42 protein-coding genes, 1 other RNA gene and 1 pseudogene are annotated in these 49,324 nt (G+C 37.9%); 26 read left to right on the top strand and 18 right to left on the bottom strand.

Features of this window, described 5'->3' with window-relative positions; translation table 11 throughout:
* Window positions 1-240: 240 nt before the first annotated feature.
* The 4 genes from CYP54_RS05780 to typA form a co-directional block, all read right to left on the bottom strand.
* Entirely contained in the window at window positions 241-930 is a 690-nt protein-coding gene (locus tag CYP54_RS05780) for a tetratricopeptide repeat protein (RefSeq protein ID WP_103604531.1), read from the bottom strand.
* A gap of 20 nt (window positions 931-950) precedes the next feature.
* Complete coding sequence (gene proC, locus CYP54_RS05775) at window positions 951-1,865, bottom strand: pyrroline-5-carboxylate reductase (RefSeq protein ID WP_103604530.1); 915 nt, start codon at window positions 1,863-1,865, stop codon at window positions 951-953.
* Window positions 1,862-2,302 carry a ubiquitin family protein gene (locus CYP54_RS05770; protein ID WP_258033676.1) on the bottom strand — a complete coding sequence of 147 codons (441 nt, stop codon included), beginning with the start codon at window positions 2,300-2,302 and terminating at the stop codon, window positions 1,862-1,864. The genes proC and CYP54_RS05770 overlap by 4 nt, the downstream gene beginning before the upstream one ends.
* Window positions 2,303-2,770: 468 nt before the next feature.
* Entirely contained in the window at window positions 2,771-4,573 is a 1,803-nt protein-coding gene (typA, locus tag CYP54_RS05765; RefSeq protein WP_072595308.1) for a translational GTPase TypA, read from the bottom strand.
* Window positions 4,574-4,734: 161 nt separating this feature from the next.
* Here typA and CYP54_RS05760 point away from each other — a divergent pair, with 161 nt between their 5' ends.
* The 3 genes from CYP54_RS05760 to CYP54_RS05750 are packed head-to-tail and all read left to right on the top strand — an operon-like array spanning window position 4,735 to window position 8,455.
* Complete coding sequence (locus CYP54_RS05760; protein ID WP_103604528.1) at window positions 4,735-6,132, top strand: flagellar hook-length control protein FliK; 1,398 nt, start codon at window positions 4,735-4,737, stop codon at window positions 6,130-6,132.
* An 8-nt stretch (window positions 6,133-6,140) separates the two neighbouring features.
* A complete protein-coding gene (locus tag CYP54_RS05755; RefSeq protein ID WP_103604527.1) occupies window positions 6,141-6,848 on the top strand; it encodes a flagellar basal body rod modification protein in 708 nt (235 codons plus the stop codon).
* Between the two features lie 8 nt (window positions 6,849-6,856).
* Window positions 6,857-8,455 carry a flagellar hook protein FlgE gene (locus CYP54_RS05750; RefSeq protein ID WP_103604534.1) on the top strand — a complete coding sequence of 533 codons (1,599 nt, stop codon included), beginning with the start codon at window positions 6,857-6,859 and terminating at the stop codon, window positions 8,453-8,455.
* A 45-nt stretch (window positions 8,456-8,500) separates the two neighbouring features.
* On the opposite strand, the gene CYP54_RS05745 is transcribed toward CYP54_RS05750, so the two are convergent.
* Window positions 8,501-8,926: a hypothetical protein gene (locus tag CYP54_RS05745; protein ID WP_103604526.1), complete on the bottom strand. Its 426-nt coding sequence runs from the start codon at window positions 8,924-8,926 to the stop codon at window positions 8,501-8,503.
* 112 nt (window positions 8,927-9,038) lie between these two features.
* On the opposite strand from CYP54_RS05745, the gene ffs reads away from it, so the two are divergent.
* Window positions 9,039-9,136: signal recognition particle sRNA small type (ffs, locus tag CYP54_RS05740), an RNA gene on the top strand.
* On the opposite strand, the gene CYP54_RS05735 is transcribed toward ffs, so the two are convergent.
* The 5 genes from CYP54_RS05735 to dnaA all read right to left on the bottom strand — a co-directional run bounded on the left by CYP54_RS05735 (window position 9,123) and on the right by dnaA (window position 15,924).
* On the bottom strand, window positions 9,123-10,358 hold the full coding sequence (locus CYP54_RS05735; protein WP_103604525.1) for an HD domain-containing protein: 1,236 nt from the start codon (window positions 10,356-10,358) through the stop codon (window positions 9,123-9,125). The two genes, ffs and CYP54_RS05735, sit on opposite strands and share 14 nt — an antisense overlap.
* Window positions 10,358-11,008 carry a preQ(1) synthase gene (gene queF, locus CYP54_RS05730; RefSeq protein WP_258033675.1) on the bottom strand — a complete coding sequence of 217 codons (651 nt, stop codon included), beginning with the start codon at window positions 11,006-11,008 and terminating at the stop codon, window positions 10,358-10,360. The genes CYP54_RS05735 and queF overlap by 1 nt, the downstream gene beginning before the upstream one ends.
* 53 nt (window positions 11,009-11,061) lie before the next feature.
* The gene (gyrB, locus tag CYP54_RS05725) at window positions 11,062-13,371 is read right to left on the bottom strand and encodes a DNA topoisomerase (ATP-hydrolyzing) subunit B (protein WP_103604524.1); all 2,310 of its coding nucleotides are present in this window, start codon (window positions 13,369-13,371) and stop codon (window positions 11,062-11,064) included.
* A gap of 14 nt (window positions 13,372-13,385) precedes the next feature.
* Window positions 13,386-14,459, bottom strand: coding sequence for a DNA polymerase III subunit beta (gene dnaN, locus CYP54_RS05720; protein ID WP_103604523.1), 1,074 nt, complete (start codon window positions 14,457-14,459; stop codon window positions 13,386-13,388).
* Between the two features lie 154 nt (window positions 14,460-14,613).
* Window positions 14,614-15,924 carry a chromosomal replication initiator protein DnaA gene (dnaA, locus tag CYP54_RS05715; RefSeq protein ID WP_103559520.1) on the bottom strand — a complete coding sequence of 437 codons (1,311 nt, stop codon included), beginning with the start codon at window positions 15,922-15,924 and terminating at the stop codon, window positions 14,614-14,616.
* 122 nt (window positions 15,925-16,046) lie between these two features.
* Between dnaA and ruvC the strand changes: the two genes are divergently transcribed.
* The 4 genes from ruvC to CYP54_RS05695 all read left to right on the top strand — a co-directional run bounded on the left by ruvC (window position 16,047) and on the right by CYP54_RS05695 (window position 18,990).
* Window positions 16,047-16,526, top strand: coding sequence for a crossover junction endodeoxyribonuclease RuvC (gene ruvC, locus CYP54_RS05710; RefSeq protein ID WP_178140253.1), 480 nt, complete (start codon window positions 16,047-16,049; stop codon window positions 16,524-16,526).
* A 17-nt stretch (window positions 16,527-16,543) separates the two neighbouring features.
* A complete protein-coding gene (locus CYP54_RS05705) occupies window positions 16,544-17,233 on the top strand; it encodes an MOSC domain-containing protein (RefSeq protein WP_103604522.1) in 690 nt (229 codons plus the stop codon).
* A 133-nt stretch (window positions 17,234-17,366) separates the two neighbouring features.
* Entirely contained in the window at window positions 17,367-17,882 is a 516-nt protein-coding gene (luxS, locus tag CYP54_RS05700) for an S-ribosylhomocysteine lyase (protein WP_103604521.1), read from the top strand.
* A 1-nt stretch (window position 17,883) separates the two neighbouring features.
* Window positions 17,884-18,990 (top strand): DNA adenine methylase, encoded by a 1,107-nt coding sequence (locus tag CYP54_RS05695; RefSeq protein ID WP_103604520.1) that lies wholly within the window; start codon window positions 17,884-17,886, stop codon window positions 18,988-18,990.
* Between the two features lie 51 nt (window positions 18,991-19,041).
* Here the strand turns inward: CYP54_RS05695 and thyX are convergent, their stop codons facing one another.
* From thyX to CYP54_RS05680, 3 genes are all read right to left on the bottom strand, one after another.
* On the bottom strand, window positions 19,042-19,671 hold the full coding sequence (gene thyX, locus CYP54_RS05690) for an FAD-dependent thymidylate synthase (protein ID WP_103604519.1): 630 nt from the start codon (window positions 19,669-19,671) through the stop codon (window positions 19,042-19,044).
* A gap of 118 nt (window positions 19,672-19,789) precedes the next feature.
* Window positions 19,790-22,261, bottom strand: coding sequence for a flagellar hook protein FlgE (gene flgE, locus CYP54_RS05685; RefSeq protein WP_103604518.1), 2,472 nt, complete (start codon window positions 22,259-22,261; stop codon window positions 19,790-19,792).
* A 119-nt stretch (window positions 22,262-22,380) separates the two neighbouring features.
* A complete protein-coding gene (locus CYP54_RS05680; protein WP_103604517.1) occupies window positions 22,381-23,748 on the bottom strand; it encodes a Na+/H+ antiporter NhaC family protein in 1,368 nt (455 codons plus the stop codon).
* Between the two features lie 119 nt (window positions 23,749-23,867).
* On the opposite strand from CYP54_RS05680, the gene pyrE reads away from it, so the two are divergent.
* The 15 genes from pyrE to CYP54_RS05605 all read left to right on the top strand — a co-directional run bounded on the left by pyrE (window position 23,868) and on the right by CYP54_RS05605 (window position 39,521).
* Window positions 23,868-24,476 carry an orotate phosphoribosyltransferase gene (pyrE, locus tag CYP54_RS05675; protein ID WP_103604516.1) on the top strand — a complete coding sequence of 203 codons (609 nt, stop codon included), beginning with the start codon at window positions 23,868-23,870 and terminating at the stop codon, window positions 24,474-24,476.
* Between the two features lie 244 nt (window positions 24,477-24,720).
* Window positions 24,721-25,410 carry a response regulator transcription factor gene (locus tag CYP54_RS05670; protein WP_103604515.1) on the top strand — a complete coding sequence of 230 codons (690 nt, stop codon included), beginning with the start codon at window positions 24,721-24,723 and terminating at the stop codon, window positions 25,408-25,410.
* The gene (locus CYP54_RS05665; RefSeq protein WP_103604514.1) at window positions 25,400-26,827 is read left to right on the top strand and encodes an ATP-binding protein; all 1,428 of its coding nucleotides are present in this window, start codon (window positions 25,400-25,402) and stop codon (window positions 26,825-26,827) included. The genes CYP54_RS05670 and CYP54_RS05665 overlap by 11 nt, the downstream gene beginning before the upstream one ends.
* Window positions 26,828-26,923: 96 nt before the next feature.
* Window positions 26,924-28,990, top strand: coding sequence for a multiheme c-type cytochrome (locus CYP54_RS05660; RefSeq protein ID WP_103604513.1), 2,067 nt, complete (start codon window positions 26,924-26,926; stop codon window positions 28,988-28,990).
* 44 nt (window positions 28,991-29,034) lie between these two features.
* Entirely contained in the window at window positions 29,035-29,793 is a 759-nt protein-coding gene (locus CYP54_RS05655) for an FKBP-type peptidyl-prolyl cis-trans isomerase (RefSeq protein WP_103604512.1), read from the top strand.
* A 20-nt stretch (window positions 29,794-29,813) separates the two neighbouring features.
* Complete coding sequence (locus tag CYP54_RS05650; RefSeq protein ID WP_072595319.1) at window positions 29,814-30,485, top strand: 4Fe-4S dicluster domain-containing protein; 672 nt, start codon at window positions 29,814-29,816, stop codon at window positions 30,483-30,485.
* A 1-nt stretch (window position 30,486) separates the two neighbouring features.
* Window positions 30,487-31,452 carry an NrfD/PsrC family molybdoenzyme membrane anchor subunit gene (gene nrfD / locus CYP54_RS05645; RefSeq protein ID WP_103604511.1) on the top strand — a complete coding sequence of 322 codons (966 nt, stop codon included), beginning with the start codon at window positions 30,487-30,489 and terminating at the stop codon, window positions 31,450-31,452.
* 14 nt (window positions 31,453-31,466) lie between these two features.
* Window positions 31,467-34,082 (top strand): cytochrome c biogenesis protein, encoded by a 2,616-nt coding sequence (locus CYP54_RS05640; RefSeq protein ID WP_103604510.1) that lies wholly within the window; start codon window positions 31,467-31,469, stop codon window positions 34,080-34,082.
* A gap of 8 nt (window positions 34,083-34,090) precedes the next feature.
* The gene (locus CYP54_RS05635) at window positions 34,091-34,915 is read left to right on the top strand and encodes an SEL1-like repeat protein (RefSeq protein WP_103604509.1); all 825 of its coding nucleotides are present in this window, start codon (window positions 34,091-34,093) and stop codon (window positions 34,913-34,915) included.
* A gap of 77 nt (window positions 34,916-34,992) precedes the next feature.
* Window positions 34,993-36,114 (top strand): nitrous oxide reductase accessory protein NosL, encoded by a 1,122-nt coding sequence (locus tag CYP54_RS05630; protein WP_103604508.1) that lies wholly within the window; start codon window positions 34,993-34,995, stop codon window positions 36,112-36,114.
* A gap of 1 nt (window position 36,115) precedes the next feature.
* A complete protein-coding gene (locus CYP54_RS05625) occupies window positions 36,116-36,301 on the top strand; it encodes a hypothetical protein (protein WP_054197437.1) in 186 nt (61 codons plus the stop codon).
* A complete protein-coding gene (locus CYP54_RS05620; protein ID WP_087578080.1) occupies window positions 36,291-37,400 on the top strand; it encodes an ABC transporter permease in 1,110 nt (369 codons plus the stop codon). The genes CYP54_RS05625 and CYP54_RS05620 overlap by 11 nt, the downstream gene beginning before the upstream one ends.
* Window positions 37,397-38,065 (top strand): ABC transporter ATP-binding protein, encoded by a 669-nt coding sequence (locus CYP54_RS05615; RefSeq protein WP_103604507.1) that lies wholly within the window; start codon window positions 37,397-37,399, stop codon window positions 38,063-38,065. The genes CYP54_RS05620 and CYP54_RS05615 overlap by 4 nt, the downstream gene beginning before the upstream one ends.
* Window positions 38,062-39,015 carry a hypothetical protein gene (locus CYP54_RS05610; protein WP_103600596.1) on the top strand — a complete coding sequence of 318 codons (954 nt, stop codon included), beginning with the start codon at window positions 38,062-38,064 and terminating at the stop codon, window positions 39,013-39,015. Before CYP54_RS05615 ends, CYP54_RS05610 begins: the two co-directional genes overlap by 4 nt.
* Entirely contained in the window at window positions 39,012-39,521 is a 510-nt protein-coding gene (locus tag CYP54_RS05605; RefSeq protein ID WP_085658404.1) for a hypothetical protein, read from the top strand. Before CYP54_RS05610 ends, CYP54_RS05605 begins: the two co-directional genes overlap by 4 nt.
* A 2-nt stretch (window positions 39,522-39,523) precedes the next feature.
* Here CYP54_RS05605 and CYP54_RS10295 read toward each other — a convergent pair.
* The 5 genes and pseudogenes from CYP54_RS10295 to rsmA all read right to left on the bottom strand — a co-directional run.
* Window positions 39,524-39,676, bottom strand: a pseudogene (locus CYP54_RS10295) (hypothetical protein); the annotation flags it as partial.
* A gap of 369 nt (window positions 39,677-40,045) precedes the next feature.
* Window positions 40,046-40,819, bottom strand: a complete 774-nt coding sequence (locus CYP54_RS05595) for a pseudouridine synthase (protein ID WP_103604506.1) — start codon at window positions 40,817-40,819, stop codon at window positions 40,046-40,048.
* Window positions 40,820-40,821: 2 nt separating this feature from the next.
* Entirely contained in the window at window positions 40,822-41,775 is a 954-nt protein-coding gene (locus CYP54_RS05590; protein ID WP_103604505.1) for a KpsF/GutQ family sugar-phosphate isomerase, read from the bottom strand.
* A 9-nt stretch (window positions 41,776-41,784) separates the two neighbouring features.
* Window positions 41,785-43,914, bottom strand: coding sequence for a ribonuclease J (locus CYP54_RS05585; RefSeq protein WP_181001531.1), 2,130 nt, complete (start codon window positions 43,912-43,914; stop codon window positions 41,785-41,787).
* A complete protein-coding gene (gene rsmA / locus CYP54_RS05580; RefSeq protein WP_103604532.1) occupies window positions 43,880-44,722 on the bottom strand; it encodes a 16S rRNA (adenine(1518)-N(6)/adenine(1519)-N(6))-dimethyltransferase RsmA in 843 nt (280 codons plus the stop codon). The genes CYP54_RS05585 and rsmA overlap by 35 nt, the downstream gene beginning before the upstream one ends.
* Before the next feature lie 106 nt (window positions 44,723-44,828).
* Between rsmA and CYP54_RS05575 the strand changes: the two genes are divergently transcribed.
* From CYP54_RS05575 to CYP54_RS05565, 3 genes are all read left to right on the top strand, one after another.
* On the top strand, window positions 44,829-48,113 hold the full coding sequence (locus CYP54_RS05575; RefSeq protein ID WP_103604504.1) for a DEAD/DEAH box helicase: 3,285 nt from the start codon (window positions 44,829-44,831) through the stop codon (window positions 48,111-48,113).
* Window positions 48,110-48,865: an imidazole glycerol phosphate synthase subunit HisF gene (gene hisF, locus CYP54_RS05570; protein ID WP_103604503.1), complete on the top strand. Its 756-nt coding sequence runs from the start codon at window positions 48,110-48,112 to the stop codon at window positions 48,863-48,865. Before CYP54_RS05575 ends, hisF begins: the two co-directional genes overlap by 4 nt.
* On the top strand, window positions 48,865-49,324 hold a 460-nt coding region (locus CYP54_RS05565), incomplete at its 3' end, for a purine-nucleoside phosphorylase (protein ID WP_103604502.1). The genes hisF and CYP54_RS05565, both read left to right, overlap by 1 nt.

The following is a 49,324-nucleotide window of genomic DNA, read 5'->3' as shown; positions in this document are numbered from 1 at the left end:
AGCAAACACAAGCTCTGTAAAAATTTTACTTTTGAGTCTAGTGAAGTAAAAATTTAACTTTACTTCACTAGCTACTATAAAAGTATGGTAGAGCTTTTATAAACTTAAAAACTTAAATTAGTAAATTTCTTACAGTATTTATAAATATACTAAAAGTTACTACTCTACATTGCTGGCTATGCTAAGACTTTCTAGAGTTTTATCGTTTTAAAATTTTTGTCAAAACGCCTTATTGTCAATTTAACAGCTTTGCTTATCGCCTAGCTCGCACGCCTTTTTTCGCATTTGCTTTGCCTTTTTCGCGTCTTTTTTTACTTGCTCGTATCTGTTTTCGTTGAAATTTCCCTCATACAGCCACGCCGCTCGCGCGCAGCCGCCTGCGTAGCCTAGCTTACACGAGCGCTCGTAATACTCCATCATCTCGCCTATATCGCCTCCCGTTCGCTCTATCATCCAGCCCACGTTGTAGCATCCGGGAGCGTATTTTTTGTTGCATAGGGTATTGTTTATCGCAAACGACTGCACCTCGTCGCCCAGCTCTTCTTGCATGAAATTTGCTAGTACCAAGCAACTGGGCAAATACTCGTAAAGGACGCAGCTAGCCTTGTAATATGCGCTAATCTTAGTCTCGCGCTCGCTCTTATCCGCGGCTTTTACTAGGTTATTTTTATAAAGTTCGCCCAGATAAAAGCAACCCTCGCCGTCTCCTTTGGCGCAGGCTAAGCTAAATAGCCCCTCCGCCGCGCCGTAGTCTTGCTTTAAGTTAGCAGCTACCATGCCCGCTTGCACGCACTCTTTGGTGGCGTTTAGGTCGGGATTTTTGCATTTTTTGAGCTTTTCTAGCGTATCTGCGGCTAGCAATGGCGAAAGGCCGGGCTCGCTAGCAAATAAATTTAACGCCGCAAGTAGCGAAAATAATAAATTTTTCATTTTTATCCTTAAAAATTTGCCTAACCCCGCGCTTTGGCGATGCAAGCGGCGACGGCCTGCATCAAGGCGCCGCGAAATCCGCCGTTTTCAAGCGCGGCAAGTCCTTCTATCGTGGTTCCCGCCGGCGAGCAGACCTCGTCTTTTAGCGCGGCAGGGTGCTTGCCGCTTTGGATCAGACGCGCCGTCCCTTCCACGGCCGCACAGACGGCATCGTAGCAAAGCTGCCTAGGCAGTCCGCCCCGCACGCCGGCATCGGCCGCAGCCTCGATAAAGGCGCACGCATACGCGGGCAGGCTACCTGCGATGCCCGTAAATGCGGTAAAACCGGTCTCGTCTATCTCGTAAATTTTACCGATTTTTGCGATTATCTCGCGCACGGTCTCTTTCTTGGCCTCGCTAAATCCAGCGTCAAAGCAAAGAGCCGTGGCCGACGCGCCGATGCAAGCTGCTATATTTGGCATCGCGCGAGCGATATAAACGCCCTCGCCGGCGATTTGCCTAGCGCGTTTTATGTCAAAATTCGGCGCCAAAAGAAGCAAAATTTTGCCCGCAAGCTCGGGCGCGATCAGGCGCAAAATAGCCTCGTAGCTAGCGGGCTTAGTAGCCAGCACGACCGCGTCCGCTTCGCGCGCTAGATCCGTTTCGTTTGCGGCTATTTTTATGCCAAATCTTTGCCGCAAGGCTTCGTTTTTACTTCTGGCGCAGGCTAGGATTTCAAATTTCGTCTTTTTTTCACGTTCGCGCTGACTCGCGTTTTTATCCGTTTGCTCTAAATTTTCCGCCCTTTGCGCCTCGCTACCGCCGCTGGATTTTCGCTCGTCCTCGGCCGAGCTTCGCCTCGTGTCCGCTTCGTCAGATTGCGCGCGCCAAAGCGCCTCTATCATTGCGCCGCCCATATTTCCGCCGCCGATGAAGCCGATTTTTACGTTTTTCATTTCGCCGTCTTTTTTAGAGTGCCGATTTTGACCGCTTTGCCCGCGATCGCCGTATTTACCGCCGCGCTATCCGCCCAGATCGCACCCGTAACCTGCCCAGGCGCCAAGGTATAAACGCCGCCCGTTTGCGCCTCGTCGCTAGCCTTAAAATCGTTGCCCACGACCAGCTCATAGACATCCTTCGTGTCGTTTTCAAATTTGATCGCCGCTTTTAGCGTCGGCTCCATTTTCTGCTTCGCCGCGCCCGCGTACTGCTCGAGCATGTTTTTACTAAGCTTGCCGTAAACGTCGCCGTCTTGGCTTAGATATATCCGCACGGCGCGCTTATCCGAGTTTTTGCCGCCCTTTTCGCCCTTGCCGACGCTAACGCTCATCTCATAGGCGGTTTCTCCGGTCGGAAAGTCCTTAAATTTAGCGTCCGGGACGAAAACCCGCACGTTGTCCGTTACCGTTTTCGTAACGTGCGTCTGCGGAGTTATACCCGTTAGCACAATCGTTGATTTCACGTCCGCGCCTTTGTCCGAAACAAGCGCGGAGATCGGCACGCGAGTAAGCAGCGTAGTCTCGTAGCAGCCGCTAAAAATAAACGCCGCGGCGAGAGCAAAGATAAATTTTAGTTTTTTCATCGGTTTCCTTTAAATTTTCGCCGATTTTAGCATAAACTAGGCATTTTCATATTGATTATATTAAAAGTAAAAATAGAAAAGTAAGTATGGTATTTTAAAGTAAAAATGGTTTTAAGGTTGATAAATTTTAGATGAGAGAGAGTGGCTCTATTTCGTCTTGAACAAAGCCAACTTAAATAAATAATGCAAAAAAATATGAGAAATTTATAGAAATTTATTTGCTGTTTTTAGAGTTCAATTATTAGCCCCTTTACAAAGGGGCTAGATGACAAATTTTGATTAGAGTTTTGCTTTTCTTTTGCGTTCTGTTGGATCTAAATAGCGCTTGCGAACGCGGATATTTATAGGCGTAACCTCGACTAGCTCGTCATCTTCTATCCACTCTAGCGCGCGCTCAAGGCTTAGCTTTCTAGGTGGTACAAGCTTGATCGCATCGTCGCTACCGCTTGCACGCACATTTGTTAGGTTTTTGCCCTTGATAGGATTTACATCAAGGTCGTTTGGACGGCTGTGCTCGCCGATGATCATGCCTACATAGACTTTTGCTTGCGGATCAAGGAAAAGCACACCACGATCTTGCAAGTTAAATAGCGAATAAGCAAGCGTTACTCCGTTTTCCATCGAAACTAAAGCACCATTTGTTCTGTGCTCCACTGTTCCACTAAGTGGTCTAAACTCCAAAAAGCTGTGGTTCATAACGCCCTCGCCTTTTGTATCAGTCAAAAACTGGCTTCTAAAGCCGATAAGCCCACGCGCTGGGATCTCAAACTCGATCCTTGTTTGGCCATCGCCTGTTGGGTTCATAGAGACCATTTCCGCTTTTCTTTTGCCAAGTTTTTCTATGACTGTGCCTGTCGTATCATCAGGCGCATCGATAACCAAAAGCTCGTATGGCTCGCATTTTACGCCGTTTATCTCTTTTACGATGACCTCAGGTCTGCCAAGTAAAAATTCATAGCCCTCGCGGCGCATATTTTCAGCCAAAATAGTAATCTGAAGCTCGCCACGACCACTTACTTTAAATTTGCCCTCGCCGATATTTTCGTATTTCATCGCGATATTTGTCTTCATCTCGTTTGCAAGGCGCTCATCGATCTTGTTTGATGTGACGTGTTTGCCTTCAGTGCCTGCTAGTGGGCCGTCATTTACAGAAAATACAACGCTAAGGGTTGGCTCTTCGATATGGAGTGGATCAAGCGGATGAGGGTTGTTTGGATCAACGACGCTATCGCCAACGTCAAGCGCATCAAAGCCAGCGATCGCTACGATGTCGCCAGTACCAGCTTCGTTAATATCGGTTCTTTCAAGACCCATAAAACCAATTAACTTTGAAATTCTACCAGTTGTCTTTGTGCCATCAGCCTTTGCAAGCATGACATTTTGGTTTTTTGATATCTTGCCGTTAAAAATCCTCGCAATACCGATCTTACCGACGTAGTTATCATAATCAAGCGTGAAAACTTGAAGCTGAAGTGGGTTCTCGTCGCTGCCACTTGGAGCTGGCACATGAGCTAGGATAGTTTCAAAAAGTGGCTGCATATCTTTGTTTTCATCGCTTAGTTTTAGCTTTGCGTAGCCATTTTTAGCAGCTGCATAAACGACTGGAAATTCTAGCTGCTCATCGTTTGCGTCAAGTGCTACAAAAAGGTCAAAAATTTCATTTATAACGCGGTCTGGATCGCCTGCTGGCTTATCTATCTTATTTACGACAACGATTGGACGAAGTCCTAGTGAAAGTGCTTTTTTGACGACGAATTTAGTTTGCGGCATAACGCCCTCTTGCGCATCTACAAGTAGCAAAACGCCATCAACCATCTTAAGAACACGCTCTACCTCGCCACCAAAGTCGGCGTGGCCTGGGGTGTCAATGATGTTGATCTTTGTATCTTTGTAGCGAATAGCGGTGTTTTTAGAAAGAATCGTGATACCACGCTCTCTTTCGATGTCGTTGCTATCCATTACACGCTCGCCAAGGTTTTGATGCTCATTAAATGTTCCTGACTGTTTCAAAAGCTCATCAACCATTGTTGTTTTACCGTGGTCGACGTGTGCGATAACGGCTATATTTCGTATCTTTTCCAAATTTTTCTCCGTTTATTAGTTTGCTATTTTTCGTTTGTCAGTTTTAAAATAGGGGCAGATTATAGCCAAATTTTTATAAATTTTAAGCTGATATCAAGAAATTAATTTTTGGAATAGATTTTGCATGTTTGGCATTAAGTTTAAAAATTTGAAAGGTTTAAATGCAAGCTTATACAGCGAAAAACAACGTAGATTTGCTAGCTCCTACTGGAGGTAAAAAGCCATCTGTTTCTAAAAAATCTCAAAACAACGGCGAATTTTTGTCGATGGTTTTAGATGTAGCTGCGAGCAAGGCAAATAGCGGCCAAAAAATCACTGAAAAAGATGTCAAAGAGATAGCAAAAACGGTTACCACTCAAAAAGAGACATTGCAAAAAGCTCAAAGCGAAAGCGTGGCAAAAATTTCGGCCGCACTTGAAGAAAATTTGGACGAAGATACAAAAAATGAGCTCTATGAAAATGCAAATTTTATGCAGCTTTTACAAGTTTTAGAAATTCTAAATGGCAATGAAAAAGTAAGTAAATTTCCAAATTTCAGCGACAAAATAGCAAATTTCTTAAGTGTGTCTGAAAACGTCGAAGAGCTTAGCAACGTTAAGAGCGTTAGTGATCTTATCGACCTTGCTAAGAAATTTGATCTTGGCCTTGAAAATATAGAAATTTCAAACGAAGATGTGCCAAAACTAAATGAGATGTTTAAAAATTTAGGCAAGAAAGAATTTTTCACACCAATAAAGACCGAAGAGAAGCCTTTTTACCTAAAAGAGCTAAAAAATGAAGTCGAGCAAACCATCATCAAAAATGAACCAAAAGAGGTCGTAAAGCTTGATACTTTGTTGAAAGAGGTAGTGACAAATCCAACTAATGAAACTAAAAATTTAGTAAAAGAAGAGCCTAAAAAGCTAGATAGCGAAGTAAAGCTTGATGATGAGATAGTGGATGTTGAGCCAGAGGAGCAGCTAAAAGAGCCTAAAGTAAAGGTAAATTTACACGAGCAAAAGGCACAAAAAGCCCCAACTTTAGAGTCGCTACTCTTCCCTGAAAGAGAGCAGATGACCAAAAGTGAGCCAACCGAAGAGACCTTTTCAAGCGATAATAAGTCAGAACTAAACCAGATGGTAAAAGACATAGCAAGTAGCGCCAAACACCAGCTTCAAACAAAGGCTGAGATAAAAGAGACGCTTAGTAACTTCTCTTCTACGCTAAAAGAGCAGGTGCAAAATTACAAAGCTCCGATCACTCGTTTTAACATAACGCTTAATCCACTAAATTTAGGCGAGGTTGAGATCACGATGGTAAATCGCGGCAACAACTTACATGTAAATTTTAACTCAACCACGGCTACGATGAATCTCTTTTTGCAAAATCAAGCCGAGTTTAAAAATAGCCTTGTAAATATGGGATTTACCGAGCTTGAGATGAATTTCTCAGATCAAAATCAAAGACAAGATAAAAAAGAACAAGCAAAGAATAAATACAGTTCAAATCAAAGCGATGAGAGCGAAAACACTCAAGCGGAACAAAGCTTGCTTGAGCTAGTAATACCAAGATATATTTAGGAGAGATCATGGCTTCAGTTTCAGATATAACTACACAAACAACTCAACAAAAAAACGCCGAGAAAAAGGCAAAAGCAAAGCAAGATGCAGCAGCTGGCACAGGAACTAACCCAAATGCGCAGCTAGATAAAGATGCATTTATGAAGCTACTTTTAACAGAGCTTCAGTATCAAGACCCAACAAGTCCTATGGATACTGAAAAGATGCTTACGCAAACTAGTCAGCTAGCATCACTAGAGATGCAACAAAATACAAACTCAGCTATGAAAGAGCTTGTAAATCAGTTAAAATCAAATGCAAATGCCTACGCTATCTCAGCCCTTGGCAAAATGGTCTCAACTGGTTCAAACTCAGTTTTACTAGCAGATGAGCAAAAAACTGTAAATTTTGCACTTTATTTTAAATCAGATCTTGCAAATGGTAAGCTTGAAATTAAAAATGCAAATGGAGAGGTCGTTCGTTCAATCGATATAAAAGATCTAAAGTCAGGAGTTCGCAGAATATCTTGGGATGGCAAAGATGATTCTGGAAAACAATTACCAAATGGTGCATATACAGTCTCTGTTAATTACACTGGAAAAGATGGTAATTCATACAAGACTCAAGTAGGTAGCTATCCGGTTGAGGCAGTAAAATTTGTAGACGGCAAAGCTATGATAAAAATCGCGGGCGAATATGTCCCAATGGATAAAATATCTGAATTTTACGAAGGATAAAAGCCATGATGAGAGGTTTTTACAACGGAATTAGTGGCATTAAAACACAAAGCTTTGGCATGGATGTTTGGGCAAATAATATCTCAAATATCAACAACGTAGGTTTTAAAGCTTCAATCCCTGAGTTTAAAAATTTAATCAATCAACATATGGCTTCTGCTGGAAGTGGTCCAACTAACAATCAAGTAGGTCTTGGAGCTACGAAACAAACGACAGCTTTAAAGATGACAAATGGTAGTTTTCAAAATACTGATAATAACTTCGACCTAGCCATAGGCGGTAAAGGCTTTTTTGGTGTCGTTGATAAAAATGGTAGAAACTACTACACAAGAACAGGTAGCTTCGATATAGATGGGGCTGGAAATTTAGTAGATAATAAAGGCAACCTGCTTCTTGGTACGTTAACAAGTTTTACTCCAGTCACTCCAAGTGCTAATGCTCTTAGAAAATATGGTCAAACAAAAGGTACCACGCAGGCATTTACTGCAAAAGAAGAGGATCTAAAACTAGGCGATACTGGCTCACAAAAAGGTATAAATTTACCTCATTTTTTATATATGCCAGCCAAGCAGACAAAAAATATAAATTTAAAAGGCAACCTAGACTCAAACCTTATAACAGATAAGCAAACAACAGCCATTGATGCGGCAAATTTTAATTATACACTCGATAATACAAACAAAACTATCTCACTAAATGGACAAATCCCACTAAGTCAGACAAGATTTGGTGCAAAAGCAGGCGATAGCGTAGTGGTAAAAGTAAAAGACGGTGATGGTAAAATTAGTGAGTTTTCAACCACGCTAGAGAGTGATGGCAGCTGGCATATAAACAATAAAAGCCTAAAATTTATGAATTTTGCTAGCTTAGATGTAAAAGCTGAAGTTACATCACTAGTTGAAGTAGCTAATAAAGAAAAACTAAGCTCAGAGATATATAACAGTGATGGTACAAAGAGCTTAGTAACTATAAATTTTACAAAGCAAATCCCTCAAGGTGGCAACCAAACTACATGGAATGCTACAGCTACGATAACTGATGCTAATGGTGTTGTACAAAATACAGCTATGGGAACACTTACTTTTGATGGTAGCGGCAGGCTTGTTACAAATACATTAACAAGCGTTGGAAACGTAGCTTTAAATTTTCTTGGCGATGGTGATGAAAATATTTATAATGGCATAACAAGCTCGGCCAATTCAAAAAAAGACTTTGTCATAAAAGCAGATGGCTACGCCGAAGGAAATCTCTCAAAATATAGCGTCGATGACCGTGGAAATATCATGGCAAATTTTGATAATTCTCGTTCACTTATCGTAGCAAAAGTAGCACTTTATCACTTCCAAAACGACCAAGGTGTGGCAAAAGTGGGTGATAATCTCTATGAAGCAACTCCAAATTCAGGTGAGGCATTTTTTTATAAAAATAAAGCTGGTGAGACTATTTATGGCTCACAAATCCTTGCAAATAAACTTGAAATGAGTAATGTCGATCTTGGTCAAGCGCTAAGTGAGGTTATAGTCACGCAAAAGGCTTATGAGGCTAGTGCAAAAAGTATCACAACAAGTGATGAAATGATCCAGACTGCTATTCAGATGAAGAAATAATTTTTATGCTAGTTGATGATTAAAAATTTAAAATGAATGATAATCTTAAGAATAGAGTTTAACTTCGTTTATTAAAAACTCATAAACTCTTTGCTGAACTAAAATTTCTTCCTCGCAGCCACTCATCAAGCGACGAAGATGTGAAAAATCTATCTTTTTGGCGTATCTTTTGTGATCTTTTAGGTCTTTATCAATGCTTAAAAGTAGTGCATCAAGTGTGATCCTATCGTTTCTTTTAACTCTTGCTACATACTCTCTAACGGTTTGGATTAAGAAGTCTTTTCTAGTCTGATCGTTTTCATAAATTTCACTTACAATGTCGTTTAAAACGTAAAAATCATCCTCGTCTGGGTCAAATTTAGCCGAGATCATTGCGGCAAAAATTTTGGCACGAAACTCTAAAGATTTGTGATGATAGATAAAAAAATCTCTAAAAGCTGATAAAAAACGAAGTTTAAACTTTCCAGACATTACTCTACTTTTTATGAAATTTGGGTTGATTATATACTTTTAAAGCTAAATTTTTAAAAATGTAACTATAAAACAAAATTTAAGTATAGTTTCTGTATGATTGCGAAGCTCCTTCTTAGACCTGTGCAATGCTTTTTATGAGCACCGCTTCAGGGTGGGAACACAGCAGAGCACTTGTATTAAGTGTGTGCCGCAGTTATCTGAGAGGGGGTCTTTCTAAACCAAAATGCTCATTAAAATCATCACAAATTTCTAAAAAATCCACTCCGTCGATCTTAGGTTTTTCACTAAAGAATTTATACATATTATTAAAGCCGTCAGTTAGCTCTTTTGATTTGACACCGTAGCTTATGGAAATTCCAGCTTCGATGTAGGCTGAGAGCTTGTCGCAGTATTTTAGCGCTTTGCCATCGATCGGGTTAAATTTATCCTCATTTACATTTTCCATTGTACCTTCATGGCAGATGATCTTGCGCTCATATGTTCTATTTTCAAACTCATCTTTTATAAATTTCTCACCATCTTTTCTGATGCCAAGGATGTAGCTAAACTCATCTTTGATCTTTTCAGGCACAAATGGCAAAATCCTCTCATCGATAAGCCTCATTTCATACTCGCTGATGATCTCATTTAGCCCTTTTACACCGTATTTCACAGGGCTTATGATATCCCTTGTGAGGCTCTCTGGTAGATCATGAAATAGTGCACAAAAGAAGTTATTTTCTAGGCGTTTTTTGCAAGCTTTTGCTTTGAGTGAGTAAAAATAACTAAGTATCGCAACAACTAGCATATGTCCTAAGACCGCAGTTTCAGGGATACGAGGTGTTTGTGCCCAGCGCTTTTGAAACCTTAGCCTACCGCTTAGATCTACAAGGCGGGCTAATTTTTGATTCATAGCGATCTTTCTAACGCCAATTAGCTCATAATAATCCTCCATCTCCTCCTCAACCTTCGCCTTAAGCTCGTCGATATCGCTTAAAAACTGGCTCGTTTGATAGACGATAGAAAATTCCCACCTCGTAGCAAGATAGCTGGCTGCTTTTAGGATCAGGCGCTCTTTTTCATGCTTTTTATCATTTTTAAAGTGGTTTTTAAATCTCTCTAAAAATTTACCATCTTCGATCTCTGAGATCAGCTCCTCTAGGTTGCTTAAGACCCAGCTATTTATCTGCTCTTTTTTTGTCTTTTGGATGTGATGAAAGACATCTGGTCGTATGTCTGTGACTACGACCCTGCTTAAAAACTCAAAAATTCCAGCCTCTATGATATAGTTTATGTCGGCATTTTGCTCTTGTTTTGCTATGAAATAAGCGATGATAAATTTATGAGCCTGTTTATCAAGCTCGACTAAATTTGCCATCTTTGGATAGTCGTTCCAACGTGATATAGATGCTGCTTTAAAGATATGTTCTATAAGCTTAGCACTTATCATTATTTATCCTTTTTGACTACTTTTGGCTTCTTATCATCGGCATAGCTTATTTTTCTAAAGCCCTCTTTGTTTAAACTTCTTCTTGGTTTGTCATCTTTTTTAAATTTATCATCTCTGCCGCCTCTACTGCCAGTGCCTCTACTGCTACTACGATCGCTTGTACTACGTCTTTCGCGTGGAGCTCTGTCGCTAAAGTTACTTCTCTCTCTAGTTCTAGGAGTAAATTCTTTCTCTTCAACTGGCTTTTTTACAACTAGATCAGAGCTTATTTCAATAACCGTATGAACATTTCCACGTGGGTTAAAGTCACCAACTATCTTCATAAATTTAGGCTCAAGCTTTTTCTCTAAAACAGAGTAAATTTCATTTATACTATCTTCGTGGCTGATATTGCGGTTCATAAAGCTATTTATATAAAGCTTTATCGCTTTTAGCTCAACAACTAGCTTATTTGGGATGTACTCAAGGTAGATCGTCGCAAAGTCAGGATAACCAGAGCGAGGGCAAAGGCAACAAAACTCAGGCAGTGTGATCTTTATGACATAGTCCCTTGTTTGCTTATTTTCCCAGACCTCAAGGTCACTCTCTACGTCAAATTCTTTCAAAATTTTCTCGCCGTACTTCATATCTAGCTCTAGCTCTTCGCTCATTTTTTATCCTTTATACTTTTACTAACTAGGTCAAATTTAAATTTGATCACCTTTTAAATATCTAAGTGTTTAACGTCTTTTGCGTGGTCTTGGATATAGTTTCTTCTTGGCTCGACCTCATCGCCCATAAAGAGATTAAACGTATCAGAGGCGCTTATAGCGTCGTTTATATCGATCTTTAAAAGTCTTCTGTTCTCAGGGTTCATCGTAGTCTCCCAAAGCTGCTCAGGGTTCATCTCACCAAGACCTTTATAACGCTGGATATATGCACCTTTTTTCGCATTCTTCTCTACTTCATCAAGCACATCTATAACGTCACTATGTAAATCTAGCCCGCGCTCTTTTATCTTTTGGCTAATATAAAGCGCCTCTTCATAGAGTGGGTTTGTAAATAAATTTTCATTTACCACAAGCTCTTCTAGGCCGCTTTCAGTTTGCACATAAATTCTAATCTCATCTTCACTAACATAGTGGTTTAGGATATTGTGACCCTCAGCTTTTAAGAAATTCTTTAAAATTTCAAAAATTTCATTGTAGCTTTTTGAAACGATGTCTGGATTTTCTATCATATAGCGGATCGCTGAAAGGACGTTAAAGCGTTTTTCAAGCTCTTTTAAGACACTTCTATAAGCTGCAACGATCTTTAGGAAGTCGATGAGATCCGCACTGCCGATACCCTCTATATCAACGCCCTCGATGCCAGTTTCGATAAGAAATTCGTTTAGTGCCTTTTCGTCTTTTAGATAAATTTCTTTCTTACCTTTTTTATAGCGGTAAAGTGGCGGCTGAGCTAGGTAGATGTGACCGTTTTCTACAACTTTATTTAAAAATCTAAAGAAGAAGGTTAAAAGTAGCGTCTGGATGTGGCTACCATCGACGTCGGCATCGGTCATGATGATGATCTTATGATATCTAAGCTTTTCAGCGTCAAATTCATCTCCGATGCCACATCCTAGCGCTGTTATCATATTTTTTATCTCATCAGACTTTAAAATTTTATCCAGTCTTGCCTTTTCAACGTTTAGAATTTTACCCTTAAGCGGCAATATCGCTTGGAAAACTCTATCACGTCCCTGTTTTGCAGAACCGCCCGCAGAGTCGCCCTCCACTAGATATAGCTCGCTGATGACTGGGTCTTTGCTTTGACAATCAGCTAGTTTGCCAGGGAGCGTGCCTACGCTCATGCTCTCTTTTTTGCGAGTTAGATCCCTAGCTTTCTTAGCGGCTTCTCTACCACGAGCTGCCATTAGAGCTTTATCCATTATCGCTCTTGCTTCAATAGGATTTTCTTCAAAATACTTTGTAAGCACGTCAAAAACCATCTTTTGAACGATAGGCTTTACGTAGCTTGAGCCTAGTTTGCCCTTTGTTTGTCCCTCAAACTGCGGCTCTGGCACTTTTACACTAACAACTGCGATAAGTCCCTCGCGGATATCTTCACCAGTTATCTTTGTATCTTTTTCACGTGCAGCAGCATTTGCTTGAACGTAGTTTGTGATAACTCTTGTAAGACCCGCTCTAAAGCCAGCCTCGTGAGTACCGCCATCTGGAGTTTTGATGTTATTTACAAAGCTTAATAAATTTTCACTATAAGTGTCGTTGTAAAGCAGGGCAAAATCAACAAGCACTTCATCTTCGCCGCCACTAAATGAGACCGCTTTGCTGACTGGATTTGCCTTGTTCATATCAGTTACAAAGCTTTCAAGTCCGCCCTCATAGTGAAAGCTCTCGCTTCTGCCATTTCTTTGATCTTTGAAATTTATAGTTATCTTTGGGTTTAGATATGCTAGCTCGCGAAATCTCTTTACTAAAATTTCGTCATCAAATTCAGTCACTTCAAATATGCTATCATCTGGCCAAAATTCGACTTGTGTGCCTGTGCGGTTTGTAGTTTTTATAACTTCAAGATCACTTTGTGGAATACCTTTTGCAAATTCTTGTCTGTGAAGTTTGCCATCACGCTTGATATTTACGACTAGCTTTTTAGAAAGGGCATTTACGACAGATACACCAACGCCATGAAGACCACCAGAGACCTTGTAAGTGTCCTTGTCAAATTTACCACCAGCGTGAAGCACAGTTAAAACAACAGTCGCAGCTGAAATTTTCTCAGTTGGGTGCATATCCACTGGGATACCACGGCCATTATCGCTAATGATCGCTGAGCCCTCACGTGTAAGCTCAACATCGATCGTATCACAATATCCTGCCATTGCTTCGTCGATAGAGTTATCAACTACTTCGTAGATCATATGGTGAAGACCACTTATGTTAGTATCGCCTATATACATGCCCGGGCGTTTCCTGACTGCCTCAAGACCTTTTAATACTTTGATATTTTCTGCGCCGTAATTATTTTCCATAATCTTGCCTTATCTTATAAATTTATCGGCATTATTACTGTTGTTAATTCTTTTGAATTTACAACAAATGCTAGTGAGCTTTCATTAAATCCAAGCTCAAAATTTTCATCCTCGATGCTACTTAAAAAGTCAAGTAGATATCTATTTTTTATACCTATGAAAAATTCATCTCCAAGCTCTAAACCAGTTTGATAATCTATCGTAGTTTTTGCTTCAGAGTTATCTTCTATAACACTTTCAAATGTTATATTGTCTTTCGCAAAGGATATTTTCATTGTGTCACTTAGCATTGAGATAGTTTTTATACCCTCTATCATCTTATCTCTACTTAATTGAAGTCTTTTTCTAACCTCTTTTGGTATGACACGCTCGTAATCTGGGAATTTACCATTTATAAGTTTTGTGAAAAACTCAAAATTTTGGCTTTGAGCGATTAGGATATTTTCATCATAGTAAATTTCTATCTTGTCAAAAAATAGTTTTTGTATTTCATTGATAGCTTTTTTAGGGATTATTAGTGAAAATTCTTTTTCGGTTGGTGTTTGAAATCTAAATACACTAAGTCTTCTTGTATCAGTACCAACGATATTTATAAAGTCTTTTTTAATATCAAGGAAAGCACCATTTAGTTCAAATTTTGGATTATTACTATCAATACTTGGTAAAATTTTCTTTAAACTTCTTCCTAACATAACAGCATCAACATTAAATTTTGATTTACCCTCAATCGTTGGAAATTCTGGGAAATCTTCAAATTTATACATTGGAAGTTTGTATTTTGAGTTTTTTTGTTTTATGTAAAGATAGTTATTTACAGTTTCTAACATTACTTCTTCATCTTTTAGACTTTTTATAATGTCAAGTAGTTTTTTGCCATTTGCAGTTGCGTAACCTTCATCAACGATTTTTACATTACTTAGCTTGTATGCTAAACCTATTTCATGATCAGTTGCTTTTATGTTTAAAACACCATCTTTTGCTGAGATATAAATGTGAGAAGTTATAGCACTAAGATCTCTTTTTTCAAGATATGGATTTGTATTTGTTACTATGCTTTCAAGCATATTTTTGTTTATTAAAACCTTCATTAAAAACTTCCTTCTATTTTTAAATTTAATTTTTTTGTTTTAGTAGGTGATGTTAAAAAGTGAAAAGTACTTTTAAACATCGAAATACAGCTATTTGAAATGTGAAAAATTATATTTTGTTTTTCACATTTATTCACAAATTTCATATTGTATTTTATCCTTTTGTCAAAATTTTATTTTTTAATTCAGTAACTTTTAGACTAAAAATTTCATTAGTTTGTATTAGCTCATTTATCTTTTTAATATTATGACTAACGGCACTGTGATCTTTCATACCAAAATAGTTTGCAATTTGTGGCATTGAGTTTGTTGTAAGCATCTTTGCAAGATATATGATGATTCGTCTTGCTTCTACGATATTTGTAACTCTTGATTTGCTTTTTATATCACTTTGTTTGATATTTAGTTCTTTACTAACTATTTCAACGATAGTATCGAAATTTATATTTTCACGTTTTTCTTTGATCAGATCTTTTAATATACTTTTTGCAAGATCAAGTGTGATCTCTTCTTTCATAAGAGTTTTAAAAACATTTAAATTTATGATAGCTCCCTCGATCTCACGGATATTATCTCCCATGTTTGTAGCTATGTAGTTTATGACCTCTTTATTTAGATCGATTTTATCAAATTCACATTTTTTGATGATGATGGCTATTTTTGTATCAAGTTCAGGTGGCGTAATATCAGCCATAAAAGCCTTATCAAATCTTGAAATCATCCTATCTTCAAAGCCTTTTAGTGTCTTTGGAGGTCGATCTGAAGTCATAACTATTTGACCATTTTTTGCTAAAAGTTCATTATATGTGTTGAAAAATTCCTCTTGGATTTTATCAGTTTTGCCAAGAAATTGCACGTCGTCTATTAGTAAAACATCGCAGTTTCTATATTTTTCACGAAATTTTGGCATTGAGTGGTTATTTATGTGACTGGTAAAATCTATCATAAATTGTTCACTAGTCACGCAAATAACGGTTTTTCCTTTATTTAGGCAGTGATTTCCGACTGACTGGAGTAAGTGAGTCTTGCCAAGTCCTGTCGTGCCATATATAAAAAGTGGATTATAAAGTACGCCAGGTTTTTCAGCAGCTGCTTTTGCGCTTAAAAATGCGTATTGATTTGATGCACCGCAGACAAAATTTTCAAATGTGTAGCTTGGATTTAAAATGCTACTTTGTGTTTTTATTTGCTTGACATTTATTTGATTTTGTTTTGATACCTTGCTACTTTTAGTAGATGAAATTTCAATATTTGGCTTTATTCCTGTTTTAACTTCATATAGATGAGCGATCTTATCAGCATATCTTGTATTTATAAATTTAGCCATTAACTCATTTGGTGCAGTAAATACGATAATATGATCGTCTGAAGCCTTTTCGTTAAATTTTAATTGTTTGATATAACTTTGGTATTCTTCAGGTGAAATTTGTGTTGAAAGATTTTCTAAAATTTCGTCTGCTATCAAATTTTTATGCCTTAAATTTTGAGAATTTTTATAGTGATACTATCTTAAATTTAATAAAACCTTTGTTAAACTCTAACAAACTTTTTCACATCGTGAAAAAGTCGTGAAAAAGTATTGAAAAGATAGTGATGAAAATTTTAGGAATCGATCCAGGTACGAAGAATTGTGGTTATGCGATACTTGAAAAAAATAAATTTAAAACTACACTTCTTGAAGCAGGACTCATAAAAATAAAACCAAATACACTTCAATATCAGATTACCGAGCTTTGCGAGGGGCTTGATCTTATCTTTAAAAACCATAAATTTGATGAGGTTGCGATCGAAGATATATTTTTTGCTTACAACCCAAAAACGGTTTTAAAGCTCGCTCAGTTTCGAGGAGCACTTAGCCTTAAAATTTTACAGCTTCATGGTGATTTTGCCGAGTATACGCCACTTCAGGTGAAAAAAACTGTCACTGGCAAGGCCAAAGCTGATAAAGAGCAAGTGGCATTTATGGTGAAGAAAATTTTAGGAATAAATAAAGAGATAAAACCACTTGATATCACCGATGCGATCGCGATTGCGCTAACTCATGCGAATAATTTAAGAATAAGCTAAATTTTGATAGGAAAAAGATGGCAACATTAAAAGCTCTACTAATTGGCGAGGTGAAAAATTATGGCTCACAAAGTGCAACTGATAAGTTAAATACACCATGGAGTTCAGCTATATTTAAAGTAGCTCAAAATGACGAAATTTTTGCAAATAAATTTGGCTTTGTGGGTGATAGCGTCGCTGATACAAAACACCATGGAGGCCCTGAAAAGGCAGTTTTTGCAAATTCATTTGCAAATTACGCCGATTGGGAGAGTTTTTTAGGATTGAAAAATATGGCTTATGGAGCTATGGGTGAGAATTTATGCATTGATGGTCTTGATGAGAGTAGTGTCTGTGTAGGTGATATACATAAAATCGGCTCACTAGTCCTTCAAGTATCGCAGCCAAGAAAGCCTTGCTTTAAGCTCTCGAAAAGATGGGGCAATGAAAATATGGCTACTCACATCTTTGAAACTGGTCTTACTGGCTGGTATTACCGCGTCATAACACCAGGATCGTGCAAAGCAGGTGATATGATAGAAGTTATAGAAAAAGATCCAGTTCATATGAGCATTTTAGAAATAAATAGGCTCTTTTACGCACCAAATGAAAATTTAAATTTACTAGAGAAATTTAACTCTCTCACCACTCTTCCAAAAAGTTGGTATGGTGACATGGAAAGACGTATTCAAGGTATTTATAGTACAGAATATATGAGAAATTTATAATAGTAAGTAAAATTTTTATTATTTTAATACCCACAAATACTCAAATATTATTAGGCTCGTGTAAATTTACATGAGCCTTTAAAATTTTAAACATTTTTTTCGCTAGAATTACCAAAAATTTAAAGGAGAAGATATGCCATTACTTGATAGTTTTTGTGTAGATCACGTAAAAATGCAAGCCCCAGGAGTAAGACTAGCAAAAAGTATGAAAACGCCAAAGGGCGATGATATCAGTGTTTTTGACTTGAGATTTTGCAAGCCAAATGAAGAAATTTTACCAGAGAAAGGTACTCATACATTAGAGCACCTCTTTGCTGGCTTTATGAGAAATCACCTAAATGGCAATGGCGTGGAGATCATAGACATCTCGCCAATGGGATGTAGGACTGGCTTTTATATGAGTTTGATCGGCACACCTAGTGAAGAAGCTGTGAAAAGTGCTTGGTTAGCTTCGATGAAAGATATATTAGAGGTAAAAACTCAAGATCAAATTCCAGAGCTAAATAAATTTCAATGCGGTACTTATAAGATGCACTCACTTGATGAAGCACACGCCATAGCAAAGAAAATTCTTGATCTTGGCTTAGTCATCATAAATAACGATGAGATCAAGCTTAACGTTGATGCTATGGGACTGAAAAAGCACTGATTTGAAGCCAGCTAAACAAGAAAATCAAGCCTATTTAAAAGAGCAAATTTTAACCTATCTTGGTAACAAACGCTCGCTTTTAGACTTTATAGAAAAAGGTGTAAAGTACGCAAAAGACGAGCTTAAAAAAGAGAAACTTAGCTGCTGCGACCTCTTTAGTGGAAGTGGCGTGGTGGCTAGGTTTTTAAAGCAAAGTAGCGAATTTCTAGTCGCAAACGACTTAGAGCTTTATAGCTTTATCACAAACTCATGCTATCTGCAAAACGCCACAAATGATCTAAAAAATGAGATAAATTTTTGGCAAAAAAAGCTTGAAAAAGAGATAAAAAATAGTTTTTCTGAAGGCTTTATAACAAAACTTTACGCCCCACAAGATGATAAAAATATTACCGAGGGCGAGCGGGTCTTTTACACAAGAAAAAATGCTATCTTCATCGACACTACAAGAAGGCTCATAGATGAGCTAATGCCAGAGGAGATGAGAAAATTTTTCATAGCCCCACTACTTTATAATGCAAGCGTACATGCAAATACGAGTGGAATTTTTAAAGGTTTTCATAAAAATAAAGAGGGCATCGGTCAGTTTGGCGGTAGGGGGCAAAACGCCATCTCAAGAATCACTTCTGATATAAATTTGACTAAGCCAATTTTCTCAAATTTTAAAGTGCCTTTTGAGGTCTATCAAAAGGATGCAAATTTGCTCGCAAAAGAGCTTGATGGGCTTGATCTAGTCTATCTTGATCCGCCATATAACCAGCACCCATACGGCTCAAACTACTTCATGCTAAATCTCATCGCAAGCTACGAAGAGCCAAGTAAAATTTCAAAAATTTCTGGTATCGCAAAGGATTGGAACAGATCAGTTTTTAATAAAAAATCGTCAGCAAGCGAGGCATTTTTCGAGTTGATAGCAAATTTAAAAGCAAAATTTATACTCATTTCATTTAACTCAGAGGGCTTTATCAACCAAGATGAATTTGATAAAAATTTAAAGCAGATGGGCAAGGTTCATCTGCTTCGTCAAAAATACAATGCCTACCGCGGCAGCAGAAATTTAAAAGCTAGAAACATCCACGTAGACGAGCTACTTTACATTTTACAAAAGTAAATTTACTGACATTTCATCACTTCTAAATCACAAATCATACTAACGTAAATGTTAGTTTGACTCATCATCTGGCAAACACTTCTCAAATATAAATTTATGCTTATCAGGCAAGGCATCGTAGATGGCATTTGCTAAATTTCTTATCTCCCAAAGGGCTGATTTTGAGCTGCGAAGTGAGATGAAATTTTGCAAGCTTCTAGCGTTTATACTCCATGTAAGCTCGGTTTTGTAGCACTCTGGCAGGCAGTATTTTACGATGTCAAGGCTTTTTGTAGTTGAGGCTAAAATTTCACGTAAATTTTCAAGTGCTTTTATACTTGCGTTATCCACTAGTTCGTCATTTGTTAGTACGATAAATTTAGCCGCACGCTCAAACTGCCCTACTTCAAATTTCTCCTCTTTTTTTAGCTCTTTTAGTGTGTAGCGAGTTGATTTGACGCTTAGACTTGCCAAGCGGTGACGAGCTAGCTCTTGAAGTAGCGCACGAGAGATACCTTGGATGTAGAAGTTGTAGTATAGGTGCTCTAGCGTCGAGGCGTGTTTAAATTTATTGCCCACCCTGTCTATTAGCTCAACATCTTTTTCGCCGCCATTGTCGCCTTTTTCAAAGCTTTGCCAGCATGTGCGGATAGCGTGAGAGCAGATATTTAGTGGAGTATGATTTAGAAGTGTTACTTGCATTTTTTCTCTTTTGTAAAATTTTTTAACATTTTACAAAAATAAGGCTGATTTTATTTGTAAATTTAAAGCATAAATTTCAAAGGGAGGCAAATGCTCCCTTTTGTAAAAGTCTTAGTTATTATTGTTTTAATTGAAGAAGTGTATTTAACATCTCATCACTTGTTGTGATCGTTTTTGAGTTTGCTTGGAAACCTCTTTGAATAACGATAAGATCTGTTAGCGCACGGCTTAGATCGACGTTACTAGCTTCAAGTTTTGAAGCTGCGATCGTTCCTTTATCGCCTGTACCAGCTGCACCGATAACTGCTTCGCCTGAGTTTGCGGTTTGTGAAAAGACATTTCCGCCCTCGCTTTGAAGACCTTCGTTATTTGTAAAGGTAGCAAGTGCTACTTTAGCTAGGCCAAAGCTTTGGCCATTTGAAAATGAGCCTATTATCGTTCCGGTCTCATCTATTTTTATGCCGTTTAATGTGCCACCTGTGTAGCCATCTTGCGAGATTGACTCAGTTGATGAATCTTTATCAAAGCTTGTTAAGCCGTTAAAGTCAGTTCCAAGACCAAAATTTAAACTAATGTTTTGGCCACTTTGTGAGCCGTTGTTAGCTGAAAATGTTATCGTTGCTGGATGGAAACTTGCAAGTGAGCCATTTGCGTTAAATCTAGCTGTTCCAGTTATAACGTTATCTGGGCCTTCGCCTGTGTAGTTTATCTTAGCTGGCTCTGGTACTTGTATAACCATGCTCCACTCAGTTCCACCATCTGTTGTGGTACCCGTTTTTGTCCATTTTATACTAACTGTGTGTTTTGAGCCAAGTGAGTCAAAAATTTCTGCCGTTGAGCCGTGACTTGACATCATCATCTTTCCACTTGCTCTTAAAGCTTGGCCTGGGCTTAATGCGCCATCAAGTGCTTTCATAATAGTTGTAAGTCTAACGTTTTCATTTATAGCTGAGTTATTTGTACCTTGAGCTGGCTTTGTAAGACCAGTTGTTGTCATGTAAAGTGCATGATCTGCTACTTCATTTGATGGATTTTCTAGTTGAAATTGACCTAGTTTATTTACAGTGATCTTTGTACCATCATTTAAATCATCAGCAAGTTTTTTAAGTGCTGCGATACCAGCTGCGTGCTTGTCATCTGGAGTACCAGCTGCAGCGTTATAAGCATTATTATAAGCTGTTTGGCATGTTGTATCAGCTATAGCTGCTCCACCAGTACCCGGAGTTGTATTATGAGCTTCTGTTGCTTGTTTTATAGCATTAGGTACAGCTGAGTTTACTCTTATTTGACCGTCGCCATTGTAGTCAACGTAACTCCTTGCATCTTTTTGCATAGCAGCACGAAGATCTTCTGTTGTAGTTACTTGCCTTTCTTTCGCATCATTGTATTCGTGAACTGCTGTTGTTTGCGAGCTCGTATAGACATATTGATAAGCTGTAATAATATCTCGATTTTTTAAACCGCCATTTGCCACTCCCATTGCTGTCGTTGCTGCTACTAATTCATCACCAGTATTGACAGTTAAGTGAATATTTTTTGTCTCTTTTGTAGTACCTGAATTATTTCTATTTATAAGTGTTAGTTTATTACCTTCTGAAATTTCAGCTCTAACACCAGTTTTATTGTACTGAGCATTGATAGCAGCAGCAACATCACTTATATTTGTTACATCTCCGGTTATATTTACACCATTTAATGTTATATTTAATTTTTTTGCAGTTCCATTAGTAAGTGAACCAACATTATTTGGTGATCCACTACCTATAGTAAATTTTTCAGTTTTAGCATTTGCATAGCTCACCCAGATACCTTGTCCATCTCTTAAAGCAAGACCATTTCCAAGCTCATCAAATGTAACACCTAGATCTACACCACGCTCTGTTAAGCTTTGTTCTTTTTTTGAGTTTGTATAAAACTGATCATTATTTACATCATTTTCGTTATGGACTTCGTTTGGATCTAAAATTCCGTCATTGTTATAGTCACGTCCGCCAGCAACAGAGTCTAGTGAATAAATAGGCGTGCTTCTTTGTCCTATGGTATTGCCTGAGTCAAGGTTACCTTTTATCTTTACTTCTGTTGTCGCTCTTGCTGGAGTGGTAAGACCCTCTTTGATCACAATATTTTTTATAGGACCTGTTGAGTCGATAGTGCCAGTCTCTTCATCTCTTGTCCAACCTTGAACTATATATCCGCTATTGTTTACAAAATTTCCCGCTTTATCACGGACAAAGTCGCCATTTCTTGTATAGTATCTTGTAGTTCCACCATCTGGAGATACGACAAAGAAACCATTTCCTTGAAGTGCAAGGTCTGTTTGCTTATCAGTAGATGTTAGTGTGCCTTGTGAGAAAATTCTTGTAGTTGAGTTTATAGTCGTTCCTAGACCTATTTGCATAGCATTTTGACCGCCTAGCTGACCTTGTGGAGCAGTAGCAACTCTTGGAGTTTGGCTTAGTATATCAGCAAAATTTGCACGGTTGTATTTATAACCATAAGTATTAACATTTGCGATATTATTGCCTTCTACGTCCATGGCTATCTGGTGGGCTTGTAGGCCTGAAACACCAGACCAAAGTGATCTCATCATTGACTTATCCTTTTTGCATTTTAAATTTTTATATTTTCAAAAGCAAAAGATGTTCCAAAATTTATATTGATAAAAAGTAGAGGAAATAAAAAGAAATTTGGCGTAATTAACGCCAAATTTTATCCAAGTATCATAGCTCCAGCGATGCCACCGATGATGAGTGGGATATTGAAAAATACAAATGTAGGTACACAAGTATCATATATGTGGTTGTGCTCACCATCAGCATTTAGACCGCTCGTTGGTCCAAGTGTGCTGTCGCTTGCTGGGCTTCCAGCATCTCCTAGAGCCGCTGCTATACCAACTAGCAAGATGATAGCTGGCACGCCAAAGCCAAGGCTAAGGCAAAGGGGCACGTAGATAGAAGCTAAGATAGGGATAGTTCCAAAGCTAGTGCCTATGCCCATCGTTACAAGAAGTCCGATAAGTAGCATCAAAAATGCTCCGCCTATCTTGCCACCAGATACCAAGCTAGCGTATTTTACAAGCTCATCGATGCCACCACTCTCTCTTAAGATAGTGCCATAACCTGCAGCAACTAGCATGATAAAAGCGATAAATCCCATCATAGCAAGGCCATTATCCATGATCTTATCTACTTTTTTGTATTCGATACCACCAAAAACAACCATTACCAAAAGTCCAAGTAGTGCGCCAAGAGGTAGCAGCTCAGTATAAATTTGCACACCAAAAGCCACTACCGCACCAGCTAAAACCGCCCACTCTTTTTTAGTCATCTCAAGGCTTTTTGCGCGCTCAATCTCATCAAGCTCTTCTTTTTCAAATTTTGAAGTTTTATAAGCTCTTTTTTTACCATAAAAAAGTATGGCAAGGATAAGTCCGATAAGCATAGAAGCGCCGCCTATCCACATAACAGAAGAGATATCAGAAATAGATGTGGTTATGCCGTTATTTGCTAGCTCTTTTTTTAAGATATTGTGAAAAAGCAGACCAAAGCCAACGCTAAGGCTTACATAAGGTGCTTGAAGACCAAACGTCAAAGCACAAGCCACGGCACGTCTATCTATCCCCATTTTATTCATAATAGCAAGAAGCGGCGGGATCAAAATAGGTATAAAAGCTATGTGAACTGGGATTAAATTTTGAGATAAGCACGCTATAAATGCAATAGTTAGTATAAAAATCACTTTATTTGAGCTAAGGAATTTACTCAAAGCATTTATCAAAATAGCAGTTAAATTTGTATTTGCGATGGCGGCTGCTAAAGCACCAAGCAAAATATAACTAAGCGATGTTTCAAGATTGCCTTGCATACCGCTTATAAGGCTTTGCGTAGTCTCTTTTAGGGCCGTAAAGAGGCTATCTATACCACCTGCAATGCCACTTTCAAATCCACTAAATCCATGCTTATACATTACTCCCGCAACAAGAGCAGAGATAAGGATAGAAAGCAAAATGTTAAAACGCAATAGACAAAGTATCGTCATTACCAAAATGCTAAAAACAACAGGGTTAAATATAAGCATGAGCGTCCTTTTTGTGAGTGTTGAGAGATTATACAAATGTGTGGCTTATTAAATTTTAAAAAGAGTGGCTTAAGTGGGCTTGTGTTAAGATTTTGAGTAAATTTTAAAAGGAAAAAACGATGAATTTAGAGAAAATTTATAAAGAGGCCGGAGCATATTTAGAGGGACATTTTTTACTAAGTAGTGGTAATCACTCGCAGTTTTATCTCCAAAGTGCAAAGGTGCTTGAAGACCCAGCTTTGGCTGGAAAACTAGCTGACGAGCTTGCCTGTGTGATAGAGAAATTTGGCATTAAATTTGATAGCGTTTGCTCGCCTGCACTTGGAGGAATTTTAGCTGGCTATGAGCTAGCTCGCGCAGCAAAGAAGCGTTTTATATTTACAGAGCGAGTTGAAAAGGTAATGAGTCTTAGACGTGGTTTTGAGGTGAAAAAAGGTGAGAAATTTATCATTTGTGAGGATATCATCACGACTGGCGGCTCGGCACTTGAAGCAGCACACGTGATAGAGAGCCTTGGTGGCGAGGTAGTTGGCTTTGCAGCACTTGCGAATCGTGGCTTTTGTAAGGTCGCAAATTTAGGCAACGACTCAAAACCAAATGCAAAACTGCCAAGCGATAAGCCATTTTTTGCTTTAGGAAATTTTGAGTTTGAAATTTATGAGCCTGAGCATTGCCCACTTTGTAAAAATGGAAGCAAAGCGATCAAACCTGGAAGCAGAGGCAACTAAAATTTATACTATAAATATAGCTATCTTTCTTTTTTAAAATTGATCGATAGCTAAAATTTTTAGAAAAATCCAAAAATAGTACTCATAGAAAAATTTTAATCAAGACTTCAAATCACTTCAACAAAAATTTATAGTTTAATTTTTAAAAATAATCTGTTTTTATATTGGTATGAATTATTTTTTAGATAATCTTATTTTTTAAGCTACCAAGTGATAATATCTGCTCAAAAAGCGAGATGAAGCTATGCAAGAATATGATATTTTAGACGTTTTATCAAACAAAAAGGTCCTTTGCCTTGAAGATGAAGAGGCGATTTTAAAAAATATTTGTGCGTCTTTGAAACTATTTTTTGCCGAGGTAAATGGCGTAACAGATGGCTATGATGCACTTGAGCTAGCGATGAGCGATGCTTATGATGTTTTGGTACTTGATATAAGTGTGCCAAATATCGATGGCCTAGAGATCGCTAAAAAAGTAAGAACCATAAATCAAAAAATTCCTATCGTGATCTTATCAAGCCATGTCGAACAAGAGTATTTGTGGAGAGCGGTTGAGTTAAAGATCACAAGATATCTTGCAAAGCCATATGATAAAAAGTCATTTATAAAAGCCCTAGAAGACGTTGCTTTAGAGCTTGTTGGACGCAAGCCGACTCTTAGGCTAAATGATGAATTAGAATACGATTTTGGCAAAAAAGTACTTTATATAAATGGTGAAATTTCTCATCTAAGTAAGAGTGAAAGTAGGCTTTTAGAGTATTTTTTAAACAACAAAAATCAAACTATAACTTATGAACAAATTTTTGATTATATTTGGGAGTATGAGCAGCCAAGCAAAGAGGCGATAAAGACGATCGTAAAAGAGCTTAGAAGGAAGCTTGGCAAAGATGTGATTAAAAATTTATACGGTGTAGGTTATCTTTGTGAAATATAAATTTCAGCTAATCGTTAGTGTTTTTATCTTTGTTTATCTCTTAATATCCGCACTTGTTTTAAATTTTTATAATAATCTTGCAATGAAAGATGCCAAAAAAGAGGCGTATTATGTGCTTGAGAGTATAAATTCTGTAAGAGAGTACATCGCAGGCGTTCAGCGTCCGCTAATAGAGCAGCTAAAGCGTGATGGCATTATAAAAGAGGATTTTTTTGACGAGAGATTGCTTTCATCTTCATATATAAGCCGTGAAATTTATAATATCCAAAAGAAAAAATACAATCTTGACTTTGACTACAAACTAGTCGCCATGGCACCTTTAAATAAAGCTCATGAGCCAAATGAATTTGAAGCGCAGGTATTAAGAGGCTTTAAAGAGAATAAATTTAGTGAGTTTTCAAAGATTATAAAAGATGAAAACGGCTCACAATTTTTTGTAGGGCTTCCTATAAGAAGTCAAAATACATCTTGCCTAGCCTGTCACAATAGCGAAAGTGCTCCAAAACAGATGTTGGATCGTTATGAAATTTCAAATGGAAAAATTTCTGAAGCAAGTGAGATGATGGCAATGCTATCTTTTAAAATCCCACTACGTGCCATTTTTTCTTACCATTTAAAAGAGGTTGTCATCATAATGAGCGCGATAGCCTTTGTGTTTGGGATATTTTTGCTACTTGTTTATAAGATGCATAGGCGTGGTGAAGAGAGTAAAAGACAGACTGAGCAGCTAATGATACATCAAAGCCGCCTAGCCTCAATGGGCGAGATGATAGGTAATATCTCACATCAGTGGAAGCAGCCTTTAGCTCAAATCAGCTCAGCTTTAATAAATTTAGAACTCTATCAGGAGCGAAAAAAGCTTGATGAAACAAAAATTTATGAGTTTATAGAAGAGACTAGCAAGCAGATAAATTTTATGTCTGAAACGGTTGATGATTTTAAAAACTTTTTTAAGCCAAATACTTTAAAAAGGGAGTTTAGCGTAGAGGAAGTGATAAATCAGACTATAAAAATTCTAAACGCCTCACTTAAGAAATATCAAATCGAAATAGAGATCGATATAAGAGAAAATTTTACGATTTTTGCAAATTTTAATGAAATAATCCAAATTTTAATAAATATTATAAATAATGCAAAAGATGCATTTAAACAAAGCTATGTAAAGCCAAGAGTAATAAAAATTTATACTTTTATAAAAGATAATCGTAAAAATTTATGCGTGCAAAATAATGCAGGAGCTATAAAGACTTCGTTTTTAAAGGTTATCTTTGAGCCACACTTTAGTACAAAAGAGTCTGGCAGTGGGCTTGGCCTATATATGAGTCGGCTAATCGCTAGTAAAAATAACGCTCTAATCTTTGCTAGAAACGTAGATGAAAATAGTATTACATTTACAATTAGTTTCGAAAATTTATAATTTATTAAAATTCCCCCTTTTCTACCCTTTTTTGGTGTTAGTATTATCAGTATGAAATCATTTTGATTTTAGGATAAAAAATTTAAAGGAGGGCACATGAGAAATCTACAAAAAGCCTTAGCTGGTTTGCTCATGGGTGTTAGCATCTTCGCTTCACAAGCCTGTTGCGAAGAGCATAATATGCAGATGTCCGATAAAGCACGTGATGTTATCGCAAATCCTAAAGGCACACTGCAAAGTAGAGGTGTTATCTCCTTGCAAGACTACGTTGTAGAAGAGCAAGAGATGTATAACTGGTTATTTAAAAACCACCCTATTTTTACAAAATATGGTGGTAAAACCGTCGGTAAAATGGTCGTTCACGACCGTGGCTTAGAGTGGCTCGCCGAGGGACATGGCTTTGATATGTCAAAGCTTAGTAAAAGAGATGGCGGTAAGGGCTATAGCTCTATGATGTATAGAATTCCAGCCACTTCATCACTTCAATTTCCTAACAAATTTGTAGGACCAGAAAAGTGCGGCGAGTGTCACCCAGCCCAGTATGAAGTGTGGAGCAGATCTCGCCACGCAACTACTATGCGCTTCCCTGGCGAGCACCCAGAGGTTAATAACAACCTAACTGAGCCAGTATTTGACAAAGATACCGCTTCTATCCTTCCAAAAGGTATCACACCAGATGTGATCTATGCAACTGTTGGTCACTTAAGAACAAAAATGGGCTACGTAGATGCATGGTTACTTCGTGGTACTTATTACGTTGAGGGCGGCTTGCTAAGAGATGGCACAGGTCAGATCGTAGCTGGCGGTAACCAATGGCAAAGAACATGGGCGTTAAATTTAGACGACGCTACTGTTAAAAAGATAAAAGAGCTTGTTCCAGAATTTCCTGGCACTCTTGAAGAGTACGGCGACAATGGCGGATATGTCAGAGGTCTAGCTTCATACGCCGCAAAACATAAAAAATCAATGTTTTTCCAAGCAAACTCATCATATTGTGAAGTTTGTCACCCAGTTAAATTCGATTTCAAATCAAAAGCAGAATTTTACGCAGCACTTGGTAATGCTAAAGAGCTTCAAAAACACACTATCTCAAAAGGCGTAAGCTGCGAGGAGTGTCACGGAGCTGGCGGTCACCTTGATGGGGCTACAAATTTTAGAACATCAAACTGCGAACGCTGTCACCAAAGATTTAACTTTAGCCCAGATCTAATGCGTGCTAACCCATTAAACAACGGCAAGCTTGATCTATCATTAAGCTCTAAATTTAAATCAATGGGACCAGGATGTGGCTCAGAAGGCTCTCAATCATACTTTACCGCTCACTACGATAAAGGTATGAGATGTGTCACTTGCCACGATCCACATGACAACACAGGTCCAGTTGTAGGTGATAAGAGCGTAACAGGTATGAACTATAACTCAGAACAAGGCTATCTAAGCTCATTCTATACTAAACCAAAAATTAGAAAAGAGTGTAAAGATTGCCACGAGACTCAAGCATATATCGCATCAAAAGCAGATACACACAAAAACAACACTTGTGCATCTTGCCACATGCCATTTATGATGAGCTGCGAGAATTTCTACGCTGTTCAGTTCCAAGACAACGCTGGCTTTGATACTCAAAGACGCTCTCACATCTGGAAGATCATGGTCGATCCAAAAGAGAAATCTCTTGTCCCAGGCGACGCTGCTAAAGGTCCAAGAGATGCTAAAGATTGGCACTTTGAGAGAGATAAAAATGGCCATAACTACGTTGACTTGATGTGGGCTTGCGCTAGAACATCTTGGGCTGATAAAGATATGAAAGATACCAAAGGCTGCCACAGCCCAGTATTATCTGAGCTAAAACCAACACTTCACTTCAAAAACCAAAAACAAGTTTATGATGAAGTTATGGGATGGCAAACTCCAGTTAAGAATGAATTCTCTGAAGTTAAGATTGGTATTGAAGGGCTTTACTCACTACTTGAGACTAAAAAACTTGATGCAAGTGATAAAGTAAGAGTTTATGAGCTTATCCAAAATGCTCAAGAGATCATTGATATGGTTGAAAAAGATGGTTCGTGGGGTATGCACGGATTTAAATTTACTAAACAAAAACTCGATGCATCAAAAGAGTATATAAAAGAAGCTCAAAGAATTTTGAATAAAAATTTATAGCATTTAGGGGCTAGTTTTAGCCCCTTTAATCTTAAGGGTTTGATATGAAAAATAAGGTTTTAAAATTTACACTACTTCTTAGCTTAAGTGCTTCTGGTTTGCTTGCAAATGTAGATTCAAATGAGTCTTATGCTATGGGAGCAACAAGTGGTGGATATGTTTTAAAAGGGTTACTTGAACAAAAACAAATAGGCATTAGCTACGATGCTGAGGCCGTTATCAAAGGTTTTAGTGATGCACTAAAAGGAGAGCTAAAACTAAGCGATGATGAGATAGCAAAGCTACTAAACAAAAGAGCTGAAAATTTAGACAAGATAGTAAAAGAAAAAGAAGCCACCATACTTAAAGAGAATTTAAAGCAAGGCAAGGCTTTTATGGATAAAAATGTAAAAAATAAAAATGTAAAAACGACAAAATCAAAATTGCAATATGAAATTTTAAAATCAAGCAAAAAGGGAGCGACTCCAAAACAAGAGAGTATCATCATAGCAAACTACAAAGCTAGCTTTATCGATGGCAAGGTCTTTGATGAGACAAAAGAGGCTCCAGCTCATCTTTCTATGCTAAATTTGATCCCAGGTCTTGAAGAGGGCTTAATGCTCATGAAAGAGGGCGATAAGTTTAAATTTGTTATCCCGCCAGAACTTGCGTACGGCGATAGCGGCATGGAGGGCATACCTGGAGGCGAGACTATCGTTTTTGAGATAGAGCTTGTTAAGGTCTTAAAGCCAGGTGAGTTAGCCGAGGCTGCAAAGAAAATTCACGAAAAAGAACTAAATGAGGGCATCAAAAAGCCTCATTAAGATAAAAAATGGAGTTAAAAATGCAAAATCAAAAAAATAGAAGAGCCTTTTTAAAAAGCATGGTAGTTGTGGCTGCTGGTGCTGGTGCGGCAAGTAGTGGTTTTGCTTTTAAGAGTGAAGAAAGTGTAAAAAAACCACACTTTGGTATGATATTTGACCAAAATAAATGTGTTGGCTGTACAGACTGCGAGATAGCTTGCAGAAAGGTAAATTTAGTCCCAAAAGGACAGATGAGACTTTTTATAGAAGATAAGACTAATCCTAAAAATTTACTCGATAAAAGATTTGTAAGAGTATCTTGTCAGCAGTGCGTCGATGCGCCTTGTGTAGCTGTTTGTCCGACCAAGGCTTGTCATAAAGACGAAAAAACTGGCATACAAACTACAAATATAGATGATTGTATCGCCTGTAAATACTGCATCGTAGCCTGTCCATATGATGTGAGATATATCGATAAGGTTACGCACTCAGCTCAAAGCTGTAACTTTTGCGTAGATACAAATTTAAAGGACGAAAAAGAGCCAGCTTGTGTAGAAGCTTGTAGATACGAGGCGATCGTCTTTGGTGATCTTAACGATGAAGATTCGCACATCAGCAAGCTACTAGCCGTAAAAGATAGCATAAGGCTAAGAGCAGAGCTTGGCACAAAACCAAGCCTTAGATATATTCCTAAAGTAAAAATGGGGGTGTAAGATGGATGGTGCATTAAATTTTACTGCAACATTTTCGCATGGAGTAGAGTGGGGCTGGCCGATTGCTGTTTATCTTTTGCTAGCTGGTATGAGTGGTGGAGCGCTAATCGCTACTATACTTTTAAAACACTATAAAAAGCAAGAGAACTTTAGCCCATTTTTTAAGGCTGCTTCGCTTTTAGCATTTGTTAGCATCATGCTTGGTATGGTTTGTCTGATAGCTGATCTTGAAAAGCCACTTTTGTTTTGGAAAATTTTGATTAATTATAATTTCACATCAGTTATGTCTATCGGTGTTGCTGGACTTTGTGTATTTATACCGCTTAGCTTTTTGATGTGCCTTTATGCATTTAATGATGAGATTTCAAATTTCTTAGCCAAAAGTTTAAAATCCTTTAGCACTCTTTTTGCATTAATAATGAAAATTTTAATACCGCTTTATCCATTTTTAAGTCGTATTTGTCTCATTTTTGCTGTAATAATTTGCGCTTATACTGGATTTTTGATCTCAGTTTTGATTAGATTCCCTCTCTTAAACACAGCTGTGCTTCCAGCTTTATTTATAGCCTCAGGACTAAGTGCTGGTATAAGTGGCAGTAGCTTGGTCGCAGCAGCTTTATTTAAAGAAGATCCGCACTCAAGCGACCTTCATTCGCTTCATAGCGTAGAATTTAGCGTTTTGGGAGCTGAAATTTTACTCATTTTAATGCTTTTTGTATCGCTTTTGCTTGGTTCAAGTTATCAGCAAAATGCAGCTGTTGCTTTTTATAGTGGCGTTTGGGCAAATTTCTTTTGGCTTGGTGTTGTGCTAGTTGGCTTTATTGTGCCTTTTGTTTTAAATTTTGCATTTGGCAAAAAAATAGCTAGTCTAAAATTTAGCTTTTATATCAGTTCATTAGCGGCTGTTATCGGTGTTTTACTGCTTAGGGTGTTTATACTTTATGCGGGACAAACTTATAGCATTTAAAGCAGAGGCGAGCGATGAGAATTTTAAATATCTACCGCTTGTCTTTGATATTATTATTTATTCTTGCTTTTGGTGCAGGGCTTGCGACTTTTTTAGAAAATTTTTATGACACACAAACGGCCAGAGTGCTTGTTTACGAAGCGCTTTGGTACGAGTGTGTTATGTTTGCTTGCACCATTTGTTTAGCCATTAGTATCATAAAAACCAAGATGTATAAGAAATTTGGCGCATTTTTGATACATCTTGCTTTTATCATTATCTTCATCGGGGCTGCGCTTACAAGGTATTTTGGCGAAGAAGGCGTTATGCATCTTAGAACCTTGCAAAGCTCAAATGTAATGCAAAGCGTTAAGCCTTATCTTAGAGTCGAAATGCTTGGAGAAAATTTTAGTTATCCATTAAAATTAAGCTTATTTGGTAAAAACGACTTTGAGTTTAAAAATTTTATAGATGGCAAGGAATTTATAATTAACTTGCTTGGGTATAAAAAAGATGAGAAAAACGCTCCGGCTACGCTTAGTTTAGAGATAAGCTTTAACGGCGAAAAAAAGAGTGTTAAGCTAAAAGGCGGAGCCGGATATGAGCTGGAGCCTAGTGTACTAAGTTTTGGTGGGCAAGAGGCGAAATTTTACTTTAGTTCAAAGGCTTTAAATTTGCCATTTTCATTAAAGCTTGACGAGTTTATTTTAGAGCGATATGCAGGGCTAAATAGTCCATCATCTTATACAAGTAAAGTAAGTATCGCTGGCAACAAGTACGACATCTCGCTAAATAATCCACTAACGATTGATGGCTATAAAATTTTTCAGTCTTCATACGATCCTGACGAGCTTGGAAGCGCTTTTGAGATCAGCCGTGATCCTGGCAAAATCCCAACTTATATCGGATATTTTTTGCTTTGCCTTGGCTTTGTGGCAAATTTATTTAGTAAAAAGAGCCGATTTTTTAGGCTACTAAATTTCATAAAAGGCTCTCAAATAGCATTTTTGGCTGTTCTTTTATTAAGCGCAACTCCAAATTTTGCTAATGAAAATAATAAAAATTTAGACGCTCATGCAAGCAAATTTGCCAAAATTTTGACTCAAGCTGATAGCAGAATCGCTCCAGCTGGCTCTTACTCAAGAGCTGTGATAAGTAAAATTTCAACCAAAACCACGCTATTTGGTCTTAGTAGCGAGGAGCTAATGCTCTCTTTTGCCATCTCGCCAAAAGAGTGGATGGATAAAAGGATAGTAAAGATCACAAGCGAGCGTGTGGGCGAGCTTTTGGGAGTTAATGAGAAATTTGCTAGTTTTAACGATGTCTTTAACGAAAATGGCGAGTATAAGCTGGCTAAATTTGCAGAAGCTGCAAATGAAAAATCTGCCTCAAAAAGAGATAAATTTGACAACGACGTTATCAAATTTGACGAGAGATTAAATGTCTTGTATCTTGCACTAAAGGGAGAAATTTTAAAATTTATACCAGCTAAAAATGGCGATAAATTAACGTGGCTAGGCGTAAATGAAGCCTTTGGCTCAAGTGAAATTTCAAGCGAGCTTAAAAGCGTTTTAGGCGCTTATATAGAAAATTTAAGCCTTTGTGTAAAAAATGGCGAGTGTGCTGGGGCTGATAAGAGCTTGGAGAAAATTTCAAGCTATCAAAGAAGCACTCTAGGCTCTCTTGCGCCAAGCGAGGCAAAGGTTGAGCTTGAGGTGCTTTATAACCAAATGGAAATTTTTAAATTTCTTATATATTTTTACATGATTCTTGGACTAGTTTTGCTCGCTCTTGGCTTTTATAGGCTATTTTCTGGAAAGAAATTTAGATTTGAAAAAGCACTTAGCCTTGCATTTTATTTTGGTTTTGCGGTGCATTTGCTAAATTTAGCTCTTCGTGCTTATATCTCAGGACATGCACCTTGGAGTGATGCTTACGAGAGTTTAGTCTATATCTCGCTTGCAAGTGTACTAGCTGGAGTTTTATTTTTTAAACATCAAAGCTTTGCTCTTGGAGCTGCTTCACTTTTTGCAAGTGTGAGCTTGCTTGTGGCTCATCTAAATTTTATAAATCCACAAATAACAAATCTAGTCCCAGTTTTAAAGTCATTTTGGCTTAGTGTGCACGTAAGTGTCATCACGGCAAGCTATGGCTTTTTAGGCTTTAGCTTTGTGCTTGGACTTCTTGGACTTCTTTTAATGGCTATAAAAAATAAAAAAAATGAGCAAAAGCTCAGCGAGCAGATAAGATACCTCGCCGCAACTAATGAGCTAAGCCTCATCATAGGACTTAGCTTGCTCACTATTGGAAATTTTCTTGGTGGCGTCTGGGCAAACGAGAGCTGGGGCAGATACTGGGGCTGGGATAGCAAAGAGAGCTGGTCGTACATTACGATAATTATTTATGCTATTGCGCTTCATTTAAGATTTATTCCAAGATTAAAAAATATTTTTACTTTTTTGGTAGCTAGCGTGCTCTCTTTTGGTTCAGTTATTTTTACCTATTTTGGTGTAAATTTCTATCTAAGCGGACTTCACTCATACGCAAATGGCGATGGATTTAGTGTTTCAAATTTGCTTTATTTGCTTTTAACGCTCTTGGCTTTGCTAATTGCCTTTGCTTATAGAGGTAAGGATATAAAAGAGATTTAGGAGATATGATGAAAAAGAGTTTGGTTTTATTGTTTGCTTGTTTGGGACTATTAAATGCTGGCTATATCAAAGAGGCTTTAAGCGCAAAAGAAGATCACAACAAGCTAGCACAAATTTATGAAGATGCTTGCGATAAAGAGAAAAAGGCATCAGGCTGCTACAATCTAGCTGTGCTTTACAGCAGAGGTGATGGTAATGTCAAAAAGGACGAAGCAAAGGCGGCGATGCTTTATGAGAAAGCTTGCGATCAAAATTTTTCTATGGCTTGCAGTAATCTTGGCTACGCCTATGAAAAAGGCAAAGGTGTGGAGAAAGACCTAGAAAAAGCGGTTAAATTTTATGAAAGAGCTTGTAAGGATAATGAGGGTTGCACAGAGCTTGGCTTGCTTTATGCAAATGGCACCGGCGTGACAAAGGATCTTAAAAAGGCAAAAGAGCTTTACGAAAAGGCTTGCAAGGCAGGTGATGGCATAGGATGTAGCAATCTCGGCTATCTATATGCGCAAGGTGAAGGTGTAGAGAAAGACTATGCAAAAGCCAAAGCAAACTACGAAATGGCTTGTGCAAACGAAGCTGGCATAGGGTGTGATAATCTCGGCTTTTTATATGTATATGCACAAGGCGTTGATCAAAACCTCACAAAAGCCACAAAACTTTATGAGCAAGCCTGTATATATGGATATGAAAAGGGCTGCAATAATTACGCTATCATGCTAGCTGAAGGCAAAGGCGTAAAAGAAGATATAGAGAAAGCACGTGAAATTTTTACTAGAAGCTGCAAAAATGGCTTAAAAGAAGCGTGCGAGAATTTAGAAATTTTAGGAAAGCATTGATGCTTTGATAGAGCCAGTCCAGTGGCATTTAAAGCTTATGTAATATAAAAATGAGATAAAATACTAAAGGAGATAATATGATTTTACGTTCTATCTTGGGTTCAGCACTGCTAGCAACCATACTTTTTGGTGCCTCGGCAAATGAACAAGCTGTCAAAATGAAACCGATGTTTCAAAGCGTGGATCCTAGCAAGGCTACACTAGTAGGAAGTGGCGAGGGCAAGGAGTATTGTGCTGTTTGTGGAATGAATTTGGTTAAATTTTATAAGACTAATCACGTATATAACGGCAAGCAAGTAGCATCACTCCACTGCTTATACGAGCTAACAGAAGGCAAGATCCCAAGCGAGGCACAAGTCGTTGATACTAAAAATCTAAATTTAATCGATGTCAATAAAGCTTTTTATGTCGTTGGTAGTAGCGTCAAAGGTACAATGACTAGAAATAGCAAATATGCCTTCTCAACTGAGGCTGACGCGAAAGAATTTCAAGCAGCAAATGGCGGCGAGATAATGAACTTTGCCAAAGCTTACGAGATTGCTGGACAGGATTTCGAGGGCGATAATAAAATGATAAAAGCTAAACGTGAGGACGGCGTTTATGCACATGGTAAGGAATTTTACGAGGCAAACTGCGACAAAACTGATCCAAAAAGCTTTAAGGCTATCTCTGAGCTAAAAGCTCATCTCAAAAAAGTATGCGACGCAAAAGAGGCTAACAAAGCTCCAGAGTACGACAAGCACTTGCAAGCCGCTGCTCTTTATCTATGGGACGCTCCAGCAAATTTAGGTACTAGCAACCAAGTTTCAAAACCTAAACAAGAAATAAAAAAACCTGAGAGAATAGTCGTGCCAAAGGGCGCAAGATGTGCGGTATGTGGCATGCTTGTCAAAAATTCTCCATGGGCGACGCTCATCAAAGCAGATGGCAAGGATTATTATTTTGATGGCGTAAAAGATATGGCGCAATTTTACTTTGCGGATGGCAAAATGAAAGATGCTTATGTGAGCGATTATTACACGCTAGAAAAGCTTGATGCAAAAGATGCGTTTTATGTTCACGGCTCAAACGTTTATGGGCCAATGGGTGATGAGTTTATCCCATTTAAAGATGAAGCAAAGGCAGAGAGCTTTTTAAAAGATCATGCTGGCAAAGGTGTCATAAGATTTGACGAGATAAAGAATTTTATCGGTAAATAGTGTGAAATTTCTAGTTTTTTTGGCGTTATTTTTTGGACTTTCTTATACACTTTTAGCGGCACACTATCTTAGCTTTGATCATAAAGCAAAGCAAGATGAGCTAAGAGAAATTTCTAAGATAACAAGAGCAAATGCTGCTTTTAGTTTTAACCAAAAGGGGCAAAAAGGCTTTGTCTATGATAGGTAAAAATTTTATAAACTATGCTGTGGTTCTGCTTTTTAAAGATAGGAAGGATCACCTTTTTAGCTTTTGCCTCTTTGCACTCATTATTTTTGTGCTAAGCTCGGTACTTTTTATCTCTGGATCAATCCAACATGATCTTATAAATTTAGTAAAAGATAGATCAAGTATCGTAGTGAGCGCATTTCGTGCTGGCAAAGGCGATCTAATGCACCCTGGCTATATCTACGATATCTCGAAGATTGATGGCGTGGCTGACGTTAGGGGCGTAGTTGATGGAGAGTACTACTTCGTTCAAAAGCGCGTTTGGTTTCATCTATATGAAGATGATAGCTTAAAAGAGGATGAGATGATCGTCGGAGAAGGTGTAAAGGCGGCGATGAATGAGCTTTACTACGACGAGAGCTTTAATTTTCTAACTGAAGAGCGCATGATACCAGTAAAGATATTAAAGACCATGCCGGCACAAAGTGGTTTAATCTCAAATAACGCTATATTTTTGCATCCAAATACGCTAAGGGCTATCTTAAATTTAAAAGATGAAGAGTATACAAAGCTCTACGTTGAGGTGCCAAATACCGATGAGATCAGTGAAGTAGCTTTAAAGATAGAGAATTTATATCCAAATTCTTTCGCTCTTAGTATAGAAGATGAGGTGGCTAAGGTTAGGCACCTTTACTATTACAAGGGTGGAATTTTTATGAGCATTTACGTTAGTGTTATGCTTATATTCTTTGTCTTGCTTAAAAACCAAATTTCACTCGCCTATGGTAGCAAAAAGCGTGAAATAGCTATTTTAAGAAGCATTGGTTTTTGTATAAAAGATATTATATTTTTAAAATTTATACAAAATTTCATCGTGAGCGTTAGTGCTTTTTTACTCGGTGTTATGCTGGCTTATCTCTTTGTTTTTGTATTAAATGCTCCACTTTTAAAAGGGATATTTTTAGGTGATGAGCTTTTAAATTTTACAAATTTCACGCCTATTTTAGAGTTTGACAAGCTCTTTTTGATCTTTGTTTTTGGTGTGATACCATTTTTGGCGTTTGTACTCATACCTTCATGGAGAGTAGCAAGTAGTGACATAAATGAGGGGCTAAAATGATAAATATAAGAGGTGTTAGCCTAGTTTATAACCAAAACAAACAAAATGAGTTTTGTGCTTTAAAAAATATAAATTTAGATATTAATGACGGCGAGCTAGTGATACTAAAAGGCATTAGTGGAAGCGGTAAAAGCACCTTGCTTTCGCTTATCGCCCTACTTCAAAAGCCAACTAGTGGAGAAATTTTGATAGATGGTACTAACATCGCAAAACTGCCTGATGCCTTTTGCTCTGAGCTTAGACACAAAAGGCTTGGACTTGTCTTTCAAAATTTTAATCTCATCGAGGGACTAAGTGTCTATGAAAATTTACTAGCTCCATTTGCTCTAACAAATTTCAAGGCAAATGTGCGAGATGAGATGATAAAAAAGGCTCTAAGCCTCGCAAATATCGCACATAAAAAAGATGAGAACGTATCAAATTTAAGTGGTGGTGAGCGTCAAAGATGCGCGGTAGCTAGGGCTTTATCTATGGATGCTAACATCATCTTGGCTGATGAGCCAACGGCAAATTTAGACAGACAAAATGCACGTGCATTTTTAGGCTTGCTAGAGTCTTTTAAAGCTCTAAAAAAGAGTGTTATTGTCGCTACTCACGATAGCATTTTTGATGAGCTAAGTGCAACAGATAGGGTTATCAGCTTGCAAAACGGAGAGATAGTATGAGTGTCTTTTTATCAAACGCCGTTATTGCCTTTTTGTTAGCGGAGTTTGTACTTTTGGTTTTGATGAGCATTTCGCTTTTTTATGTCGTTAGGATCGTGAGGTCGTGGGACTACAACGCACTAACATCGCTTCAATACTCGCTTGAAAAACAAAACTATCTTGTAAATACGATCTTACTTTTTTGCGTATGTATCAAGATCGTATTGTTTATATTTTTTGCACTTTGCCTAAATGAACTCTCTGATATTGTGCCTGGTGCTATGTGTTCAGCTGGCGTGATCGGCTCAAATAAATTTGGTGGTATATTGATGCTCACTAAAATTTTGCTGATCTTTGGGCTTGGCATTTGGCTAGTTATAAATAAGCTTGACTTGCAGGCTCTAAATTTCCCTTATCTAAAGAAAAAATACGCCATTTTTATCTGCCTTTTTGTCATGATATTGCTCGAGCTTGGTATAGAAATTTCGTTTTTTTACAATATCCCACTAAAAGTGCCGGTCTTTTGCTGTTCTGTTACTTTTCAAGCCCCAAAGCTACCATTTGGCTATACAAATTTTGGCTTAGTAAGCGTCTTTTTTGTGCTATTTTTTGTTATTTTGGTGCTAAATTTCTTAAAGCAAAGCATGGCAAGCTTTGTGGCAAATTTATTGTTTTTGGTGCTTAGCTACTATGCCATTACTTACTTTTTTGGCCTTTATGTTTACGAGCAACCAAACCATAAATGTCCATACTGCATGCTAAAAAGTGACTATTTTTATATTGGCTACCTCATCTGGGGCAGTTTGTTTCTGGGCGTTTTCTACGGCCTTATGCCATATCTTGTTGAGATCATTACAAAGACAAACTACTCACACAAGCTTAAATTTTCATCGATCTGGTTAGGTGTTTGCGTGTTGATATGCTCGCTTTATGTACTAAAATATTATTTGCTAAGAGGATTTTTATTTTGATAAAGCAAATTTTTTCTTTGTGTTTGTTAGCTCTAGTTCTAGCTGTACTTGCCTATAATGCTGATATAAGCGACGATAAAATTTTAGTTTTAAATAATGGCAAATCTGAGCCGATCGAGCAACTTACGCCAAATAAATTTATATGTTATGAGAGTAGGACGCTTATCGCTGATAACAACGATACAGCCCAGGCAATCATGCCAAACGGCGACATCTACTTTTTTAACGACATCACAAATTCTTTCATCTGGTATATGGCGCAAAAGAGCAAAGATAAGATCAAGCTATATGTCTATTCAAGAGATACGAATCGCTACATCCTAGCGCAAAATGCGTGGTATTCAAGGGTTGATATCACGCCTATGGGATATGGCATAGGGGCGTACGAGTTTCACACATATGGCATAAATGACAACTATTTTAAAGAGGTCTTACTATACGCAGCACGTGGTGAGACGCTACTAAATCCATATATAAACATCTTGCTTTCAGAAAATAAGATATAAATTTATGTAGCTCTAAATTTGCTAGAACCCTGTTGGATTATTTTTAGTATTAAAGGCCTTTTTTTGTTTAACTTTTTATAAACGTCACACCCTGGTTGAAGCCCTAATTCGCAAGCCTTATAAAAATATTTTTTTGCTATGTGGTAGTTTTGTTTTGTGCCTTTGTCTTTTAGGTAAAAAGCTCCTAAATTAAAACAACCGCGATTGTATCCATTATTGTAAGCTTTTTCATATAATTCTAGGGATTTACTGTAGTCTTGCTCCTATACCTTGACCATCCTTGTATAATTCCTAAATTATGACAAGCATAGGTAACATTATCGTCGTAAGTTTTTGCCATTGTTTAGCCACTTTATCGTAGAACTTTTATCTAACTTCGATTCTAAGCTCAGAAAGATCCTTACAAAAGATGGTAGCTAGTAAAATGAAGGATAAAAGAACAGCCTTTTTCTTTTATCCATTTTTGTAAATTTGTTGTTATTTTGGTTTAGCTTGTCTTCTTTTATTAGAGGAGCAAGCCAAATTTAGTATCTAACGTTATTAACCTTTAAAAAGTCTCTTAGGTCTTCATATTCACTATTTTCGAAGTAGCGCCATTTGCCAGGCTTTAGCATATCAAGGCTAATACGCCCAAAGCTAACACGTTTTAGGTCCATCACTTCAAGGTCAAAGTAGCCAAAGAAGCGGCGAAGCTCCCTGTTTTGCCCCTCGTTGATGATGACCTTTAGTTTTGTATAGCCGCCACTTGAGCCAAAGACTTTATAGGCTAGAAATGGCTTAAATTCCATTGACTTTATAGTGGTTTTTGCGTGAGCGCCTTTGGTGGCGTCCTTGGCGAAAAGGCCATTTGTCATAGCCTCTATCACCTCTTTTGTCACTTTGCCCTTTACCTTTAGGTAGTATTCGCGCTCTAAGTCGCTATTCATCAAAGCTGTGGCGATCGCTGGGGCGTCAGTTAGTAAAAGTAGCCCTTCACTTGCATAGTCTAAGCGCCCTACGCTAACAAATTTTGCAAATTTCTTATCTAATGTGTCGTAGATCGTCTTTCGTCCGCGGTCATCTTTTTTACTAACAAGCTCACCCTTTTGTTTATGATAGACGATAACAGTAAATTCCTTTTTTAGCTTTATCAAACGACCATTTATACGTACTTTGTCATCTTCATCCACGCTTGTGGCAAGGTCGCTAACCACTCGTCCTGCTATGCTAACCTTACCAGCTTTTATCAGCTCATCTGCCTCACGGCGTGAGTAGTTTGTGTTATGTGAGATAAATTTATTTAGTCTTGTTTTTTCCATTTTTATAGTCCTAAATTTGCAAGGTCGTGGATGTGTAAAACACCAACAGGTACGCCATCTTCAACAACGACCAGAAGCTGAATTTTATATTTTTCTATCAAAGCTAACGCATCCACGGCTAACATTTCCTTGTCGTTTATCTCTTTTGGATGCAAGGTTGCAAATTTCATCGCTGGCTCGTCTAGGTCAAAGTCCTCTCGCATAAGTGCACGTCTAAGGTCGCCGTCGCTTAAAAGGGCGTCTAGCACACCATCTTTATCGACGATTAGGACCGTGCCAAGCTTGCCATGTGTCATAGTATCGATCGCTTTTTTTAGGCTCGCATTCCAGCGAACTATCGGTAAATTTTCGCTTCTCATCACATCTTTGACCTTTAAAAATAGCCTCTTGCCAAGACTACCGCCTGGATGAAAATTTGCAAAGTCCTCTTTTTTAAAGCCTCGCTTTTGCATCAAACAAACAGCTAAGGCATCGCCAAGAGCTAACGTTAGTGTAGTTGATGCTGTTGGGGCAGCGTTTAGTGGGCAGGCCTCTTTCTCTACGTCAATGCCAATAAATGCATCGCTAAATTTACCAAGTGAGCTTATTTTGCTCCTTGCCATGGCGACGATCTTTACGCCAAAGCGCTTTACGTGAGGCAAAATTTTTATAAGCTCATCGCTCTCGCCACTAAAGCTAATAGCTAACAAAACATCATCCTTTTCTATCATGCCAAGGTCACCGTGCATAGCCTCTGTTGGATGCAAGAAAAAGCTTGGCGTGCCAGTACTTGCAAGCGTGGCAGCGATCTTTGCACCTACATGACCGCTCTTGCCTACGCCTGTTACTATGACCTTGCCTTTTGCGTTATATATCAAATTTACAGCATCTTCTATCTCTAAGTTTTTAGCATGTCTTAAAAGCTCGTTTGCTTCTATCTTTAAGACTTCGGCTGCGATTTGGTTGATTGTTTGCATAAATTTCCCTTACATTAGATAAATAATTGGCACGATAGTTGGGTACTTTTTGACCTTTCTAAAGATATGCTTTCTGATCACTTGACGCACTTGTGACTCGAGCAGTCTGCCATCTTTTAAAAGCTCCTCTTTGACATTGCTTAAAAACTGCGTCAAAATTTCTTGCATCTCTTTGCTAAACTCCGCATCTTGTTTATTGCCTACAAGTCCGTAGCTAATGACACGAGGCTTGTTTATGAGCTTTGCGCCATGACGTGAAATTTGAGCGATTATCATGACTACACCTGCTTCAGCAAGATTTTGTCTGTCGATCACGACATCGTCTGATATTTGTTTATTTATTTGATTGTCTATGAAGACTTTGCCGGTTTTTACCGTTTTTACACGTTTTAAGTATTTTTGACAGATCTCCATTTGATCGCCATCGCTCATTAGATAGATGTTTCTCTCGTCTACGCCGCAGCTTATAGCTGTCTCTTTGTGCTTTGCGATGTGGTTGTATTCGCCATGTACTGGCAAGAAAAATTTTGGTTTTATAAGACGTAGCATCAGCTTTTGCTCTTCTTGTGCCGCGTGACCGCTGACGTGGATCTCGCTAAAGTCTTGATAAGCGACGCTTGCGCCTGATTTTATTAGGAAATTTAATACAGTTGAGATACTGCTTTCATTGCCAGGGATCGCCTTTGAGCTGATTATTATCTGATCGGTTGGCTTTATTTTGATGTATTTGTGTTCATCAGTAGCCATTCGGTAGAGTGCGCTCATAGTCTCACCCTGAGAGCCTGTGGTAACGATCAGCACTTCGTTATCTTTAAATTTGCCAACCTCATTTGCATCGATGAAAATTTTCTTATCAAGCTTGATGTAGCCAAGCTCCATTGCAGTATATAAATTTCTCTCCATTGATCTACCGATGACACAGACTTTGCGGTTGTATTTTAGCCCCCACTCGATCGCCTGATAAACGCGGTGGATGTTTGAGCTAAATGTGCTCATAATGACGCGACCTTTGGCCTTTGAGAATATCGCATCAAAGGTCTTGCCAACACTGCTTTCGCTTTTAGTAAATCCTTCTCGGTAGCTATTCGTACTATCGCTCATTAGGCATAATACGCCTCTTTCACCGTAGTATGCAAGTCTGCCAAGGTCAGTTGGATAGCCATCTATCGGCGTGTGGTCGATCTTGAAGTCGCCCGTGTGGATGATGGTGCCCGCCTTTGTCGTGATGGCTAGAGCGCTAGCATCGATGATAGAGTGAGTTATGTGTATCCACTCAACCTCAAAGTCGCCTATTAGATATGGCTTTCTTTTTTCGACAGAGCGGAAAAGTGAGCGCTCTTGCTTTAAGCCGTGCTCTTCGAATTTGTTATTTATCATACCAAGTGGCAAAGGCGTAGCGTAAATCGGAAATTTAAACTCTTTGTAAAAATATGGTACTGCGCCGATGTGATCCTCGTGCGCGTGAGTGATGATGACACCTTTTATTTTATCTTTTATTTTTCTAACATAGTCAAAGTCTGGGATGAGGATATCCACGCCGTGCATACTCTCGCTTGGAAAGCTCATGCCGATATCAACGATGATCGCGCTCGTATCGGTCTCAAATATCGTCATATTGCCGCCGATCTCACCAAGACCGCCAAGTGGCGTTATACGAATTTTATGCTCACTTGAGTTTAGATACTTCATCGGCTCTAGACGAAGCTCGTGAACGGCCTTGTTTGCCACCATTGCACTTGCGATATCTTGCTGCCATTGTTCATTGCCGTTTAGCTTGGCTGGTAAATTTTTCTTTGGCTTTTTAGCCTTTTTTGGCTTATCTTTTTGTTCTTGCGTTTTGGTTTTTGTTTCTTGCGATTCTTGTTTTTGCTCTTTTGGCTTATTGTTTTCGCTATTTTTGTTTTGATTTTTGTTATTTCTTGGCTTTTTTGGGCGAGGATTTTGGCTCTTTGGCTCGGTGTGCGTTTCAGCTTCAGCCTGCTCTGCTGCAAAGAAGTTATCTATCACGCTTTTACTTGCTAGCGAAGCTTGCTCGGTAGTTTCGCCCTCTTGTTTTGGTTTATTTTTTGGTCTAAATCTTCGTCTTTTGTTGTTTTTACTTTGGTTAGTTACAACTTTCTCTTCGTTTTTGTCGTTCATTATCTTCCTTTAATCTTTCAAATATTTTTAGATAAGAATCGACATCTAGCTCGTGTGGACGTAAATTTTGAGCTAAGCCTAGGTCTTCAAAAATTTCTTCTAACGTCTTTTTGTCAAAATTTGTAGATAAATTTTTCAAAAGCGTCTTTCTTGGCGAAGCAAATGCAGCTCTTAAAAATACTTTAAAAGCCTCGTATTGTTTTGCATCTTTGAAAATCCCGTCTTTGCCAAAAATCTTTTTTGTTTTTTGTAGTTTGATGACTGAAGATGTGACCTTTGGAGGTGGATTAAAAAGCTTTGCATCCACGTCAAACAAAAGCTCACACCTGCCTTGAAGTGAAGCGAGGATCGATAAAGCGCTAAATTCTTTATCTCTGCTCTTTGCACTAAATTTAAGAGCAACCTCTTTTTGTATCATCACGATAAGTCCAAGGCATTTTTCGTCATCTATCGCATTTAGTATCATCTTCGTAGCAACGTAATAGGGTAAATTTGCGACCAAAAAGTAGTTCTCACTACTTAGTCCGCCCTCTTGCTGCCACTGCTCTAAAGCATCTTTACAAAAAAGTTTTAATTGTCCATTTTGGATCTCATTTGCAAATTTGGCCTTTAAAATTTGAAACAGCTCACAATCTATCTCAAAACAGGTCGTCTTGTAAATTTGCAAAAGTCTAAATGTCAAATCACCTAAGCCAGGCCCAATCTCAACGACGTTTGCTACGTCATTGGGTATCGCTTGGATGATCTTATCTAGTGTCGCTTTGTCTTGTAAAAAATTCTGTCCAAAGTGCTTTTTTGCCTTTATCATAGCCGCGATATTAGCCAAAAATTACTTATACAATGATTACAAGTTTAGTTTAATCATATATAAAATGGACTATAATCACTAAATAATAACGAAATAGGGCATAAATTTGAGCAAAGCAAATACCTTAAAATACTTTTTATTATCACAATATTTAGAGCCAAAAACCTTAGATGAGCCAAAAAAGACAAATACCAAATTTAAAAAATCAATAGACCTTGAGATCGCAAATTTCGATGAGAAATTTCTACAAATTTTAAGAGCATTTGATAGCTCACTTTTAAAAAATGGTATAGAAATTTCAATTTATGGTGGTATTTTTGAGACTGACTTGCTTGCTCTTGCGATATCAAAGCTGGCAAAGGTGAAATTTGAAAAAGAGCAAATTTTAGATGAGCTAAGATCTGAGCAAACTAGCTTTGAAAAGGCATTTTGTTATAAATTTAAGCTTGCTGGTGATTTGGTATTTTGTAAAGATGATCAAAATTTTGCTTTAAAAGATGTAGATTTAGATGATGATTTAACTCCGTTTTTTATACCGAACTCATCTGATGATCTTTTCATCTCAACAGCTCCTTGGGCAATGGCTCGCCTAAATCATCTAAAAGAGATAAGCCAAAGTGACTTTAGCAAAGAGTGTGAGCGTATAAAAGACAAGCTATCTATCTATAAAGAAAAAATGGAATTTGGCAAATATATAAAGCTTATAAACGATGAGCTAAAAAGTGCGCTTAAAACACCATTTTGTAATGATTTTTTAAGGCTTGAGATAAAGATCATAAATCCAAATTTTAAAGAAAATGATAGCCTTTTAAATAGCTTTTTTATAGATGATATAAATTTGCTTATAAAATTTTACGAGTCAGGTAGGACGCACGAGCTAACGGATCAGTTTTTGGATGAGGGCAGTGAGAATAAATTCGAAAGACTTGATGTAAGAGATGAGCAAAATAAGAGGCTTGTTAGAGATTTTTTTAAAGCAGAAGAATATCCAAGATCGGCCTTTGCTAGCGACTTTGCTTTAAATTTCTCGCAGCAAATTGCTGTTAATAACATCATTAAAAAATTTAAAGAAAAAAGTGGTGGAATTTATAGCGTAAATGGTGCTCCAGGTACTGGCAAAACAACGCTTTTAAAAGATGTAATGGCTGAAGTCGTTACGCTTAGAGCGATAAAGCTTGCGCAAATGAGCAGACATGATATCTTTGCTCCAGTTCGAGATAGTAGCGATAAGGTGCTTTATTTCACTCTAAATAAAGAACTTCAGGGCTATGAGATGGTTGTTAGCTCTTGCAATAACGGTGCGGTTGAAATTTTGAGTAAAGAGCTTAGCCAGCTAAAAAGTATCGGTAGTTATGCAGGCGAGATTGATTATTTTAAATTTATAGCTACAAGGCTTCTCTCAGCCGATGAAAAGACGAATTTTGGAGAAAAATCTTTTATCTCAAAACCTGCATGGGGGCTTTTTTGCATACCTCTTGGCTCAAAGCAAAATAAGTCAAATTTTGTTTTTAACGCGATTAATGGCGTAAAGATCGAAAAAACGCATAGTCAGTTTGAAGACATTTCAAAAGAATTTAAAGAATTTATAGAACAAGATGGCTTTTTAATGGGGCTTGGCAAGTATTTGGCTACTGGCGAAGGAATTGATGATTACGACGAGGCAAAGGAGAAATTTAATCAAGCCCTACACGAAGTAAATCTACTTTTTAGTGAGATCAGGATCAAAGAAGAGGAGCTAAAAAGTATAAATAGCGAGCTTATAAATATCGATAAAAGACTTGATAACTATAATTCAGCAAAGCAAATAGACGAGCTTTTAAGGCCGCTAATAGATGAGCTAGATTTGAGCAAAAATGAGCTAGAGCAAAAGGTGGCTGAAGCTAACGAGCTAACAAAGCTTATTGGTCAAAATGAAATTTTACAAGAGTATCTGAGTGCGCCTATAAAGCCATCATTTTTTATTTTCCAGCAAATTTTAAGGACACAAGCTTTTGAAAAATATAACAATGAAGTACAAAAAGTTAGTGAGATAAATCTCCAAATAGCCGAGCAAAATTTGAAAGCAAGCAAACAAAATAGTGAAAATAAAGAGAAGAGTGAAGCAAAAATAAACGAACTAAAAGTTCAAATATCTCAGCTTGAAGAGAAAATTTTGGAACTTAATACCAAGATAGATCATCTCAATAAGCTTAATGATGACTTTATTAGACGTCAAAAATTAATTGGTAGAAGCGAAGAGCTTGATAGCTTTTTAAATGGTAGTTTTAATCAGAGTAATGAAGAAATACAAAAGAGTATGCCATTTATGATGGAGCTTGGACTTGATGAGAAATTTCATAAGACAAAGCTTTTTAACGCAAGAATCAAGCTTTTTAAAGAAGCGCTTAATCTGCATAAAGCCACTATCTTTGCTTGCAAAGAAGCTGTTAGAACAAATTTGCGAGCTCTTAGCGTTATATTTAATGATGAAAAAATGGCTGAGAAAAATGGGCTTGAAGCTAAAGATAGACGTAAAATAATAAAAGGATTATTTTTACTAACGCCAGTTGTTAGTTCTACTTTCGCATCTTTTAATAATACCTTTAAAGAGCTACTAAATGGCGATATAGGCTTACTCTTAATAGATGAGGCAGGGCAGGCAAATTTAACTAACGCATTAGGTGCACTGCTTCGCTCAAACATGGCTGTGGTGGTTGGTGATCCACTTCAACTTGAGCCCGTTGTAACATTGCCATCAGCTTTAAATAACGCCATTTTACGCTACTGCGATGCAAAAGATGAGTTTAATCTACTAAAATCATCGGTTCAACTTCGAGCCGATAAAGTACAAAATATTGGTACATATATAAAAGGAGAGGGTAAGTCCATTTGGGTTGGTTCGCCACTTATCGTTCATAGAAGGTGCACCAACCCTATGTTTAAAATTTCAAACGAAACAACATATGATGATATGATGATACTTGGCAGAAGTAGTGAAAGTAAACTTAGTGATCCTAATATCAAAACAGAATGGATTGATGTTAACAGTGATGAATGGATAGGTAATTATAATAAAGCCGAAGGTATGATCGTTAAAGAGCTTTTAGATGGTAAGCTAGCCAAGCTAAAAGATAGCGTTAAGATAATAACACCTTTTAAAGATGTTTGTAAAAATTTAAAAGGGGCTGGTACCATTCACACCATGCAAGGCAAAGAAGCCGATGTTGTTATCTTTGTTCTTGGTGGTGCTACAAAAGGTGCTAGAGCATGGGCTGCTAGTACGCCAAATTTACTAAATGTAGCACTAACAAGAGCAAAAGAGGTTGTTTATATAGTTGGTAACCGAGAAAATTGGTCTAATCTGCCATATTTTGAGGTAGCTGCTAGAAAAATAGATAAAGGACAGATTTGAATCATTTTGCAAAACGCATAATCCCATGCCTTGATGTAAAAGATGGCAGAGTCGTAAAGGGTGTAAATTTCGTAGGACTTGTCGATGCTGGTGACCCAGTCGAGATAGCTAAAAGATACAACGACGAAGGTGCTGACGAGCTTTGCTTTTTGGATATCACAGCCTCTCACCTTGGTCGTGATACGATAGTTGATGTCGTAAAAAAGGTCGCAAGCAAGCTTTTTATACCCCTAACCGTTGGTGGAGGTATACGCACGATAGACGATATCTCGCGCCTTTTAAATGCGGGCTGCGACAAAGTGAGCCTAAACTCATCGGCGATAAAAGATCCAAATTTGATCGATGAGGCAGCTAAGAAATTTGGCTCGCAATGTGTTGTCGTAGCAATTGATGCTAAAAAGACCAAAAATGGTTATAGTGTTTTTATAAATGGTGGCAGGATCGATACTAAAAAAGATGCCTTTTCTTGGGCTAAAGAGGTTGAGTCGCGCGGAGCAGGGGAGATATTGCTAACGTCTATGGATAACGATGGCGTCAAACAAGGTTTTAACCTTGAGCTAACAAGAATATTTAGTGCGCTTTCTATACCAACTATCGCAAGTGGCGGCGCTGGTAAGATAGAGCACTTTAAAGAGGCTTGTGAAGCCGGGGCTGATGCGTGTTTAGCTGCTTCGATATTTCACTTTGGTGAAATCGAGATAAAAAAACTAAAAGAGTATCTCAAGGCAAATGGCGTTGAAGTTAGGCTCTGATGTTAGTTATCTCTGCTGGAAAAAACGAAATTTTTGACTTTGCTTTGCCAATGGGTGTAGGGCTAGTTGATATGGCGATAAATTTGACAAAATTTTTGCAGAAACGAGCATGTATTGTGGCAGATGAAAAGGGTATAAATTTAAAAAATATCGATCCGCACTATCTTGCAAAGATTGAAGCTAAATTTGCAAACTCATCAAATCCAGAGCTACAAAATCTAAGCCAAAATTTGTCAAAAAATCCTGAACGAAATTTGTATCAGATGCCAGAAAAAATAGTTTTCGTTGGCTCGGCAGGTCTTTATAAAGATGGTGAAATTTTACAAATTTATGAAAGTTCGGTTGGGGCAAATGTTGAAATTTCCAGCATAGAAAATAGATCTTATACACCTATCGAGTGTGAAATTTCTTCTATCGTTTCACGTGGAACTATCAAAACAAATTCGTCAAATTTTATAA

The organism is Campylobacter concisus, from assembly GCF_002914005.1.
GTDB lineage: Bacteria > Campylobacterota > Campylobacteria > Campylobacterales > Campylobacteraceae > Campylobacter_A > Campylobacter_A concisus_N.
The sequence above is the reverse complement of the archived record's forward strand: the minus strand, read 5'-3'. Positions and strand labels throughout refer to the sequence as shown.

Excerpts from the sequence above, each read along its gene's own strand:
- CYP54_RS05780 (WP_103604531.1), bottom strand. The coding sequence starts at position 930 with ATGAAAAATTTATTATTTTCGCTACTTGCGGCGTTAAATTTATTTGCT.
- proC (WP_103604530.1), bottom strand. The coding sequence starts at position 1,865 with ATGAAAAACGTAAAAATCGGCTTCATCGGCGGCGGAAATATGGGCGGC.
- CYP54_RS05760 (WP_103604528.1), top strand. The coding sequence starts at position 4,735 with ATGCAAGCTTATACAGCGAAAAACAACGTAGATTTGCTAGCTCCTACT.
- CYP54_RS05755 (WP_103604527.1), top strand. The coding sequence starts at position 6,141 with ATGGCTTCAGTTTCAGATATAACTACACAAACAACTCAACAAAAAAAC.
- CYP54_RS05750 (WP_103604534.1), top strand. The coding sequence starts at position 6,857 with ATGAGAGGTTTTTACAACGGAATTAGTGGCATTAAAACACAAAGCTTT.
- CYP54_RS05745 (WP_103604526.1), bottom strand. The coding sequence starts at position 8,926 with ATGTCTGGAAAGTTTAAACTTCGTTTTTTATCAGCTTTTAGAGATTTT.
- CYP54_RS05735 (WP_103604525.1), bottom strand. The coding sequence starts at position 10,358 with ATGATAAGTGCTAAGCTTATAGAACATATCTTTAAAGCAGCATCTATA.
- queF (WP_258033675.1), bottom strand. The coding sequence starts at position 11,008 with ATGAGCGAAGAGCTAGAGCTAGATATGAAGTACGGCGAGAAAATTTTG.
- gyrB (WP_103604524.1), bottom strand. The coding sequence starts at position 13,371 with ATGGAAAATAATTACGGCGCAGAAAATATCAAAGTATTAAAAGGTCTT.
- dnaN (WP_103604523.1), bottom strand. The coding sequence starts at position 14,459 with ATGAAGGTTTTAATAAACAAAAATATGCTTGAAAGCATAGTAACAAAT.
- CYP54_RS05705 (WP_103604522.1), top strand. The coding sequence starts at position 16,544 with ATGGCAACATTAAAAGCTCTACTAATTGGCGAGGTGAAAAATTATGGC.
- luxS (WP_103604521.1), top strand. The coding sequence starts at position 17,367 with ATGCCATTACTTGATAGTTTTTGTGTAGATCACGTAAAAATGCAAGCC.
- thyX (WP_103604519.1), bottom strand. The coding sequence starts at position 19,671 with ATGCAAGTAACACTTCTAAATCATACTCCACTAAATATCTGCTCTCAC.
- flgE (WP_103604518.1), bottom strand. The coding sequence starts at position 22,261 with ATGATGAGATCACTTTGGTCTGGTGTTTCAGGCCTACAAGCCCACCAG.
- CYP54_RS05680 (WP_103604517.1), bottom strand. The coding sequence starts at position 23,748 with ATGCTTATATTTAACCCTGTTGTTTTTAGCATTTTGGTAATGACGATA.
- pyrE (WP_103604516.1), top strand. The coding sequence starts at position 23,868 with ATGAATTTAGAGAAAATTTATAAAGAGGCCGGAGCATATTTAGAGGGA.
- CYP54_RS05670 (WP_103604515.1), top strand. The coding sequence starts at position 24,721 with ATGCAAGAATATGATATTTTAGACGTTTTATCAAACAAAAAGGTCCTT.
- CYP54_RS05660 (WP_103604513.1), top strand. The coding sequence starts at position 26,924 with ATGAGAAATCTACAAAAAGCCTTAGCTGGTTTGCTCATGGGTGTTAGC.
- CYP54_RS05655 (WP_103604512.1), top strand. The coding sequence starts at position 29,035 with ATGAAAAATAAGGTTTTAAAATTTACACTACTTCTTAGCTTAAGTGCT.
- CYP54_RS05650 (WP_072595319.1), top strand. The coding sequence starts at position 29,814 with ATGCAAAATCAAAAAAATAGAAGAGCCTTTTTAAAAAGCATGGTAGTT.
- nrfD (WP_103604511.1), top strand. The coding sequence starts at position 30,487 with ATGGATGGTGCATTAAATTTTACTGCAACATTTTCGCATGGAGTAGAG.
- CYP54_RS05640 (WP_103604510.1), top strand. The coding sequence starts at position 31,467 with ATGAGAATTTTAAATATCTACCGCTTGTCTTTGATATTATTATTTATT.
- CYP54_RS05635 (WP_103604509.1), top strand. The coding sequence starts at position 34,091 with ATGAAAAAGAGTTTGGTTTTATTGTTTGCTTGTTTGGGACTATTAAAT.
- CYP54_RS05630 (WP_103604508.1), top strand. The coding sequence starts at position 34,993 with ATGATTTTACGTTCTATCTTGGGTTCAGCACTGCTAGCAACCATACTT.
- CYP54_RS05620 (WP_087578080.1), top strand. The coding sequence starts at position 36,291 with ATGATAGGTAAAAATTTTATAAACTATGCTGTGGTTCTGCTTTTTAAA.
- CYP54_RS05615 (WP_103604507.1), top strand. The coding sequence starts at position 37,397 with ATGATAAATATAAGAGGTGTTAGCCTAGTTTATAACCAAAACAAACAA.
- CYP54_RS05610 (WP_103600596.1), top strand. The coding sequence starts at position 38,062 with ATGAGTGTCTTTTTATCAAACGCCGTTATTGCCTTTTTGTTAGCGGAG.
- CYP54_RS05595 (WP_103604506.1), bottom strand. The coding sequence starts at position 40,819 with ATGGAAAAAACAAGACTAAATAAATTTATCTCACATAACACAAACTAC.
- CYP54_RS05590 (WP_103604505.1), bottom strand. The coding sequence starts at position 41,775 with ATGCAAACAATCAACCAAATCGCAGCCGAAGTCTTAAAGATAGAAGCA.
- CYP54_RS05585 (WP_181001531.1), bottom strand. The coding sequence starts at position 43,914 with ATGAACGACAAAAACGAAGAGAAAGTTGTAACTAACCAAAGTAAAAAC.
- rsmA (WP_103604532.1), bottom strand. The coding sequence starts at position 44,722 with ATGATAAAGGCAAAAAAGCACTTTGGACAGAATTTTTTACAAGACAAA.